General features: G+C 70.4%; 59 protein-coding genes (2 of these 59 cut by a window edge). 11 read left to right on the top strand and 48 right to left on the bottom strand.

Annotated features, from left to right (window positions below; translation table 11 throughout):
• The 31 genes from ASD35_RS02165 to ASD35_RS02015 all read right to left on the bottom strand — a co-directional run.
• A protein-coding gene (locus tag ASD35_RS02165; protein WP_056873253.1) for an NAD(P)/FAD-dependent oxidoreductase crosses the window boundary here: on the bottom strand, positions 1 to 163 show its 5' end (the start). The gene continues 1070 nt to the left of window position 1, outside the view; the window shows 163 of its 1233 coding nt (coding positions 1-163); the start codon lies at positions 161 to 163; the stop codon falls past the left edge of the window.
• Entirely contained in the window at positions 144 to 2441 is a 2298-nt protein-coding gene (locus ASD35_RS02160; RefSeq protein ID WP_157275310.1) for an MMPL family transporter, read from the bottom strand. The genes ASD35_RS02165 and ASD35_RS02160 overlap by 20 nt, the downstream gene beginning before the upstream one ends.
• On the bottom strand, positions 2434 to 3021 hold the full coding sequence (locus ASD35_RS02155; RefSeq protein WP_056873251.1) for an outer membrane lipoprotein carrier protein LolA: 588 nt from the start codon (positions 3019 to 3021) through the stop codon (positions 2434 to 2436). Before ASD35_RS02155 ends, ASD35_RS02160 begins: the two co-directional genes overlap by 8 nt.
• Positions 3018 to 3449, bottom strand: coding sequence for a thioesterase family protein (locus ASD35_RS02150; RefSeq protein WP_056873250.1), 432 nt, complete (start codon positions 3447 to 3449; stop codon positions 3018 to 3020). Before ASD35_RS02150 ends, ASD35_RS02155 begins: the two co-directional genes overlap by 4 nt.
• Positions 3436 to 4971 (bottom strand): histidine ammonia-lyase, encoded by a 1536-nt coding sequence (gene hutH / locus ASD35_RS02145; RefSeq protein WP_056873249.1) that lies wholly within the window; start codon positions 4969 to 4971, stop codon positions 3436 to 3438. The genes ASD35_RS02150 and hutH overlap by 14 nt, the downstream gene beginning before the upstream one ends.
• Entirely contained in the window at positions 4961 to 5899 is a 939-nt protein-coding gene (locus ASD35_RS02140) for an acyltransferase (RefSeq protein WP_056873248.1), read from the bottom strand. The genes hutH and ASD35_RS02140 overlap by 11 nt, the downstream gene beginning before the upstream one ends.
• On the bottom strand, positions 5896 to 6633 hold the full coding sequence (locus ASD35_RS02135) for a glycosyltransferase family 2 protein (RefSeq protein ID WP_056873408.1): 738 nt from the start codon (positions 6631 to 6633) through the stop codon (positions 5896 to 5898). Before ASD35_RS02135 ends, ASD35_RS02140 begins: the two co-directional genes overlap by 4 nt.
• Positions 6634 to 6704: 71 nt before the next feature.
• The gene (locus tag ASD35_RS02130) at positions 6705 to 8405 is read right to left on the bottom strand and encodes an AMP-binding protein (RefSeq protein WP_056873247.1); all 1701 of its coding nucleotides are present in this window, start codon (positions 8403 to 8405) and stop codon (positions 6705 to 6707) included.
• On the bottom strand, positions 8395 to 8937 hold the full coding sequence (locus tag ASD35_RS02125; RefSeq protein WP_056873246.1) for a hypothetical protein: 543 nt from the start codon (positions 8935 to 8937) through the stop codon (positions 8395 to 8397). The genes ASD35_RS02130 and ASD35_RS02125 overlap by 11 nt, the downstream gene beginning before the upstream one ends.
• Before the next feature lie 28 nt (positions 8938 to 8965).
• Positions 8966 to 9259, bottom strand: coding sequence for an acyl carrier protein (locus ASD35_RS02120; protein WP_056873245.1), 294 nt, complete (start codon positions 9257 to 9259; stop codon positions 8966 to 8968).
• Positions 9260 to 9277: 18 nt separating this feature from the next.
• Positions 9278 to 9544, bottom strand: a complete 267-nt coding sequence (locus tag ASD35_RS02115; RefSeq protein WP_056873244.1) for a phosphopantetheine-binding protein — start codon at positions 9542 to 9544, stop codon at positions 9278 to 9280.
• Positions 9522 to 10328 carry a 1-acyl-sn-glycerol-3-phosphate acyltransferase gene (locus ASD35_RS02110; protein WP_056873243.1) on the bottom strand — a complete coding sequence of 269 codons (807 nt, stop codon included), beginning with the start codon at positions 10326 to 10328 and terminating at the stop codon, positions 9522 to 9524. Before ASD35_RS02110 ends, ASD35_RS02115 begins: the two co-directional genes overlap by 23 nt.
• Positions 10312 to 11109 (bottom strand): beta-ketoacyl synthase chain length factor, encoded by a 798-nt coding sequence (locus tag ASD35_RS02105; protein ID WP_056873242.1) that lies wholly within the window; start codon positions 11107 to 11109, stop codon positions 10312 to 10314. The genes ASD35_RS02110 and ASD35_RS02105 overlap by 17 nt, the downstream gene beginning before the upstream one ends.
• 63 nt (positions 11110 to 11172) lie before the next feature.
• Positions 11173 to 11589, bottom strand: coding sequence for a F0F1 ATP synthase subunit epsilon (locus ASD35_RS02100; RefSeq protein WP_056873241.1), 417 nt, complete (start codon positions 11587 to 11589; stop codon positions 11173 to 11175).
• 133 nt (positions 11590 to 11722) lie between these two features.
• Positions 11723 to 13135 carry a F0F1 ATP synthase subunit beta gene (gene atpD / locus ASD35_RS02095; protein WP_056873240.1) on the bottom strand — a complete coding sequence of 471 codons (1413 nt, stop codon included), beginning with the start codon at positions 13133 to 13135 and terminating at the stop codon, positions 11723 to 11725.
• 41 nt (positions 13136 to 13176) lie between these two features.
• The gene (gene atpG / locus ASD35_RS02090; RefSeq protein ID WP_056873239.1) at positions 13177 to 14049 is read right to left on the bottom strand and encodes a F0F1 ATP synthase subunit gamma; all 873 of its coding nucleotides are present in this window, start codon (positions 14047 to 14049) and stop codon (positions 13177 to 13179) included.
• A 60-nt stretch (positions 14050 to 14109) separates the two neighbouring features.
• The gene (gene atpA, locus ASD35_RS02085; RefSeq protein WP_056873238.1) at positions 14110 to 15663 is read right to left on the bottom strand and encodes a F0F1 ATP synthase subunit alpha; all 1554 of its coding nucleotides are present in this window, start codon (positions 15661 to 15663) and stop codon (positions 14110 to 14112) included.
• 98 nt (positions 15664 to 15761) lie between these two features.
• On the bottom strand, positions 15762 to 16295 hold the full coding sequence (locus ASD35_RS02080; RefSeq protein WP_056873237.1) for a F0F1 ATP synthase subunit delta: 534 nt from the start codon (positions 16293 to 16295) through the stop codon (positions 15762 to 15764).
• Positions 16296 to 16766: a F0F1 ATP synthase subunit B gene (locus tag ASD35_RS02075; RefSeq protein ID WP_056873236.1), complete on the bottom strand. Its 471-nt coding sequence runs from the start codon at positions 16764 to 16766 to the stop codon at positions 16296 to 16298.
• Between the two features lie 72 nt (positions 16767 to 16838).
• Positions 16839 to 17105, bottom strand: coding sequence for a F0F1 ATP synthase subunit C (atpE, locus tag ASD35_RS02070; RefSeq protein ID WP_056873235.1), 267 nt, complete (start codon positions 17103 to 17105; stop codon positions 16839 to 16841).
• A gap of 66 nt (positions 17106 to 17171) precedes the next feature.
• Complete coding sequence (gene atpB / locus ASD35_RS02065) at positions 17172 to 18038, bottom strand: F0F1 ATP synthase subunit A (protein WP_056873234.1); 867 nt, start codon at positions 18036 to 18038, stop codon at positions 17172 to 17174.
• 22 nt (positions 18039 to 18060) lie between these two features.
• Positions 18061 to 18552, bottom strand: a complete 492-nt coding sequence (locus tag ASD35_RS02060; RefSeq protein ID WP_056873233.1) for an ATP synthase subunit I — start codon at positions 18550 to 18552, stop codon at positions 18061 to 18063.
• 148 nt (positions 18553 to 18700) lie between these two features.
• Positions 18701 to 19591 (bottom strand): SMP-30/gluconolactonase/LRE family protein, encoded by an 891-nt coding sequence (locus tag ASD35_RS02055; RefSeq protein ID WP_056873232.1) that lies wholly within the window; start codon positions 19589 to 19591, stop codon positions 18701 to 18703.
• Between the two features lie 17 nt (positions 19592 to 19608).
• Positions 19609 to 20124, bottom strand: a complete 516-nt coding sequence (locus ASD35_RS02050) for a GNAT family N-acetyltransferase (protein WP_056873231.1) — start codon at positions 20122 to 20124, stop codon at positions 19609 to 19611.
• Between the two features lie 57 nt (positions 20125 to 20181).
• The gene (locus ASD35_RS02045) at positions 20182 to 20898 is read right to left on the bottom strand and encodes an alanyl-tRNA editing protein (protein ID WP_056873230.1); all 717 of its coding nucleotides are present in this window, start codon (positions 20896 to 20898) and stop codon (positions 20182 to 20184) included.
• On the bottom strand, positions 20895 to 21734 hold the full coding sequence (locus ASD35_RS02040; RefSeq protein WP_056873229.1) for a PhzF family phenazine biosynthesis protein: 840 nt from the start codon (positions 21732 to 21734) through the stop codon (positions 20895 to 20897). The genes ASD35_RS02045 and ASD35_RS02040 overlap by 4 nt, the downstream gene beginning before the upstream one ends.
• Positions 21731 to 22174: a GNAT family N-acetyltransferase gene (locus tag ASD35_RS02035; RefSeq protein ID WP_056873228.1), complete on the bottom strand. Its 444-nt coding sequence runs from the start codon at positions 22172 to 22174 to the stop codon at positions 21731 to 21733. Before ASD35_RS02035 ends, ASD35_RS02040 begins: the two co-directional genes overlap by 4 nt.
• Positions 22174 to 23382, bottom strand: a complete 1209-nt coding sequence (locus ASD35_RS02030; protein WP_056873227.1) for a PLP-dependent aminotransferase family protein — start codon at positions 23380 to 23382, stop codon at positions 22174 to 22176. Before ASD35_RS02030 ends, ASD35_RS02035 begins: the two co-directional genes overlap by 1 nt.
• A 138-nt stretch (positions 23383 to 23520) precedes the next feature.
• Positions 23521 to 24246 (bottom strand): aspartate/glutamate racemase family protein, encoded by a 726-nt coding sequence (locus ASD35_RS02025; protein WP_369819183.1) that lies wholly within the window; start codon positions 24244 to 24246, stop codon positions 23521 to 23523.
• Positions 24213 to 24497: a DUF2917 domain-containing protein gene (locus ASD35_RS02020; protein ID WP_056873226.1), complete on the bottom strand. Its 285-nt coding sequence runs from the start codon at positions 24495 to 24497 to the stop codon at positions 24213 to 24215. The genes ASD35_RS02025 and ASD35_RS02020 overlap by 34 nt, the downstream gene beginning before the upstream one ends.
• Positions 24498 to 24509: 12 nt before the next feature.
• The gene (locus ASD35_RS02015; protein WP_056873225.1) at positions 24510 to 25415 is read right to left on the bottom strand and encodes a DMT family transporter; all 906 of its coding nucleotides are present in this window, start codon (positions 25413 to 25415) and stop codon (positions 24510 to 24512) included.
• A 73-nt stretch (positions 25416 to 25488) separates the two neighbouring features.
• Here ASD35_RS02015 and ASD35_RS02010 point away from each other — a divergent pair, with 73 nt between their 5' ends.
• The 9 genes from ASD35_RS02010 to ASD35_RS01970 all read left to right on the top strand — a co-directional run bounded on the left by ASD35_RS02010 (position 25489) and on the right by ASD35_RS01970 (position 31139).
• Entirely contained in the window at positions 25489 to 26931 is a 1443-nt protein-coding gene (locus ASD35_RS02010; protein ID WP_056873224.1) for a PLP-dependent aminotransferase family protein, read from the top strand.
• 89 nt (positions 26932 to 27020) lie between these two features.
• On the top strand, positions 27021 to 27698 hold the full coding sequence (locus tag ASD35_RS02005; RefSeq protein WP_157275308.1) for a hypothetical protein: 678 nt from the start codon (positions 27021 to 27023) through the stop codon (positions 27696 to 27698).
• A complete protein-coding gene (locus ASD35_RS02000; protein WP_056873222.1) occupies positions 27695 to 27982 on the top strand; it encodes a hypothetical protein in 288 nt (95 codons plus the stop codon). The genes ASD35_RS02005 and ASD35_RS02000 overlap by 4 nt, the downstream gene beginning before the upstream one ends.
• Positions 27983 to 27991: 9 nt before the next feature.
• Entirely contained in the window at positions 27992 to 28501 is a 510-nt protein-coding gene (locus ASD35_RS01995) for a phage tail protein (RefSeq protein ID WP_056873221.1), read from the top strand.
• Between the two features lie 14 nt (positions 28502 to 28515).
• Positions 28516 to 29031: a phage tail protein gene (locus ASD35_RS01990; RefSeq protein WP_056873220.1), complete on the top strand. Its 516-nt coding sequence runs from the start codon at positions 28516 to 28518 to the stop codon at positions 29029 to 29031.
• Between the two features lie 10 nt (positions 29032 to 29041).
• Entirely contained in the window at positions 29042 to 29563 is a 522-nt protein-coding gene (locus ASD35_RS01985) for a phage tail protein (protein ID WP_056873219.1), read from the top strand.
• A gap of 11 nt (positions 29564 to 29574) precedes the next feature.
• A complete protein-coding gene (locus ASD35_RS01980) occupies positions 29575 to 30054 on the top strand; it encodes an N-acetyltransferase (protein WP_056873218.1) in 480 nt (159 codons plus the stop codon).
• Positions 30051 to 30413: a hypothetical protein gene (locus ASD35_RS01975; protein WP_056873217.1), complete on the top strand. Its 363-nt coding sequence runs from the start codon at positions 30051 to 30053 to the stop codon at positions 30411 to 30413. Before ASD35_RS01980 ends, ASD35_RS01975 begins: the two co-directional genes overlap by 4 nt.
• A gap of 105 nt (positions 30414 to 30518) precedes the next feature.
• Positions 30519 to 31139, top strand: coding sequence for a response regulator (locus ASD35_RS01970; protein ID WP_056873216.1), 621 nt, complete (start codon positions 30519 to 30521; stop codon positions 31137 to 31139).
• Here the strand turns inward: ASD35_RS01970 and ASD35_RS01965 are convergent.
• From ASD35_RS01965 to ASD35_RS01910, 12 genes are all read right to left on the bottom strand, one after another.
• Positions 31136 to 31519: a hypothetical protein gene (locus ASD35_RS01965; RefSeq protein WP_056873215.1), complete on the bottom strand. Its 384-nt coding sequence runs from the start codon at positions 31517 to 31519 to the stop codon at positions 31136 to 31138. The two genes, ASD35_RS01970 and ASD35_RS01965, sit on opposite strands and share 4 nt — an antisense overlap.
• Positions 31516 to 33393 (bottom strand): ATP-binding cassette domain-containing protein, encoded by a 1878-nt coding sequence (locus ASD35_RS01960; RefSeq protein ID WP_056873214.1) that lies wholly within the window; start codon positions 33391 to 33393, stop codon positions 31516 to 31518. Before ASD35_RS01960 ends, ASD35_RS01965 begins: the two co-directional genes overlap by 4 nt.
• Before the next feature lie 192 nt (positions 33394 to 33585).
• Positions 33586 to 34125, bottom strand: a complete 540-nt coding sequence (locus ASD35_RS01955; RefSeq protein ID WP_056873213.1) for an OsmC family protein — start codon at positions 34123 to 34125, stop codon at positions 33586 to 33588.
• Positions 34126 to 34470: 345 nt separating this feature from the next.
• A complete protein-coding gene (locus ASD35_RS27505) occupies positions 34471 to 35370 on the bottom strand; it encodes an alpha/beta fold hydrolase (RefSeq protein WP_056873212.1) in 900 nt (299 codons plus the stop codon).
• Positions 35371 to 35441: 71 nt separating this feature from the next.
• Positions 35442 to 36044, bottom strand: a complete 603-nt coding sequence (locus ASD35_RS01945) for a TetR/AcrR family transcriptional regulator (protein ID WP_056873211.1) — start codon at positions 36042 to 36044, stop codon at positions 35442 to 35444.
• A gap of 36 nt (positions 36045 to 36080) precedes the next feature.
• Complete coding sequence (gene fghA, locus ASD35_RS01940) at positions 36081 to 36908, bottom strand: S-formylglutathione hydrolase (protein ID WP_056873210.1); 828 nt, start codon at positions 36906 to 36908, stop codon at positions 36081 to 36083.
• A 9-nt stretch (positions 36909 to 36917) separates the two neighbouring features.
• Positions 36918 to 38255 (bottom strand): dicarboxylate/amino acid:cation symporter, encoded by a 1338-nt coding sequence (locus ASD35_RS01935; RefSeq protein WP_056873209.1) that lies wholly within the window; start codon positions 38253 to 38255, stop codon positions 36918 to 36920.
• 143 nt (positions 38256 to 38398) lie between these two features.
• The gene (locus ASD35_RS01930) at positions 38399 to 39499 is read right to left on the bottom strand and encodes an S-(hydroxymethyl)glutathione dehydrogenase/class III alcohol dehydrogenase (RefSeq protein ID WP_056873406.1); all 1101 of its coding nucleotides are present in this window, start codon (positions 39497 to 39499) and stop codon (positions 38399 to 38401) included.
• A gap of 162 nt (positions 39500 to 39661) precedes the next feature.
• Positions 39662 to 41791, bottom strand: a complete 2130-nt coding sequence (locus tag ASD35_RS01925) for an FUSC family protein (protein ID WP_056873208.1) — start codon at positions 41789 to 41791, stop codon at positions 39662 to 39664.
• The gene (locus ASD35_RS01920; RefSeq protein WP_056873207.1) at positions 41788 to 44196 is read right to left on the bottom strand and encodes a tetratricopeptide repeat protein; all 2409 of its coding nucleotides are present in this window, start codon (positions 44194 to 44196) and stop codon (positions 41788 to 41790) included. The genes ASD35_RS01925 and ASD35_RS01920 overlap by 4 nt, the downstream gene beginning before the upstream one ends.
• Positions 44197 to 44225: 29 nt before the next feature.
• Positions 44226 to 45200, bottom strand: a complete 975-nt coding sequence (locus tag ASD35_RS01915; RefSeq protein ID WP_082579820.1) for a Bug family tripartite tricarboxylate transporter substrate binding protein — start codon at positions 45198 to 45200, stop codon at positions 44226 to 44228.
• Complete coding sequence (locus ASD35_RS01910; protein ID WP_056873205.1) at positions 45197 to 45730, bottom strand: MarR family winged helix-turn-helix transcriptional regulator; 534 nt, start codon at positions 45728 to 45730, stop codon at positions 45197 to 45199. The genes ASD35_RS01915 and ASD35_RS01910 overlap by 4 nt, the downstream gene beginning before the upstream one ends.
• A 54-nt stretch (positions 45731 to 45784) precedes the next feature.
• Between ASD35_RS01910 and ASD35_RS01905 the strand changes: the two genes are divergently transcribed.
• On the top strand, positions 45785 to 46999 hold the full coding sequence (locus tag ASD35_RS01905; protein WP_056873204.1) for a flavin-dependent oxidoreductase: 1215 nt from the start codon (positions 45785 to 45787) through the stop codon (positions 46997 to 46999).
• Positions 47000 to 47032: 33 nt separating this feature from the next.
• Positions 47033 to 48958 (top strand): hypothetical protein, encoded by a 1926-nt coding sequence (locus ASD35_RS01900; protein WP_056873203.1) that lies wholly within the window; start codon positions 47033 to 47035, stop codon positions 48956 to 48958.
• On the opposite strand, the gene ASD35_RS01895 is transcribed toward ASD35_RS01900, so the two are convergent.
• The 5 genes from ASD35_RS01895 to gshA form a co-directional block, all read right to left on the bottom strand.
• Positions 48948 to 50642: a DUF885 domain-containing protein gene (locus ASD35_RS01895; RefSeq protein WP_056873202.1), complete on the bottom strand. Its 1695-nt coding sequence runs from the start codon at positions 50640 to 50642 to the stop codon at positions 48948 to 48950. The two genes, ASD35_RS01900 and ASD35_RS01895, sit on opposite strands and share 11 nt — an antisense overlap.
• Positions 50639 to 51598, bottom strand: a complete 960-nt coding sequence (gene gshB / locus ASD35_RS01890; RefSeq protein ID WP_056873201.1) for a glutathione synthase — start codon at positions 51596 to 51598, stop codon at positions 50639 to 50641. Before gshB ends, ASD35_RS01895 begins: the two co-directional genes overlap by 4 nt.
• Before the next feature lie 56 nt (positions 51599 to 51654).
• Complete coding sequence (locus tag ASD35_RS01885; protein WP_056873200.1) at positions 51655 to 52833, bottom strand: benzoate/H(+) symporter BenE family transporter; 1179 nt, start codon at positions 52831 to 52833, stop codon at positions 51655 to 51657.
• Between the two features lie 12 nt (positions 52834 to 52845).
• Positions 52846 to 54729, bottom strand: coding sequence for a potassium transporter Kup (locus ASD35_RS01880; protein ID WP_056873199.1), 1884 nt, complete (start codon positions 54727 to 54729; stop codon positions 52846 to 52848).
• 175 nt (positions 54730 to 54904) lie between these two features.
• Positions 54905 to 54951: the end of a glutamate--cysteine ligase gene (gshA, locus tag ASD35_RS01875; protein ID WP_056873198.1), read on the bottom strand. Its footprint extends 1225 nt past the window's final position; 47 of the gene's 1272 nt are visible here — the last part of the coding sequence; its start codon lies beyond the right edge, outside the window — the gene reads right to left on this strand; its stop codon occupies positions 54905 to 54907.

Raw genomic sequence — 54951 nt, 5'->3', positions numbered from 1 at the left:
AGGCCATGGACTGCGGCAGCAGGCTCTCGCCGATGGAGAAGCGCGGGAAGGCCTGGCGCTCCAGCACCGTCACCGCCAGGCCCTGGCGACGCAGCAGCCCTGCGGCAACGGCGCCTGCGGGGCCAGCGCCGATGATGCAGACGTCAGTGGTTTGGAGGGTCATGGTCGGGGACGAAGAAGGGGGTGAGGAACCAGGCCAGGGCGATGCCCAGGCCGAGGGTGAAGCCGAAGGCACGCAGCGCCGGCGTGCCCGACAGCGCCAGCAGCCCGAAGGCCAGCCAGGTGCTGGCGGCCGCCAGTGTGATGGAGACGAAGCCGCGCAGGTCGCGCCGGCTCGGCTGTGCGAGCAGGAAGATGCCGTAGTCCACGCCCACGCCCAGCAGCAGCAGCAGCGCCAACACATGGAAGAGCTGCCAGGGCTGACCGGCCAGCGCGGTGGCCGCCAGCGCGAGCGCGCCGGCCAGCAGCGTGGGCACGAGCGCGCGCCACCACGCGGCGCGCAGCCGCCAGGCCAGCAGCGCGGCCACGGCCACGACGGCGATGGCCAGCACGCCCAGCATGCGCACGCGTTGGCGGGCCAGCAGCTCGGACACGTCGGCGACCTTGTCGACCCAGCGCACGGCGGTGTCGTCGGCCAGTGCGGCGAGCTGCGGCAGCGCGTCGCGCGACACGCCGCGCAGCATCAGCACGCTGTGCCACTGGCCGTCCGCGCCGCGGCCCAGCCACTGGTGGCGCGCGGCCTCGCTGACGGGCGCGGCGCGCCAGGCGTCCACCGTCAGCAGCGGTGGGGCGACGGCCTCGCGCTGCGGCACGGGCTGGCCCAGCTGCGCGGCGACGAGCGGCGCGGCCTCGGCCCAGCGGCCCGCCACCAGCTTCGCGTCCTCCAACTGCCGCGTGGGCGACGGCACCCAGTCGGACACGGCCTGCCAGCCGGCGACGCCATTCATAACGGCCAGCCGCGCCTTCAACGCCTCCTCGCGCGCCAGCAGCTGGGCCTCGCTGGCGGCACTAAGCAGGAAGAACTGCGCCGGGCTGGGCAGGTCCAGGCGGCGGCCGATGTCGATCTGGTCCTGCATCAGCGCGGGCGGCGTGTTCTGCAGCAGGCGGATGTCGTCGTTGGCCCGCCCGCGCCATGCGGCAGCGGCCAGCACGACGGCGACGGCCAGGCCAGTGATGGCGCCGCTGCGGCGGCCGAGCTGCGGCCAGCGCTGCCAGGCCCGGCCCAGCGCACGCGTCAGCGGCCGCTCGGGCACGCTGCCGGCGTCCAGGTGCGGGAACCACAGCCAGGTGCTGACGAAGGCGGCGGTGAGGCCCGCGGCCGAGAACAGCGCCACCTGCTGCAGGCCGGGGAACGGCGTGGTCGCCAGCAGCGCATAGCCGGCCAGCGTGGTGCTGAGCGCCAGCACCATCGTCGGCAGCTGCTCGCGCATCAAGGCGAAGCGGGCCGCGGGCGGCTGGCCGATGCGGCTGGCGTAGTGGCTGCTCGCGTAGTTCTCGGCCACGCCGACCAGGCTGGCGCCGAACACCAGCGTGATGAGGTGCAGCTCGCCGAACACGGCCAGCGTGGCCGCGATCGCGACCAGCAGGCCGCTGCCCACCGACAGCAGCACCAGCAGCCGCGGCCGGATGCGCGCGAATGCCAGCCAGCTCAGCGCGAACACGCCGACCAGCGAGCCGGCGCCGATGACGTGCATCTCGCGCTGCGCCTGCGTGGCGGCGGCGTGCGCATGCAGCGGCACGCCGGCGGCCAGCACCTGCGCCTCCGGCACGGCGGCGCGGGCATGGGCCAGCGCGCCGGCGATGCGTTCGTTGTCCTTCAACGCAAACGCGCTGGCGCCGCTGTCGATCAGCGCCAGCATCCAGTCGCCCTGCGCATCGGCCAGGCGCAGGCGGCCGCCGAGGGCGCGCACCTTGCTGCCCTGCGCGCGTTCGGCCAGCCAGGTGCCCAGCGTGTTGAAGGGGTCGTCGATCCAGCGGCCCACGCGCGGCAGTCCCATGGGCTGCATCAGCCCTTGCAGCGCCTGCTGCGCGAGCGGCTCGGGCGCGGCGGCTTGCAGCTGGGCGCGCTGCGCGTCGGTCAACAGCGCACCGCGCTGCGGGGCGAAGAAGCCCAGCCAGTCGGCCTGCTGCGCGTCGGACACCCGATGACGCACGGCGAGGCCGGGCGCATCGGCCTGCAGCCGGGCGATGAATCGGTCCATCGCCGCCTCGCTGTCGGCCTGGGCGCGCAGCAGCACGATGACGCGGCCCTCGCCCGCCTTGGCCAGCGCCGCCAGCGCCTGCTCCACCTCGGGCCGGCGCTCGTCCTTGGGCAGCATGGCCAGCACGTCGGTGTTGATGCGCACGCGGCCGGTGACGGCAGCCAGCGTCAGGGCTGCGGCCGTCAGCAGCAGCGCCAGCGCCCACAGCCAGGGCGCCAATTTGCGCGGGCGATCAACCAAGCTGTTTCGCCTCGTCGGCGCTCGGCGCGGCGGGGTCGCGCGGCTGCTCGTCGAAGCGCAGCGTCGTCGTGTCGCCCTGCGCTTCGGTCATGACGATGCGGCGCAGCTGGCGGTCGCCCTCCAGCTCGATGCGACTGAAAAGCTGCGCCAGCGCGGTGGCCTTCGGTCTCAGCGCCGCGCGCCAGGCTTTCTCGCCCTGAACGCTGGCCTGCACGTCGAAGGCCTGCTGCAGCGCACCGAGGTCGCCATCCAGCAGCGACAGCATCAAGCTGGTGACGACGCGGATGCCGGGCTCCTTGCTGGCATCCAGCTGCAGACCACCGGCGCCGGCGATGCGGTCGCGCGTCAGCACCAGCTGGCTCGCGAACGGCGCGGTCGTGCGCCAGATCAGGCCCTTGCCGCGCACCAGCAGGTAGTCGCCCTGGCTCTTCAACGGCTTGGCGAAGCCGGCGAGCACCTTGTCCTGCTCGAAGCGGCCGCGCTGCACCGGCCCGCTGACGAGACGCTGCTGGATCTGCGCGATGGCATCGGCCAGCGCGGGCAGCGGGACGGCGGCGAGGAGGAAGAGGCGGCGCTTCATGGCAGAGGGATGCCCAGGCGTTCGAACAGGACGGGCGGGCTGGCGAACAGCATTTCCTTGGTGCGCGTGTCCACGGCCACCTGCAGCGTGTGGGCCTTGGTCAGGCGCACACCGGTGGCGAGGTCGCGCACCGTGTAGTCGATGCGCAGGCGGTGCTCCCACTCGGTGATGCAGGCGCGCACGCCCAGGCGCATGCCGTACTCGGCGGAGCGCACGTACTTCAGCTGCAGGTGGATGATGGGCCAGGCATAGCCGCTGGCGCGCATCGCCGGGTAGTCGTAGTTGAAGCGCCGCAGCAGCGCGCAGCGCGCCTGCTCCAGGTACTGCACGTAGCGGCCGTGCCAGACGATCTCCATCGGGTCGAGATCGTGGAAGGCCGGCGTGATCTCGATCTCGTGCGCCAGGCGCGGGTCTTCAGGCGGGCGCATGCAGGGCTCCGTGCGGGTCGCGGATGTCGCGCAGCAGCATCTGCAGCTCGGCGTCCAGCGCGCGGTCTTCGTCGATGAGTGGCAGGCGCGCGCAGAGCTGCTCGTACCAGGCGGACAGCGACGGGCTCAGCTGCAGGCCACCCAGGCGCTGGCGCAAGCCCAGGCCCTGGCGGGCGCTGATGAGCAGGCCGGCGACGACCTGCTCGCTCAAGTCCAGCACGCGCAGCGCATCGCGCGCGGCGATGCTGCCCATGCTGACCTTGTCCTGGTTGTGGCACTCGGTGCTGCGGCTGAAGACCGAGGCCGGCATGGTCTGCTTCAGGGCCTCGGCCGTCCACGCAGAGACGCTGATCTGCAGCGCCTTCAGGCCGTGGTTGATCGCCGCGCGCTCACCCACAGCACCGCTCAGGTTGGACGGCAGGCCGTGGTTGAAGCGCGTGTCCACCAGCAGCGCGAGCTGGCGGTCCAGCAGGTCGGCGACATTGGCGACCGCCGTCTTCAGCGTGTCCATCGCCATCGCAATGTGGCCGCCGTAGAAGTGGCCGCCGTGCAGCACGCGCTCTTCCTCGGCGTCGACGAGCGGGTTGTCGTTGGCGCTGTTCAGCTCGTTCTCGATGAGCTGGCGCAGCCAGGGCAACGCGTCTTCCAGCACGCCGATGACATGGGGCGCGCAGCGCAGCGAGTAGCGGTCCTGCAGGCGTTGCTCGTTGCGGCTCGGTCGATCACTGGCGAGGTCCGCGCGCAGCCGTGCGGCGACGCGCTGCTGGCCGGCGTGCGGCTTGACGGCGAACAGGCGCTCGTCGAAGTGGTGTGCATTGCCGGCACTGGCCACGACGTTGGCGGCGGTGATGCGCGTGGCCAGCAGCGCCAGCCTTTCGGCGCGCTGGAATGCCAGGCAGGCCAGCGCGGTCATGACGGCCGTGCCGTTCATGATGGCCAGGCCTTCCTTGGGCCGCAGCACGTGCGGCTTCAGGCCCACGGCCGCGAGCGCCTCGGCCGCGGGCATCTGCCGGCCCTGGAACCACACGTCGCGCTCGCCGCACAGCACGGCGGCCACGTAGCTCAGCGGCGTCAGGTCGCCGCTCGCGCCAACCGAGCCTTCGCTGGGGATCAGCGGCAGGATGTCGTGCCGCAGCAGCGCGGCGAGTTGCTCGAGCAGCGCGTAGCTCACGCCCGACACGCCCTGCGCCAGCGACTGCAGCCGCACCGCCAGCACCGCCCTCACCTGCTCGGGTGCCAGCATGGGGCCGGCGCCGATGCCGTGGTAGGTGTAGAGATGGCGCGGCAGCTCGGCGACGAGCGCGGGCGGGATGCTGACCGTGCAGGAGTCGCCGTAGCCGGTGGTGACGCCGTAGACGACGCCGTCCTCGGCCAGCAGGCGGGCGATGAACTCGGCGCCGGCGTCGATGCGGCGCACAAAGTCGGGCGCGTCGCCCAGGCGGGCCACGGCCTCGCGGCGCGCGAGAGCGGCGATGTCGTCCAGGCTCAGCGGGCGGCCGTCAAAGAAGATGTCAGACGGCATGCGGGCTGTCCCAGAAGGCGTAGAAGTTGAACCAGTCATAAGGCGATTCGCGCAGGCGACGCTGCAGGATGCGCGCGTAGGCCTGGGCGTATTGGGCCAGCCTCTCGTGCCGCTGGGCGCGCGGCAGCAGCACGCGCTCGGCCAGCAGCTCGAAGCGGATCTCGTAGCCGGCGCCCCGGTGCAGGCAAGTCAGCAGCACCAGCGGGCACTGCAGCACGCTCGCGAGCACATAGGCGCCCACGGGCAGCGGCGCGGGCGCGCCGAGGAAGTCGACGGTGGTTGTCTGCGCGGAATGGATGGGCACGCGGTCGCCGGCGATGGCCACCCAGCCGCCGGCGTCCACCAGGCCCTTGAGCTGCAGGGCCATGCCCGGGCCGAAGTCGGTGACCTCCAGCAGGTTGACGGCGGAGGCCGGGTCCAGCCGCTGGAGGATGCGGTTGAAGGCCTGGGCATGGCGGGTGTGCACCAGCACCGTCAGCTTCAGGCCATGCTTGGCCTTGCCGATCATGCGGCACAGCTCCAGACAGCCCATGTGCGCGGTGATGAAGATGCCGCCACGGTCCTGGGACAGCATGGCGTCGACGACGGAGAAGTCCTGCTCGCGCACCGCCTCGACGGGATAGCGGCCGGCCATGGCGAGCAGCTTGTCGAGCATGGTCTCGGCGAAGCAGGCGACATGGCGCAGGCCCTCGCGCCAGCCGGGCTCGCGCGGGAACACGCCGGGCTCGGCGCGGTGCAGGTGGCGCAGGTAGGCCAGCGAGGCGCCGCGCAGCGCCGGCCGCGTGAGCCAGTGCACGAGCACGACCGGCGACATCAACCAGCGCACCAGGCGCCGGCCGAACAGCTTGTGCACGCCGTACAGCAGCCAGATGCCGCTGACGAAGGTGGTCTCGCCCAGGTACGCCCAGTGCTGCGCGCGAGCCGTCATGCCGAGCCTCGCAGCTTGCGCGCCAGCAGCAGCGGGCTGCGCCACAGCATGCCGAAGAACAGCCGCGTGTGCATGGCCGAGATCAGCACGTTGTCGCGCCAGATGCGGAAGTGCGAGATGCCGCCGACCGGGTAGTGAACGCGCGTCGGTTGGTTGACGACCGGCACACCGGCCCAGACCATGCGCACCGCGATCTCGGTGTCGAAGTCCATGCGCCGGCCCAGCGACGCACGCGCCAGCAGCGGCAGCGTGGCGGCCAGCGGGTAGATGCGAAAGCCGCACATCGAGTCGCGCACGGCGAAGCTCAGCGTGTTGATCCAGACCCAGATGTGCGTCGCATAGCGGCCGTACAGCCGCGCGCGCGGCACGGAGGCGTCGTAGATCGGGCAGCCGCAGATCAGCGCATCGGGCCGGGCCGCGGCGGCGGCGACGAAGCGCGCGGCATCGCCCGCATCGTGCTGGCCGTCGGCGTCGATCTGCAGGCTGTGCGTGTAGCCCTGCCCCGCCGCGGCGCGCATGCCGGCGATGACGGCCGCGCCCTTGCCCTGGTTGTGCGGCAGGCGCACGAGGTGGATGCCGTCCTGCTGCGCCAGCGCGTCGAGCTGCGCGGCGGTGGCGGCCTCGCTGCCGTCGTCCACCAGCAGCACCGGCAGCCCTTGCGCTCGCAGCCGGGCAGCGACGCCGCCGACCGTGCCGCCGTGGTTGTAGACGGGGATGACGGCGCAGACTGAGATGGGGGCACCCTTCGCGCTCCGCGCCGTCCCGCCAAGCGGGAGCCGAGCGCCTCCGGGCGGCCGTGCGGCGCTCACGCCGCCGCTCCAAAGCGCAGCTTGCCGCTGGCGTGCGGGCCGCGCTCGCTGGCCAGTGCGAAGCGCAGCTCGCTGCCGTCGGCATTGACGGTCAACGTCAGCTCGACGGTGCTGCCAGGCCGGATGACCTGCTGGAACTTGAGCTGCTCCAGACCGGCAAACGCCGGCTGCAACGCGAACAGCTCGCGCGCGAAGCGCTCGGCCCAGTCCAGCTGCACGACGCCGGGCAACACGGGCTGGTTCTCGAAATGGCCGTCGAAGCCCGGGTACCGCGCCTCGATGTCGATGCGCAGCGTGGCCGACAGCGGCTCGCGCTTGAGCACGCGGGCGGCCGGGCGCAGCGGGTCGAACAGCGCCTGCAACGCGGCCTGCGTGGTCTTGCCCTGCGTGTTGGCAGGCAGGTCGCTGACCAGCCGCCAGCGCCGCGGGCGCACGGTGGCTTCCAGCAACGCGGCCAGGCGCTCGCGCAGCGGCGCGAGCCAGGCGGCGCGGCCTTCGGTGTCGACGCGCGCCCAGCCTTCGGGCGTGGGCACGAGCACGACGCCCAGCTCCTGGCGCGAGCCGGGCAGCAGCAGCGCGCGGGCTTCGCGGACCTGGCCGCCGTCCAGCAGCGCCTGCTCCACGGCGGCCAGCGACACGCGCTTCTCTTCGATCTTGACGATGCGGTCCGCGCGGCCCAGCAGCACGAAGCCGGGGCCTTCGGCGCGAGCGTGGTCGGCGGCGGTGTACCAGTCGCTGCCCGTGTGGTTGCCGATGTGGGCCGAGCGCAGCTGCAGCTGGCCGTCGGCCAGCTGCCATTCGACGCCGGGCATCGCGCGCCAGGGTTCGGCATCGCCGGCGCCGGGCGGGCGCTGGCGCCACGCCACGCCGCCGGTCTCGCTGCTGCCGTAGATCTCGATGGGCGTCTGGCCCAGGCGTTCCGCGCACGGCGGCAGCGCATCGGCGGGCAGCGGGCCGCCGGAGCTGAACACGGCGGCGAGGCGCTCGGGCAGGTCGCCCGTATTGGCCAGCTGCAGGCGCTTGAGGTGCGCGGGGCTGGCGATCAGCGCGATGCGGCCAGGCGCGGCGTGCAGGTCTTCCAGATAGGCCACGCGCTCGGCCGCCAGCGGCCGGCCGGCGGCCAGCGGCCACAGGATGCGGAACAGCAGGCCGTAGATGTGCTGGTGGCTGACGGTGGCGTGGATGGTTGCGTCGTCGATGCGGGCGCCGAACTCGGCCTCCAGCGCGCGCACCTCGTCGAACAGCTGGTGCAGCCGCTTGGAGATGGCCGTGGGCTCGCCGCTGCTGCCGGAGGTGAAGACGACGAGCTGGCGAGCCTGCGGGTCGAGCGGCTGCCAGCCGGGCTCGGCGGCATCGGCCACGGCGGCCGTCGCATCGGCGCGGCCGGGCCAGTCGCCGGCGAAGGCGCCGACCTGCTCCGCCAGGCGCTGCGCCGTGGCCGGCAGTGCGTCGCCCGGCCACCAGACGGTCTTGCGCGCATGCCAGGCGCCGAACAGTGCGGCGGCGGCCTGCAGCGTGTCTTCGAAGTACAGCGCGACGTCGGCGGCGGCGAGGGCTTCGAAATGCGCGAACCAGCCCGCTGCCTGCGCCATGAACGCGGCCGGCATGACCGCGCGGCCGGCACGCCAGCCGACGGGCCGCGCAGCGCGCGCCGGGCTCGATGCGCCGGCGAGGCCAAGTTGGAGTTCACGCCACATGCTTGCCAGCCCGCACGCGGCGGCGCACCAGCCACTCACCACCCATCAGGCTGCCCATCAGCACGTAGGTGATGAAGCCGTTGTACAGCGCCCAGGTCTGCTCGCTGGCCCACAGCGCCGTGGCCAGGCCGATGCTGCCGTTGACGATGAAGAAGCCGCACCAGACCTGCGTGACGCGGCGCGTGTAGGCGACGCCGTGGGCGTCCAGCGCCGGGTCGTGCAGGCGCGCCAGGCGCTCGACGACGGTGGGGCCCTTGAGCAGGCTGGCGCCGAACAGCGCCAGCATCGCGACATTCATCGCGACCGGATACATCTTCAGCGGCAGCAGCTGGTTGGACCAGGCCGTCAGCGCGGCCAGCACCAGCCCGGCCAGCGCGACGGCCAGCGCCTGGCGGCTGCGCGACGCGAGGTAGCGCGCCAGCGCCAGCGCCAGCAGCAAAAGCGCCAACACCCGGGGCTCGGCATGCGCGAGTCCCAGGTAGACGAGAACGGGATAGAGGGCGGTCAGCGCCACCCAGAGGATGTTGCGCACGCGGAGACAGGAACGCGGAAAAGGACGTTCAGGCGGCGCGCGACAGCGCGGCCTCGCCTTCCCCGGCGGGTTCTTCGGCGTGCTGCAGCAGGGCCATCAGCGCGTTGACCACGTCTTGCAGCGTGCGCACCGACTTGAAGGCCTCGGGCTGCAGGCGCTTGCCGACCAGCGGCTTGAGCTTGACGATCAGGTCCACCGCGTCGATGGAGTCGATGTCGAGGTCGTCGTACAGGCGCGCCTCCGGGCGGATGCGCTCCGGCTCGATGTCGAAGGTCTCGACGAGGATGGCCGACAGGCGCGTGAAGATGTCGTGTTCGGTCATGAAGTAACTCCCGCCGGCTCAGGCGGCCTTGCGGCTCGCCGCCACGAAAGCGGCCAATGCCCGGATCGAGCGGAAATGACGGCGCGTCTCCTCCGAATCGGCCGACATCGTCACGCCATAGCGCTTCTGCAGCGCCAGGCCCAGTTCGAGGGCATCGATGGAGTCCAGGCCGAGGCCTTCGACGAAGAGCGGCTGCTCGGCATCGATGTCGTCCGCGCTCATGTCCTCGAGATTCAAGGCGTCGATGAGCAAGGTCTTGATTTCAAGTTCCAGGCTCTGTTCCATCGCCTTCCCCCTCCGAAAAATAGTCTTTCAAGTATCCCGTGAGCCGCCTGGCAGCGAGCGGGAATTCTCCGTGAGCACCCTCTAGAAAGGGTGTCACGGCGATGTCCTCGCCCACGTCCAGGCTCAGCAGCAGCGGCCTGTCGTGGGTTTTCCACCACGGCCAGCCCTTGCTCAAACCCAGGGGTTCACAGCGGATGCGCACCGGCGTGATGGCCACGCCGGTGCGCAACGCCAATTGGGCCGCACCGCGCTGCAATTGCAAAGCCCGCCCGGGCTGACTTCGCGTGCCTTCGGGAAAAATCACCAGATTGCTGCCCTCGCCGAGGCTGGCGTGGAAACCCTCCAACACGCCGCTGCCGCGGTCGTTGCGCAGGTAGTTGCAGGCCCGCACGGGCCCCCAGGTGAAGGGGTTGTCGCCCAGGCCGGCACGCACGACGCAGTCGGCATTGGGCGTGCGGGCGATCAGCGCGACGACGTCGATCAGCGTCGGATGGTTGGCCAGCACCAGCAGGCCGCGGCGCTGCAGGCGCTCGGCACCGGTCCAGCGCACGCGCACCAGGCCCAGCAGCGTCATCAGGCCGATGAAGCCGCGAAAGCTCGCGCCCACCAGCGCGCGCGACCAGCGGATGCGACGCGCCGGCGCCCACACCAGCAGGTTGATCAGCGGGAACAGCAGCACGCCCATCAGCAAGCCGCCCAGGCCGAAGCAGGCGAAGCTCAAGCCCGTCGCCGGCACGCGCCAGGCGCGGGACCAGGTCGACGACAGCCTAGCGCGCGACGACATGGCGCCAGTGCCAGCCCGCGGCACCGTCAGGCTGGTGCAGTTCGGCGGCGGGGTCGAGCAGCCACTGCAGCACCCGCAGGTTCGGCGACAGCGCGCCGGCCGGCTGCTCAAGCATCGCTTCGCGAGACAGCAGCACGCCCGTCTCGCCGGCACGGGCCAGGCGCAAGCGCAGCGCATAGGCGTGCGGCGGGGCGAGGGTGGCGTCCAGTCCTGTGTGGGCGTACAGCGACGGCAGCGGCGCGTCGAAGACGGTCAGCAGCACGGCAGGCGCGCCGGCGGCGAGCAGCGCCTGGGCCTCCAGCCAGCCGGCTGCGGCGCTGACCTCGGCGGCGGCCACCGCGCTGACATTGGCGGTGATGCCGCGCTGGATGGAGTACTGCGCGCCGATGGCGTTGTGCACCGAGTGGCTGAAGGCGGTGGGCGACAGGGCTTCGCCGCGGGCCAGCTCCTGCAGCATGGCGACCGAACGCGCCAATTCGCCCCAGCGCGACGCGAACACCAGCGGCATGGTGGCCAGCGCCGCCGCGTCGACGTCCTGCTGGGCCCAGTAGGCCACCTGCAGCGCGGCGCGGCCGAGCGGGTCGATACGGCGCCTCGCCATGGCCGGCACCTCGGGCAGCGGCGGCGCGGCCGGGCCATCCGCGGGCAGCGGCTGCGGCGCACGCAGCCAAGCGCGCCAGTCGTCCTGCGAGGCCAGGCCCGGCGCCCACGCCGCCCAGCAGTCGACGCGCAGGACGATGCCGTCCGGCGCGGCGGGCGGTTGGGTGGCAGGCAGGCTCATCGGGACTTCAGAAGCAGAAAACCCGCCATGGAGGCGGGCTTGAGGTGCGGGCCGGGAATGTCCTCAGCGCTTGCCGCGGAACTTGCGCAGCGCTGCGATCTGCGCCGCCATGGCGGCGAACTCGCTCTGTGCGGCGGCGAAGTCGATGTCGCTCTTGGCGTTCTTCTTCGCTTCCTCGGCGCGCTTCATGGCGTCGGCCGCCTTGGCTTCGTCGAGGTCCTTGCCGCGGATGGCGGTGTCGGCCAGCACGGTGACGCGGTGCGGCTGCACCTCGAGGATGCCGCCGGCGACGAAGACGAACTCTTCAGTGCCATCGGTCCGTTCGATGCGCACGGCGCCCGGCTTGATGCGGGTGATCAGCGGCGTGTGCTTCGGCAGGATGCCGAGTTCGCCACCTTCGCCCGGCAGGGCGACGAACTTGGCCTCGCCGGAGAAGATCTGCTCTTCGGCGGAGACCACGTCGACGTGGAGGGTTGCCATGTTCAATCTTCCTTAGCTAAGCGAATCAAGAAGGTTCAGTAAGCGAGCAGACGGTGTGCTGGCTAGGCGCCGCGCGGAGCTGGCTCGTGTCCAGCGAGCACGGCAACGACGCCAGCGCGCCGTATGCGAAGTCTTACTGGATCTTCTTGGCTTTTTCGAAGGCTTCGTCGATGGTGCCGACCATGTAGAAGGCCTGCTCCGGCAGGTGATCGCACTCGCCGTTGACGATCATCTTGAAGCCGCGGATGGTTTCCTTCAGCGGCACGTACTTGCCCGGCGTGCCGGTGAACACTTCAGCGACGTGGAAGGGCTGCGACAGGAAGCGCTGGATCTTGCGCGCGCGGGCCACCGACAGCTTGTCTTCCGGCGACAGTTCGTCCATACCCAGGATGGCGATGATGTCGCGCAGTTCCTTGTAGCGCTGCAGCACCTGCTGCACGGCACGGGTCGTCGTGTAGTGCTCTTCGCCGACGACGTTGGGGTCGATCTGGCGGCTGGTGGAGTCCAGCGGGTCCACGGCGGGGTAGATGCCCAGCGAGGCGATGTCACGCGACAGCACGACGGTGGCGTCCAAGTGGGCGAAGGTCGTGGCGGGCGACGGGTCGGTCAGGTCGTCCGCAGGGACGTAGACGGCCTGGATGGACGTGATCGAGCCGACCTTGGTCGACGTGATGCGCTCCTGCAGGCGGCCCATTTCCTCGGCCAGCGTCGGCTGGTAGCCCACGGCGGAAGGCATGCGGCCCAGCAGTGCGGACACTTCGGTACCGGCCAGCGTGTAGCGGTAGATGTTGTCCACGAAGAACAGCACGTCCTTACCTTCGTCGCGGAAGGACTCGGCGATGGTCAGGCCGGTCAGCGCCACGCGCAGACGGTTGCCCGGGGGCTCGTTCATCTGGCCGTAGACCATGGCGACCTTGGACTCGGACAGGTTCTCCTGCACGACGACGCCGGAGTCCGACATCTCGTGATAGAAGTCGTTGCCCTCACGGGTGCGCTCACCCACGCCGGCGAACACGGACAGACCGCTGTGCGCCTTGGCGATGTTGTTGATGAGCTCCATCATGTTCACGGTCTTGCCGACGCCGGCGCCGCCGAACAGACCCACCTTGCCGCCCTTGGCGAACGGGCAGATCAAGTCGATCACCTTGATGCCGGTTTCCAGCAGGTCCTGCGACGGGCTCAGCTCGTCGTAGGCCGGTGCCGCGCGGTGGATGGAGGCGGTCAGGTCGGAAGAGACCGGGCCACGCTCGTCGATGGGGTTGCCCAGCACGTCCATGATGCGGCCGAGGGTGGCCTTGCCGACCGGCACCTTGATGGTGTCGCCGGTGTTGAAGACTTCGGTGCCGCGGCGCAGGCCGTCGGACGAGCCCAGCGCGATGGTGCGGACCACGCCGTCGCCCAGCTGCTGCTGCACTTCCAGCGTCAGGGCCGAGCCGTCCATCTTCAGCGCGTCGTACACCTTGGGCATCGCGTCGCGCGGGAACTCCACGTCCACGACGGCGCCGATGCACTGAACGATCTTGCCGACTGCTTGAGTGTTAGCCATTTTTGCGTTCCTTCAATTCAAATCTTTGCGTGCCGATGGACTCAACCGACCGCGGCAGCGCCGCTGACGATCTCGGAGAGTTCCTTGGTGATCGCGGCCTGGCGAGTCTTGTTGTAGACCAGCTTCAGCTCGCCGATCAGCGTGCCGGCGTTGTCGGTCGCGGCCTTCATGGCCACCATGCGGGCGGACTGCTCGCTGGCCATGTTCTCGGCGACAGCCTGGAAGACCAGGGCTTCCGAGTAGCGCATCAGCAGCTCGTCGATGACGGTGGCGGCATCCGGCTCGTAGATGTAGTCCCACGAGTGCGCGGGCTTCTCCGTCGCCAGGTCGCTGGCCTTGAGGGGCAGCAGCTGGTGGACCTTGACCTCTTGCTTCATCGTGTTGATGAACTGCGTGTAGCAGAGGTAGACGGCGGACAGCTTGCCGGCGGCGTAGGCGTCGAGCAGCACCTTCACGGGGCCGATCAAGGCTTCCATGTGGGGCTGGTCACCCAACTGCGTGGCGTGGGCCACGACCTTGGCGCCGATGCGGTTCATGAAGCCCAGGCCCTTGCCGCCGATGGCGACGACCTCGGCGGTCTGGCCGCTGGCTTCCACTTCCTTGAGCTTGGCCGTGGCCGCGCGCAGCAGGTTGGTGTTGAGACCACCGCACAGGCCCTTGTCCGTCGTGACGACGACCATGCCGACCGTCTTCGCCTGCTCGTTCTTGACGAGGAAGGGATGGCGGTACTCGGGGTTGGCCTTGGCCAGCTCCGAGGCGATGCTGCCGATCTTCTCGGCGTAGGGACGAGCCGACCGCATCCGCTCCTGCGCCTTGCGCATCTTGGACGCGGCGACCATCTCCATCGCCTTGGTGATCTTCTTGGTGTTCTCGACCGACTTGATCTTGCCGCGGATTTCTTTGCTTGAAGCCATTCGAACTCCTAGTCAGTGCGAGGCCGGGTTTTGAGGCACGGCCGTCGCGTGTTCCGTGGCTTAAGCGAAGGACTTCTTGAAAGAAGTGATCGCGGCGTTCAGCTCGGCTTCAGCGTCCTTGTCCATCGCCTTGTCCGCTTCCAGCTTGGCGAGCAGCGCGGCATGGCTGGTCTTGAGGAACTGGTGCAGGCCGTGCTCGAAGGACAGGACCTTCTTCACTTCGATGCTGTCCATGAAGCCCTTGTTGGCGGCGTACAGCGACGCGGCCATCAGCGAGATCGGCAGCGGCGAGTACTGGGCCTGCTTGAGCAGTTCCGTCACGCGGGCGCCGCGGTCCAGCTGCTTGCGGGTGGCTTCGTCCAGGTCGGAAGCGAACTGCGCGAACGCGGCCAGCTCACGGTACTGGGCCAGGTCGGTACGGATACCGCCGGACAGCGACTTGATCAGCTTGGTCTGGGCAGCACCACCGACGCGCGACACCGAGATACCGGCGTTGATGGCGGGGCGGATACCGGCGTTGAACAGCGACGTTTCCAGGAAGATCTGGCCGTCGGTGATCGAGATCACGTTGGTCGGCACGAAGGCGGACACGTCGCCGGCTTGCGTTTCGATGATCGGCAGGGCCGTCAGCGAACCGGTCTTGCCCTTGACCTCACCCTTGGTGAAGGCCTCGACGTAGTCGGCGTTCACGCGCGCGGCGCGCTCCAGCAGGCGGCTGTGCAGATAGAACACGTCGCCGGGGTAGGCTTCGCGGCCCGGCGGGCGGCGCAGCAGCAGCGAGACCTGGCGGTAGGCGACGGCCTGCTTGGACAGGTCGTCGTAAATGATCAGCGCGTCCTGGCCGCGGTCGCGGAAGTACTCGCCCATCGTGCAGCCCGAGTAGGCCGACACGTATTGCATCGCTGCAGACTCAGACGCCGAGGCGGCCACGACGATGGTGTATTCCATCGCGCCGGCCTGCTCCAGAGCACGCACCACGTTCTTGATCGACGAGGCCTTCTGGCCGATCGCGACGTAGACGCAGGTCATGTTCTGACCCTTCTGGTTGATGATCGCGTCGATGGCGACGGCGGTCTTGCCCGTCTGACGGTCACCAATGATCAGTTCGCGCTGGCCGCGGCCGACGGGGACCATAGAGTCGATGGACTTCAGGCCGGTCTGCACGGGCTGGTCAACCGACTTGCGCGCGATCACGCCCGGGGCGACCTTCTCGATGACGTCGGTCATCTTGGCGTTGATCGGGCCCTTGCCGTCGATAGGCTCGCCCAGCGCATTGACGACGCGGCCGATCAGCTCGGGGCCGACCGGCACTTCCAGGATGCGGCCCGTGCACTTGACGGTGTCGCCTTCCGAGATGTGCTCGTAGGCGCCCAGAATCACGGCGCCGACGGAGTCGCGCTCGAGGTTCAGCGCCAGGCCGAAGGTCTGCGAACCGTCTGCGGCGACCGGGAATTCGAGCATTTCGCCCTGCATCACGTCGGACAGGCCGTGGACGCGGACGATGCCGTCGGAAACGGACACGACGGTGCCCTGGTTGCGGATGTCCGAGCTGGCACCAAGACCCTCGATGCGGCTCTTGATCAGTTCGGAAATTTCAGCGGGATTGAGTTGCATGCTGGGTCTCCAGTACCCGGAGCGGCCAGACCGTTGCCATGGGGCGGGTCAGTCGCAGGGTGAATCGATGGGATGTCTTGCGGTGGCTCGGGCAGCCGTCAGGCAGTCAGGGCGACCTTCATGCGCTCCAGGCGGGCCTTGACGGAGGTGTCCAGCACCTCGTCGCCGACCACCACGCGCACGCCGCCAATCAGCGCCGGCTCGATCCGCACATGCGCGTCGAGCTTGCGGCCGAAGCTCTGTTCCAGCGTCGTCTTCAGCTCGGCCAGTTGGGCGTCGCTGATCTCGTAGGCGCTGTAGATGTGCGCATCGGACACGCCGGAAGCCGCATTGGCCAGCACGTGGTACTGGGCAACGACTTCGGGCAGCGCCGCGAGACGGCCGTTCTCGATCACGGCACGCAGGAAGTTCTGCACGCCCGGCGCCAGGTCCTGCTTGGCGGCGGTCGTCATGACCGCGAGCACCTGCTCGGACTGCGCCTTGGGGTGATCGGCGAACTGGCGCAGATCGGCGTCCTGCGCCACCTGGGCCAGCGCGTCGAGCTGACGGCCCCAGGCGGCGACGTCTTGCGACTTCGCGACCTGGAACAGCGCTTCCGCGTAGGGGCGGGCGATGGTGGCGATCTCGGCCATTTACAGCTCCGTCTTCAGGCGAGCCAGCAGCTCGGCGTGCACGCCGGCGTTGACTTCCTTGTGCAGGATCTGCTCGGCACCCTTGACGGCCAGCGCGGCGACCTGCTCACGCAGGGCCTCGCGGGCGCGGGTGACCTGCTGCTCCGCATCGGCCTTGGCGGCAGCCAGGATCTTGGCGCCCTCTTCTTCGGCGCGCGACTTGGCGGCCTCGACGATGGCGGCGGCGCGCTTCTCGGCGTCCGAGATCAGCTTGCCGGATTCGGCCTTGGTCTGGGCCAGTTCCTTGGCGATCTGCGCCTCGGCGCCGGCCAGTTCGGCCTTGGCCTTGTCGGCGGCGGACAGGCCGGCGGCGATCTTCGCGGCACGCTCGTCGAGCGCCTTGATGATCGGCGGCCACACATACTTCATCGTGAACCCGACCAGGATCAGGAACACGATCATCTGAACGATGAGCGATGCGTTAATAAACACCTTGGTGCCTCACAAAGTTTCGAGTGCTTGAAGCCGCCCCCAGGAGTCCGAGGGCGGGGCGGCAACGTCGAATTACTTGGCGGCGATTTGCGCCAGCTGACCCAGGAACGGGTTGGCGGTGGCGAACCACAGGGCGATACCGGTGCCGATGATGAAGGCCGCGTCGATCAGGCCGGCCAGCAGGAACATCTTGGTCTGCAGTTCGTTCATCAGCTCGGGCTGACGGGCGGCGGACTCAAGGTACTTGCTGCCCATGATGCCGATACCGATACAAGCACCGAAGGCGCCCAGACCAATGATCAGACCAGCGGCGAGAGCAACAAAGCTAATGACTTCCACGATGACTCCTTAGAGGATTTAGAGAGAAAGGGTTGAGGGAAAACTGCTTGGAAAAACTGGGGACGCTCAGTGCGCGTCGTGGGCTTGGCCGATGTAGACCAGCGTCAGCATCATGAACACGAAGGCCTGCAACGTGATGATCAGGATGTGGAAGATCGCCCACACCGAGCCCGCGATGATGTGGCCGATGGCTAGGCCGACGCCGGTGGCCGACAGGCTCCAGGCACCGCCCATCAGCGCGATCAGCATGAAGATCAGCTCGCCGGCGTACATGTTGCCGAACAGCCGCATGCCGTGGGAGACGGTCTTGGCGATGAACTCGATCAGCTGCATGGCCAGGTTGACCGGGTACAGGTAGACCTTGTCGCCGAAGGGTGCGGCCACCAGCTCATGTGCCCAGCCGCCAGCGCCCTTCATCTTGACGTTGTAGATCAGGCAGGTGATCAGCACGCCCAGGGACAGGCCCATGGTCATGGACAGGTCGGCGGTGGGCACGACGCGCAACTTGGCGTGGTGGTCACCGACGATGTTCTGCCAGATCCACGGGAACAGATCCACGGGGAACAGGTCCATCGCGTTCATCAGGAAGATCCAGACGAACACGGTCAAGGCCAGCGGCGCGACCAGCTTGCGGCTTTCGGCGTTGTGCACGATGCCCTTGGCCTGGTCAGCCACGATCTCGACGAGGATCTCGACGGCCGCTTGAAAACGCCCCGGGACGCCCGACGTGGCAGCCTTCGCGGCACGCCACAGCAGGAAGCAGCCCACCAGGCCCAGCAGGACACTGAAGAAGATGGAGTCGAGGTTGACGACCGAAAAGTCGACGATGCCCTTCTGCGTGCCGCTCTGTGCGTGCTGCAGATGGTGAATGATGTATTCACCAGCGGTCGGGGCTGCACTGTTTGCCGATTCAGCGTGGCCTTCTGCTGCCATGTTTCGTTCTGCCTCGTCAGTTCTATCTGCGGCCGCGCCATGCAAGCGCAAGCCAGTTCACTTTGATGCAGACCGCGAGCGTGGCCAGCAGGGCCGGCCAACTCAGGCCTGGCACCACCTTTGGCGCCAGCACCAGCATCGCGATCGATGCACCAATCTTTAAAAATTCCCAACCCATGAAGCCGGCAGCCGCACCGGCCACTGAGTCCACATGCTTTGTCATGCCCCGCGCCAGCAGCATGTTGGGCAGAACCACCGCCGCAACGCCATAGAGCGCCGAAGCCGTGGCCACGCCGGATGCCGTCCACAGCCGGATGACGGCCACGCACAGCAAACCTGCCACCAGTTGCATCCCCAGCACACGCCAGGGCGACAGCATCGGCAACGCGGACTTCAATGCTGCCGCCTGCTCCGGGCTCAGGGCCTTGACGGGCGGCTCCTCGTTGTCGTCGTCCCAGCCGCCGGCCGTCGAAACAGCGGGGGGCCAGGTCTTTCGGGGGCCGGTGTCGGTCATGGCGCCAAGATCCTGGGTGGGCGGCTCAACCTCCAAAACTGCCAGAGGTTGGTTGCACCGGGATGGCGCACGGGCACCATCCAACAAAGCCCCTCATTATATGTGACGAGTTACACCGGGGTAAACCTACCCCTACAACGCGCCGGATTCAGGCCCGCGTCAGCGTCGCAGGCAAGCCGGGCACTTGAACGCGCAATTGCAGCACCGCGCCGGCCAGCGGCTGGCGTTCGAGTTCGTCGGCGGGGCGCTTCTCGCGCGCCGTCGTGACGAAGAGCGTGCGCAGGTCGGCGCCGCCGAATGCGGGCATCGTCGGGCAGGTGACCGGCAGTTCGACGCGCTGCACGACCTCGCCGGTCGGCGCGATGCGCAGCAGGCAGCCGCCCTCGAACATCGCGGCCCAGTAATGTCCCTCAGCGTCCATCGCCGCGCCGTCAGGGCGGCCACCATAGGCCTCGCCTGCCACGCGCGGTTTGAATTCGGCAAAGACGCGTGGCGCGGACAACACGCCCGTCCCCACATCGAAGTCAGCGACGTAGATGCGGTGCGCTTTGGTGTCGGACCAGTGCATGCGGCGGCCGTCCGGGCTCCACGCCAGCCCGTTGGACGTCGTGAGGCCGGGCACCTGCGCGGTGAATGCGCTGCCGTCGAAGCGATACAGCGCCGCCTCGGGCTCGCGCGCATCCGAGATGCTGCCAACCCACAACCGGCCGGCAGGATCGACCTTGCCGTCGTTGAAGCGCAGCCGCGCCGGGTCATAGGGCGGCGATGCAAGCAGCGCCTGTGCGCCGGTTGCCGTATCGAGGGCCCACAGCCCGTCGCGCCGCGCGACCAGCAGGCCGCCGCCTTCACGCCCCGCGATGCAACCGGGCTCGGCGTCCTGCGGCCAGGCGTCGGGCGCGTCCGCGCCCTCGCGCCAGCGCAGCACCTGGCGGCCGGGAATGTCGACCGCGTAGAGCTGCCGTTCAGTGGGATGCCAGAGCGGCGATTCGCCGAGTAGGCAGCGGTGTGAGCCGAGGGCTTGGATGTCGTCGAGTGCCATGCCGGCACTCTAGGCGGTTATCCGAAGTAACTGGGCCGGAAGGCGCCGAGTTCGGCTTTCAGGTAATGCGCGCCGGGGATGGGGTTGAAATAGAACGGCGGCACCTCGACGAAGCCCAGGCTTTCGTAGAGGCCGCGGGCGGCCTCCATGTCGTCCAGCGTGTCGAGCAGCATGGACGAGTACCCGGCCTCGGTGGCGCGGTCCATCAAGGCCTGTGCGAGGATGCGGCCGAGGCCGAAGCGGCGGAAGGCCGGGCGCACGAACAGGCGCTTCATCTCGCAGGCGTTGGGGTAGTCGGCGTCGGGCAACGGGCGAAAGGCGCCGCTGCCGGCGACGGCACCGTCGACCGTGGCCAGCAGCATCAGCCCGCCGGGCGGCGCATAGGCGCCGGGCAGGCCGGCCAGTTCCTCCTCGAAGCCCTGGAAGCCGAGGTCGACTTCCAGGCTGCTGGCGTAGTCACGCAGGATGAGGCGGGCTTCGTGCCAGTCCTCGGGCGTTTCAGGAGCGATGAGCTGGATGTCCGGACCAACCATAGGCGACGCAGTTTAGCCAGAGCGCCTAAGCGGCGAATCCCGAGATCACGCGGCGCTTCAAGCTTCGCTTGACTGGGCAAAGCCCAGCACGACCCTGCGGGTCTTGGCGGACTTCTTCTCGATCTTCGTGACGACCACCGCGCCGATCTCGGTGGTGTTCGTCACATGCGTCCCGCCGCAGGGCTGCAGGTCCACGCCGTCGATCTCCAGCACGCGCACGCGTCCGAGCCCGCGTGGCGGCTGCACGCTCATCGAACGCACGAGGCCGGGATTGGCATCCAGCTCTTCCTCGCTGATCCAGCGATGGCCGACCGGATGCGCCTCGGCGACCAGGCGGTCCAGGCCGGCCTGGATGGCGTCCTTGTCGAAGGGTTCGTCGGTGTGGAAGTCCAGGCGCGCATAGGTCTCGGTGATGGAGCAGCCGTCGACCGGATAGGGCAGCAGCGCGCACAGCAGGTGGGTGGCCGTGTGGAAGCGCCGGTGTGCCTGGCGGCGTGCGGCGTCGACCTCGACGCGCACCGCGGCGCCCACGGCGGGCGGCTCGCCTTCGATGAGGTGCACGATGGCCTCGGGGTGTTCCTTGCTCTTGCGCGTGTCGGTCACGCGCCAGCGATGTTCGCCCGCGACCAGCCAACCGGTGTCGCCTGCCTGGCCGCCACCCAAGGGGTAGCAAACGGTGCGATGGAGCGTCACGCCGCCCTCGCCATGGCCGGTGACCGTCGCGTCGCAGGCCAGCAGCGTGGCGTCCTCGCGAAACAGCGCTTGCGTCATCACAACCTCACCTGCCCGTGGATCAGCGGCGTCACGTCGCCGCCGATCCAGGTCGCCTCGGCATCGCGCTGCACATGCACGCGGCCGGCGCGCCCCAGGGCCGCACCTTGCGCGGCGACGTAGCGGTCGCCCGCCAGGCCGGCCTGCTGCAGCCACAGCGCCAGGCCGGCGTTCAGGCTGCCGGTGACCGGGTCCTCCGGGATGCCGAGGTCCGGCACGAAGGCACGCACCTCGAACTGGCATTCGCCACCCGCCGGGTGCGCACCGACGACGCCGAGCTTGAGTCCCTGCATCGCGATGAAGTCGGGCTGCAGCGCCAGCACGCTGGCGGCGTCGACCAGGCGGGCGACCATCCAGCCGGGCCCGTTGTCGACCCAGACCAGGTCGAGCAGCGCCTCCGGCGCGATGCGCAGCGACGCGATGGCCTGCTCGCGCTCGGCCGCGCCGACCGGGCCGCTGCGCTTCAGCGGCGGCGCGGCAAAGGCCAGGCGGGTGCCGTCGCGCTTGACGCGCACCAGGCCGATGGCGCACTGCTGCACCACCTCGCCCGGCTTCTTCGCATCGCCACCGCTGGCCAGGAAGGCGTGGGCGCTGCCCAGCGTCGGATGGCCTGCGAAAGGGAGCTCGCCACCGGGCGTGAAGATGCGCACGCGGTAGTCCGCCGCGGGGTCGGTGGGCGGCAGCAGGAAGGTGGTCTCGGACAGATTGGTCCAACGCGCGAACGCGGCCATCTCGTCGTCGGACAGGCCGCCGCCGTCGATGACGACGGCCAGGGCATTGCCCTTGAGCGGCTGGGCGGTGAAGACGTCGACCTGGGCAAAGCGGCGCAATTGGGTCATGGTGAAACAGCGTTGAGATAGATGGCGGGCCGCACGATCTCCATGCCGCGCTGCGGCGTGGCCAGCGGCTTGAAGCCGTGGCCCTCGTACAGCGCATGGGCGTCGCGGGTGAAGAGCATGAAGCGGCGCAGGCCTTGCAGGTCGGCATGGGCCAGCAGCGTCTCGATCATCCAGGTCGCGAGGCCACGGCCGCGGTGGGCTTCCAGCACGTAGACGTCGCAGAGGTAGGCGAAGGTCGTGCGGTCGGTGACGACGCGCGCGAAGCCGACCTGGCCCCGCCCTTCAGCGTGCAGCGCGATGCACAGCGAGTTGGCGATGGCCCGCTCGATCAGCGCCAGCGGGATGCCTTCGCACCAGTAGGCTCGCGTCAGGAACGCATGCGCCGCCCGCGCGTCGATGTCCTCGGGCGCGAAGCCGAGCCGGTAGCCGTCGTGCGGCATCAGGGCGCGGGCTCCACGGCCAGCTCCAGCGCCTCGTGCAGCAGGCGGCCGAGCTTCTCGACGCCGTCGCGGATCAGGTCCGGCGTCAGCGTGACGAAGGACAGGCGCAGCGTGCGCGGGTCGGGCTGGTGGGCGTAGAAGGCCGCGCCGGGCACGTAGGCGATACCGGCGTCCACCGCCTGCGGCAGCAGCGCCATCGCGTCCAGGCCCGCGGGCAGGCGGATCCAGAAGAACATGCCGCCCTGCGGCGACAGGTAGTCGCAGCCCGGCGGCAGGTGCTCGCGCAGCGCCTCGGCCATCGCGTCGCGGTTGGCCTTGTAGAGGGCGCGGATGGTGGGGATGTGGCCGTCGAGGAAGCCGTCGCGGATGACCTCGTGCACGACACGCTGGTTGAAGCCCGGCGTGTGCAGGTCGGCCGCCTGCTTGGCCTGCAGCAGCTTGGGATACAGCTCGGGCGGGGCGATCAAATAGCCCAGGCGGAAGCCCGGCGTCAGCACCTTGGAGAACGAGCCCAGGTAGAGCGAACCCTCGGGCCACAGGCTGGACAGCGCGTTCGGCGGCGGCTCGTCGAACCAGAGGTCGCCATAGGGGTTGTCCTCGACGATGGGCACGCCGGCCCGGCGCGCGGCTTCGACGACCTCGACGCGACGCTGGGCGCCCATGACGCGGCCGGTCGGGTTCTGGTAGTTGGGCAGCAGGTAGCTGAAGCGCGTACCCGGTGCGTCGTGCGGCAGCGCGGCAATGGCTTCCGGGCGCGGGCCTTCGTCGTCGCTCGCCAGGCTGGCGAAGATGGGCTCGAAGGGCGTGAAGGCCTGCAGCGCGCCGAGGTAGGTCGGCGTCTCCACGGCCACGGGCGCGCCAGCGTCGCAGAGGATCTTGCCCACCAGGTCCAGCCCCTGCTGCGAGCCGCTGGTGATCAGCACCTGCTCCGGCTTGACCTGCATGCCCAGCGTGGCGACGCGCGCCGCCACCCATTCGCGCAGCGGCGCATAGCCCTCGCTGGCGGCGTACTGCAGCGCCTCGCGCGGCGTCTTCGTCAGCACGCGGTCGCAGGCGGCCTTCAGCGCGTCGACGGGGAATGTGTCCGCCGAAGGCAGGCCGCCGGCCATGGACAGGATGCCCGGCTTCTCGGTGACCTTGAGGATCTCGCGAATGATGGACGGGTTCATGCGCGCGGCGCGGCGCGCCTGGGTCCAGACGGTGGTCATGTCAGCCCCTCGCTCCATGAATACATGGAGCGATCCCCCGAGGGGATGGCGGGCCGGCTTGGGGCGGCCCGGCGCTCGGCCCGCCGCGCGGCATCGATTGAAGGGTGCATGGCAATCGCTCGTGGAATTTCAAAGGAGTCAGCCTAGCATCCAGTCGACGGCCGCGCGGGCCTGCAACTCGGTGGAATCGAACAGCGGCAGCGCGGCCGGCGAGGTGCGAGGCAGCAGCAGCCCCAGCTCCGTGCAACCGAGGATGGCGGCCTGCGCACCGCGGTCGGCCAGCGCGGCAATCTGGCCGCGCAAGGCCTCGCGCGAGGCCGGCTCGAAGCAGCCGCGGCACAGCTCCTCGTAGATCAGCCGATGCACTTCGGCGCGCCCGGCCACGTCGGGCGTGATGACCTCGACGCCGAAGCGCTCCCACATCCGCTCACGGTAGAAGCCCTGCTCCATCGTGAAGCGCGTGGCCAGCAGGCCGGCGCGCCGCACGCCCGCGGCGCGCAATGCCTCGGCGGTCGCGTCGACGATGTGCAGCACCGGCAGGCCGGCTGCGCGTTCGACCTCGGTGGCGACAAGGTGCATGGTGTTGGTGGCGATCAGCAGCGCCTCGGCGCCGGCGCGCTTCAGGCCCGCCCCTGCCGCGCCGAGCTGCGCGGCGGCCGCGGCCCATTCCCCGGCCACCTGCATCGCCGCGATGGGCGCGAAGTCGACGCTGTGCAGCACCAGCTGCGCGCTGTGCAGGCCGCCCAGCCGTGCGGCGACGCCGCGGTTGATCAGCGCGTACAGATGCTGGGTCGACTCCCAGCTCATCCCGCCGAGGATGCCCAGCGTCTTCATGCGGCCGCCGGCGTCATGCGTCGCGCCCATGCCGGCGAGCGAGCCCGCTCCGGGGCTGGCTGCAGCAACTGGAAGCTCGCCTGCGGCCAGGCCTCGACGACGGCCTGCTGCCCGGCGGCGAGCGTCAGCCCTTCGCCGGCGGCGAGCCAGTGGTCATCGCAGCCGCCCGTCACGGTGAGCCACAGCCGGCCGCTCGTCACGACGAGGCGGCGCGGCGCGCGTGCGGCCGCAAGCGTCAGCGCCTGCCCTGGCGCGAGTCGGGTTGTGAATCGGTCCTTCATGCCAGCCTCCTGCTAGTTCACCGGTTGACGCTTGCCCAGCCACACGACGGCAATGACGGCCCCGGCGAAGACGACGGTCATCGCGTCCAGGCGCTCGCCCAGCAGCGGCACCGCGAACAGCATGGACAGGAAGGGCTGCATCACCTGCACCTGGCTGACGCGCAGCGTGCCGCCCAGGGCCAGGCCGCGGTACCAGGCGAAGAAACCGATCCACATCGAGAACAGCGACACGTAGGCGAAGCCGGCCCAGGCCGCCGGCGCGACCGGCGCGGTGGGCCGGGTCATCACCGCCAGCGGCAGGGTGACGGGCAGGCTCAGCACCAGCACCCAGCAGATCACCTGCTCGGCCGACATGCCGGCGGTGAGGCGCGCCCCGTTGACATAACCCGCCGATGCGCAGACCACGGCGCCCAGCAGCAGCCCGTCGGCCATCTCCAGCCCGCCCGCGCCGCGCCAGGCGGCGAAGCCGACCACCAGCGCGAGCCCGGCCAGCGCACAGGCCCAGAAGCCGGCACTCGGCCGCTGGCGCAGCACCAGCGCTGCGATGACGGCCGTGGCCAGCGGCAGCACGCCGGAGACCACCGCCGCATGCACGGCATCCACATGCCGCACCGCCAGGCCCGACAACAGCGGCCAGCCGAAGACGACGCCGCCGGCCGTGAAGGCCAGCAGTCGCCATTCACCACCACGCGGCCGGCGCGCGCCGGTGGCGATCAGGTAGGCGAGCGACAGCAGACCGGCGACGACCGCGCGGCCGAAGGCGACGAAGGCGGGGTCGAGCTGCGGCGCCTGAACGCTGCCGCCGGCCAGCCGCGTCATCGGGATGCTGAGCGCAAACATGACGACGCCCGCCGAGCCCAGCAGCAGGCCGCGCGCCGCATCCGACGTCGAGGAGGTGGAGATGGAAAACCCTGTCATGAGGGCAGTCTAGGCACAGCAAGCAGTACAGAACCAGTACAGTCAGCCAGTCAGACCACGAATCTGTATTGCCATGCCCACCGGTACACAAGCCCCCTTGCTGCGCGGCGCCAGCCTGCCGCTGGCCGGCCAGCTCGCCGAGCGCTATGCCCAGCGCATCCGCGAGCGCCTGCTGCTGCCGGGCGCCCGCCTGCCCTCGGTGCGCGACTGCGCGCGCCAGCATGGCGTCAGCCCGCACACCGTCGTCGCCGCCTATGACCAGTTGCAGGCCGCGGGGCTGCTGGAGGCGCGCCGCCAGCGCGGCTTCTTCGTGCGCGAGAGCCGGCCCGCATCGGCCGCGGCGCGCAGCAGCCGCCCGGCCGCGGCGGTGCCGCGCCAGGCGCCGGTGGACGCGACGGCGCTGATCCGCGGCATGTTCGAGGCCGACGCGGCGCGCTCGCCGGGCCTGGGCACGCTGCCGGCCGACTGGCTGGACCCGGCGCTGCTGCAGTCCGCCATGCGCCGGCTGCACCAGGCCGAATCGCTGGGCGTGCAGGTCAGCTACGGCGACCCGAGCGGGGACGAGCGGCTGCGCGACGCGCTGTCGCAGCGCCTGGCCGACCTGGGCATCCACGCCGGCCCCGCGCAGATCCTGACCACCCACGGCGCAACCCATGCGCTGGACCTGCTGATCCGCACCCAGCTGCAGCCCGGCGACGCCGTGCTCGTCGACGACCCGGGCTGGGCCATCATGTTCGCGCGGCTGACGCAGGCGGGCATCCGCCTGCTGCCGGTGCCGCGCAGCAGCCGCGGGCCCGACCTGGACGTGCTCGCGGCGCTTGCCGCGCAGCACGCGCCGCGCGCCTACCTCACGGTGTCGGTGCTGCACAACCCGACCGGCCACAGCTTGAACCTGGCCGACGCCCATCGCCTGCTGCGGCTGGCGGACGAGCACGACTTCTTCATCGTCGAGGACGACAGCTACGGCTTCCTCGCCGCCGAGCATGTGCCGCGGCTGGCGGCGCTGGACGGCCTGCGCCGCGTGACCTATGTGTCGGGCTTTTCCAAGGTGCTGACTCCGGCCTGGCGCGTCGGCTACCTGGCCACCGCACCCGAGCGGCTGCGCGCGCTGACCGACGTCAAGCTGCTGGACGGCCTGACCAGCTCGCCGGTGCTGGAGCGCGCCGTCGCGCTGTGCATGGAGCAAGGCCGCCTGCGCCGCCATGCGCAGCGCCTGCGCGAGCGGCTGGCGCAGGCGCGCCAGCGTGTCGCGTCGCTCGCGGCCAGGCAAGGGTTCACCTGGGCCGCGCCGCCGGACGGCCTGTTCGGCTGGCTCGACGTGGGCGTCGATACCGAGCGCGTGGCACAACCGATGCTGGACGCCGGCTGGCTGACCGCGCCGGGCGCCCTGTTCAGCGCGACGCGCGCGCCCGGATCGCTGATGCGCATCAACATGGCCACGTCGCAGGACCCGGCCTTCTGGCGCCAGCTGCGCGCCTGCGCGGACGACTTCCGCGGCCGCGCCGCACCCCCCTAACTTCCTCCCCCTCGTTCGAGGGAGCGCCCTCTGGCGCCCACGGATCGGCAGGCGTTTACTGGGCCTCACTCAACGCCCGAGGAGATGCCATGTCCAGGATTCGCTTGCGCCTTGGCCAGTTGTTCGGGGGCCTGTGCCTGGCCCTGTGTTCGTTGTCGGCCCAGGCCGATTTCGCCGCAGACATCACGGTGCGCCTCGTCGCACCCGGCGGCCTGGCGTTCGACACGACGCCCATCGACCTGTCGCAGACGGTCGCGTTCGCCGACCTCGCCAGCGGCGTGCGGGCCGCCAACCTCGGCGGCTCGGGCGATGTCAGCGACTTGATGATGAACGACGAGCGGGTGTTCTTCTCGGGCAACGCCATCTTCATCCGCGCGGCCGCGGGCGACTTCACCGGCGGCGTGTCCACAACCGGCTATCTCGGCGCCAACGGCAGCCCGGCCCGGTATGAGATCAGCGGGCTGGCCATCACCGGCCAGGCCATCACCGGCTTCACGGCCTACGCCTTCGACGGCTTCGCCACCTCGGGCTTCACCGGCCTGCAGAGCCCGGCCGCCCCGGCCAGCCTGGTGCAGCTGACCAGCCCCGGCACGCTGAGCTTCGATCTCAGCAGCATCTTCTTCGTGCCGCGCCTTGGCGGCCAGAGCGGCGACTACGCCGAGTTCCGCATCGACCTGATGACGACGCCGGTGCCTGAACCCGCCACCTGGCTGCTGCTGGCCTGCGGCCTGCTGCCCTTGCTGCTGCGGCGGGGCCACGCGCCGTGAGCGAGGCCGGCCCGTTCACCCTCGCCCGCTTCGAGCCGCTGGTCGGCAGCCGCTTCATGCTGTGGCTGGACGATGAGACGGGGCTGCCAGCGCAGCTCGTCGAGGCCCGCGCCGCGCCGGGCAGCCGTCCCGGCTTCAGCCTCACCTTCGAGGGGCCGCCCGAGCCGGCGCTGCCGCAGCACATCTACCGGCTGCAGCATCCGCAGCTGGATGCGCTGGACCTCTTCCTCGTGCCGGTGGCCCGCTCGGCCGCCGGCCTGCACTACGAAGCCGTGTTCGGCTAGGAGGCGCCCATGTCCGATCCTTTTCTCGGCGAGCTGAAGCTGCTCGGCTTCGGCTACGCGCCCAAAGGCTGGGCCTTCTGCAACGGCCAGTTGCTGCCCATCAACCAGAACCAGGCGCTGTTCGCGCTGCTGGGCACGACCTACGGCGGCGACGGGCGGGTGAACTTCGCCCTGCCCGACCTGCGCGGCCGCGCCCCGGCGCACGTGGGCAGCGACATCGCGCTGGGTCAACGCGGCGGGCAGGAGAACGTCACGCTACAGCCCGGCCAGCTGCCGGCCCACACGCACACGCTCAGCGGCACCAATGACTTCGCCAATGCCAGCGTGCCGGGCGGCGCGCTGCCCGCCGCCAAGGTGCGCGGCGGCATGAACCGCTACGGCCCCGCCGGCAACGACACCGTGATGGGCGCGAGCGCGCTCGGCGCCAGCGGCGGCGGGCAGCCGCACCCGAACATGCAGCCGTTCGCGGTACTGAACTGGGCCATTGCGCTGCAGGGCATCTTCCCCAGCCGCGACTGAACGAGGAGATCCCGATGTCGAATCCCTACGTGGGCGAGATCCGCCTGTTCGCCGGCAACTTCGCGCCGCTCGGCTGGATGTTCTGCCAGGGCCAGCTGCTGCCCATCGCAGAGAACGAGGTGCTGTTCGTGCTGATCGGCACGACCTATGGCGGCGACGGCCAGAGCACCTTCGCGCTGCCCGACCTGCGTGGCCGCGTGCCGGTGCACCAGGGCCAGGGCCCGGGGCTGTCGCCGCGCATGCTCGGCGAGCTCGGCGGCGATGAAACCATCACGCTGGCGCCCACCCAGCTGCCCACGCACACCCACACGCTGCGCGCCAGCGGCGCCGCAGCCACCGGCACAGCGCCGGGCGGCGCACTGCTGGCGGCGACCAGCGTGGCCAGCTACGACCCCGGCCCCGGCTCGACGGCGATGGCCGCCAGCGCCGTCGGAAGCGCGGGGGGCAACCAGCCGCACGAGAACATGGCGCCGACGCTGGCGCTGAACTACATCATTTCGCTGTTCGGCATCTTCCCGCAGCAGGCCTGAGGAGCACGACATGTCCGATCCCTTCGTCGCCGAGATCCGCGTCATGCCCTACAACTTCGCACCCCGCGGGTGGGCCAGCTGCAATGGCCAGCTGATGCCGATCAGCCAGAACACCGCCCTGTTCTCGCTGCTCGGCACGACCTACGGCGGCGACGGCAAGACCACCTTTGCGCTGCCCGACCTGCGCGGCAGCTTCGCGATGGGCGCCGGCGGCGGCCCGGGCCTCAGCCCGCGCGACCTTGGCCAGGCCGTCGGGCAGGCCAGCGTCGCGCTGCTGCCCGGACAGATGCCGGGCCACACGCACGCGCTGAGGGCCGGCGTCACGCCCGTGTCGACCAGCCCGGCCGGCAATGTGATGGCACCGACCGCCAGCGGCGGCGGCAACGTCTACCGCGCGCCCGGCATCCCGGCACCGATGGCGGCCTCGGCCATCGGCAGCGCCGGCGGCGGTAGCCCCCACGAGAACCGGCAACCGTATCAAGGGCTGAACTTCTGCATCGCGCTGCAAGGCATCTTCCCGCCCCGCAGCTAGGCACTCGGGCCATGGACTACCGCCTGCGCCCCGCCACGCCCGATGACGATGCCTGGCAGCTCGCCATCTATGCCAGCACGCGCGCCGACGAGCTGGCGCTGACCGGCTGGCCGCCAGCGCAGCGCGAGGCCTTCGTGCACCTGCAGCACCGCGCCCAGCAGTTGCACTACCGCCAACACTTCCCGCGCTCGGCCTGCCAGCTCATCGTTGTGGCTGACGCGGTTGCCGGCCGGCTCTGGACCGACCCGCGGGACGACCGGCTGCACATCCTCGACATCGCCGTGCTGCCCGCCTGGCGCGGCCAGGGCCTCGGCACGCGCTGCCTGCTGGCGCTGGCCGCCGGCGGGCAACGCCTGAGCATCCAGGTCGAGATCCACAACCCTGCCAGGCGGCTTTACGAGCGGCTCGGCTTCGTCACCGCGGGCGAGCCCCAGGGCCTCTACCAGCCCATGTTCAAGCCCGCCGCCCAACCCGAGGAGTGCCTGTCGTGATCAACAAGCGCGAGTTCCTGAAGGGCGGCAGCGCCGCCATCGTGGCCGGTGCCGGCACCACCACCGCACTGGCCGCCGTGCGTCCCAGCCTGGAGGCGCGGTCGGGCCTGGCCAGCTGGCAGGCCCATGTCGGCCAGCGCTTCGAGGTCGACGGCCATGCGGTCACGCTGCGTGCCGCCAGCGCACTGCCCAGCCGCCAGCCGGGCGAGCAGTTCAGCCTGCTTTTCAGCGGCGAACTGCCGGCCGGCGTCGGCGACGCGCTGCACCGCCTGACGGCCGCCGACGGGGCCAGCCAGTCGCTCTATCTGGTGCGCACGCCACGGGGCCTGCGGGCGGACTTCTGCCGCCTGCAAGCCTGACAAAAAGTTCTCACTCCCCAGGGGAGTTTTCACCGGGCCAGCTCATGGCCGCCCGCAAAATCCGGCCCGCCCGGCGACACCGCCATTGCGGCACCCGATGTGGACATGAGCGACCCCTTGAAATTCCTCGTTGCAGACCCGCTGGCCGGGGTGCAGACCTTCGTGCGGCAGCTGCTGCAAAGCCGTGGCTTCGCGGTGGACAACGTCCTGTGCTGCGCCGACACCGAAACCGCGCTGGCCCAGGGCCTGATCTTCAAGCCCCATTTCCTGATCACCGACTGGTTTGCGAAGGCGCCGCTGACGGGCCTGCAGCTCTACCAGCGCCTGCGTGACGCGCGGCCGGCCCTGCACCTGTCGCTGCTGAGCTTCGAAGTGACGCCCGAGCATGAGCTGCAAGCGCGGGCGCTGGGCGCGCATTTCCTGCTGCAAAAGCCCTTCACGGCCGATCAGCTCAAGGCGCAGATGATGCAGGCGCTGCAGACCGTGGCCAAGAACGCGCCGGGCCTGCCCAGCCCAACGCGCGGCGTCATGCACACCCCCCGGCCTGCGGCGCCGCGCCCGCCGCCGGTCATCGGCGCCCTGCCCGTCATCAAGCCCGGCGACAAGGTGCGCTTCAACGGCGCCGTGCATGTGGCCCAGTACGTGGTGCACCGCTCCGGAGAGACGGTCGTTCAGCTGCAAGGCCAGGGCGGGCTGATCCCGCTCGGCCGGTTGGCGCCGGTTTAGGCCACGACCGCTAGCAACATCAGCACCGGATAGGGCAGCGCCACCGTCGGGCGCAGCGCGCTCTTCAGGTATTGCGTGACGAGGCCCGCACCGCGCGGGCGGCGGGTCAGCCAGTCGCTGTGCAGTTGCATCGGCACGGCACCTTCGCCGCCGGACTTCACCGCCGCCTCGACGACGAGCAGGCGCTCGCCCAGACGGCCCTGGAAGGTCTTCAGCACGGCCTCCTGAAGCCACAGCAACGCCAGCAGCGCGAGAACGAGGCCGTTGTCCGGCACGATGACGAGCGCCGTGAAGGCGAGCAGCTTGACGACCAGCGCCAGTCCTTCATAGCGCTCGTGCTGTGCCTGCAGCGCCAGCCATTCGTGGTGAAGCGCGTTCATTTCGCTTCGAGCACTTCCCAGCGCTCCATCAGCGCCAGCAACTCCGCATCGATCTCCGCGGCGCGGTCGGTCACCTCGGCGATGCGGGCCGCCCCCTGCGTGTACAGCTCGGCACCGGCCAGCAGCGCGTTGAGTTGCGTCTGCTCGGCCTCCAGCGCGGCGATCTGCTTGGGGATCTCGTCCAGCTCGCGCTGTTCCTTGTAGCTGAGCTTGCGCTTGGTCGCGACGACCAGCGCCGGCTCGGGCGCGGGCGGCGGCGTGGGGGCAGCGGCGGCCTTGGGCGCCGCCTGCGCCTGCAGCGCCGCGGCGCGCTTGGACTGCTGCAGCCAGTCCTGCACGCTGCCTTCGTACTCGCGCCAGCGCGCCTCGCCCTCGTAGACGATGGTGGACGTGACGACGTTGTCCAGGAAGCGCCGGTCGTGGCTCACGAGGAAGACCGTGCCGTCGTACTCGGCCAGCAGTTCCTCCAGCAGCTCCAGCGTCTCGATGTCGAGGTCGTTGGTGGGCTCGTCCAGCACCAGCACGTTGGCCGGGCGGGCGAACAGGCGCGCCAGCAGCAGGCGGTTGCGTTCGCCGCCGGAGAGCGTGCGCACTGGCGAGTTGGCGCGCGCCGGCGAGAACAGGAAGTCGCCGAGGTAGCTCTTGACGTGCTTCTTCTGGTTGCCGATCTCGATCCACTCCGAGCCGGGGCTGATGGTGTCGGCCAGCGTCGCATCCAGGTTGAGCGTGTCGCGCATCTGGTCGAAGTAGGCGACTGTCAGTCGCGAGCCCAGCCGCACCGTGCCGCTGTCGGGCGCCAGTTCGCCGAGGATCATCTTCAGCAGCGTCGTCTTGCCGGCGCCGTTGGGGCCGATCAGGCCGACCTTGTCGCCGCGCAGGATGGTGCTGGTGAAGCCGCGAACGATGGCACGGTCGCCGTAGCTCTTGGACACGTCTTCCAGCTCCGCGACGATCTTGCCGCTGGCGCCGCCGGTGTCGATGTCCAGCCTGACCTTGCCTTGCACGTCGCGCCGCGCGGCGTGCGCCAGGCGCATGGCTTCGAGGCGCTGGATGCGCGCCACCGAGCGCGTGCGGCGGGCTTCGACGCCCTTGCGGATCCAGACCTCCTCCTGCGCCAGCAGCTTGTCGAAGCGCGCGTTGAACAGCGCCTCGTTCTCCAGCTCGTAGGCCTTGGCGGCCTGGAAGGCGGCGTAGTTGCCGGGGTAGCCGCGCAGCTGGCCGCGGTCCAGCTCGACGATGCGGTTGGCGACGTTGTCGAGAAACGCGCGGTCGTGCGTGATCAGCAGCAGCGAACCCTTGAAGTCGTTCAGCAGGCCTTCCAGCCAGGTGATCGCGTCCAGGTCCAGGTGGTTGGTGGGCTCGTCCAGCAGCAGCACATCGGGCTGGGCCACCAGCGCGCGGCCGAGCGCCACGCGCTTTTTCAGGCCGCCGGAGAGCGTGCTGATAAGCCGCGAGCCGTCCAGGCCCAGCCGGTGCAGCGTCTCCTCGACACGCTGCTCCCAGTTCCACGCGCCGATGTGCTCGATGCGCTCCTGCACCCAGGCGAGGTCGTCGTCGTCGGCATGGATCTCGTAGCGCTCGCGCAGCGCCTTGTGCTCGGCCACGCCCTCGCTGATGACGTCGAAGATGGTCGCGTCGCCGCGCAGCTCGGGCTCCTGCGGCACGTAGACGTTGGTCAGGCCTTGTTGCTGCTGCAGCAGGCCGTCGTCGAGCTTTTCGAGCCCGGCGAGGATCTTCAGCAGTGAGGACTTGCCGGTGCCGTTACGGCCGATGAGGCCGACGCGTTCGCCGATTTCGAGCGAGAAATTGGCACCGTCGAGCAGCGCGACGTGGCCGAAAGCGAGGTGGGCGTTGGAGAGGGAAAGGACTGCCATTCAGGCATTGTCCCCCGGCGCCGCCGCGAGCTACACGGGCCCGGCACCGTCCAGCATCACGTGGCATTCGCCGTGCGTGATGCGGTGGAAGATGGCCACGCGCTCGGCGGTCGGCTGAAGCGGCCCTGCAGGAAGATGGCGCCCACCAGCCGCACCACGCCCAAGGTTTGCGACAGCGCGTCCATCGCCCGGTCAGGCCGCGCTGCCGGTGACCTCGATGTCCAGTTGCAGCGGCACCGGCTGCCGCAGCGCCGCCGGCACCGGTGAGCGCAGGCAGCTCTGCTCGACCAGCCCGCGGGTCTGCGCCTGCGTCAGCCCCGCGGCCGCGATGCGGATGTGCAGCGTCATCTCGACGGGCGCGGCGTCGACCGCCTGCCCGTTGTCGCCAGCCAGACCCAGCAGCCCGCGTGTGTCGGAACGGCTGGAAACCCAGGCGTCGAGCGCCTGCAGTTCCACACCCTGCGTTGCAGCGTTCATGACGATGCAGGTGACAGCGCACGAGGCCGTACCCGCCCGCAGCAGCCAGCCTGGCGTGACCCCTTCGCCGCTGCCGCCCAGTTCGCGCGGCATGTCGGTTTCGACGCGCAGGCCGTTGTCATGGCGCGCCGAGACGCGCATGCCACCCTCCCACCGGACGCGAGCCGGCGAGTCGTCGTGCAGGCCGAGCTCCGGCCGCTTGCGCATGACGGCGGCCACGCGCTCCAACGCGGCGGCGATGTGATCCAGGGCCATGACACTCTCCAAAAGGGGGTCGTTTGATCAAGGGACGCCGGTCCAGGGGGACCGGACGCTCGGGCAGGATTTGCGGGCAGCAGGACCGGACTGCGCAGCCACACGGCGAGATGCTGGCTCCCTTGCTTGTCCGGATACATCCCATGAACGCACCCCTCGACCTCGAGGTGTTCCGCACCTGGTACGGCCCGGTGCACAAGGCCTTTGCCCCACGCTGGCGCCGGACCAGGGCGCGGCACTGGAGCGCGACCTGACCGACGTGCTGGCCACGCTGAACCGCGCCGGCCCCGACAGCCTGGTGGTGCCGAGCGAGTACCTGGAGGTCCTCCTGGCCCGGCGTGACGGTCAAACGACGCGCAAGGCCGGCGGCTGCGCGGCCGCGAGGTGGCTGCTGACCAGCCGCATCACCGCCGGGTCGCTGAGCAGGCGGCGGTGGCCCAGTCCCTCCGTCACATGCAGGCGCCCCGCGGGCAGGCCGGCCACCAGCGTTTCGCTGCCGCTCAAGGGCGCCGTCACGTCGCCGCGGTCGTGCACGATCAGCGTGGGCTGCCCGACGCGTTCGCCCAGCCAGGTGGGCTCGAAATGGCCGAGCGACACGCCTTCGCGCTGCTCGACGCGGCCACGCATGCGCGCCGCCAGCGCATCGCCCGTGCCCATGGCCTGCGCGAACCAGCGCATGAACTGCGCAGGCGGCGGCGCCAGTGCCAGCAGCGCCGCGCGCCGGGCCGGCAGGCCGCGGGCCAGCGCATGGGCGGTCGCCAGCGCGCCGAGCGAATGCGCCACGACGCCGTCCCAGGGCCCGAAGCGCGCACTGACGGCGAACAAGGCCCGCACCCATTGCAGCAGGTTGCTGCGCCAGCCGCTGCTGCGGCCATGGGCCGGCAGGTCCAGCAGCAGCGGGTCGAAGCCAGCGGCCGCCAGCGTGTCACCCTGATCGCGCAGCTGCTGGGCGTCGCCGGCCCAGCCGTGCACGAGCAGCACCCTGGGCCTGCCCGGCTCGACATCGCTGCGCTGCCAGACGCTGATATGGCCACCCTCGAAGGGCAGCCGCCGCTCGACCCATGGCCGCGGCACAGCGCGCGAACGCGCCAGCCATTTGGTCGGCATGGGCGTGAAGAACAGGTGCAGCGCGACGCGCGTGCCGAGATCGGGCGAGACGCGGTGCAGGCCGCGCAGCAGCGCTGCGATGCCGCGGGCCGTGGGCGAGGCGTAGAAGGCGGCGGCAGGGTTGCGTGTGGCGGTCATCGAGGCTCCAGATTTCGCACGGTCGTGCGACGAAAAATCAAACGAAGAGGCACGGACATGGCGCGTCGCGGTCAGGGCCGGCTGGCGTCGAGCAGGCGCTGCCAGGCGCGCGCGGCGCGCTCGCTGGCGCGCGGGTCGCGCAGGAAGCGCGCGTCGTGCAGCAGGATGATGAACAGGGCGTCCATCTCGAACACCATCTGCTCGGCGTCCAGGTCGGCGCGCAGGTGGCCGGCCTCGATGGCCTGCAGCACGGTGCGGCGCAGCGTGGCACGCCAGCGCAACACGCCATCGAGCAGGTGCTCGCGCACGGGCCCCTCGCGGTCGTCGTATTCGAAGGCGCCGGCCGTGTACAGGCAGGTCTTGTGGCGCTCGACATCGCTGGCCCAGGCCAGCCAGCGCTGCATGACGGCCTGCAGCCGCGGCAGGCCGCGCGGCTCGCTCATGGCGGGCAGGAAGACGGTTTGCAGGAAGCGCTTGTCGAACTCCAGCAGCACGGCCACCTGCAACTGCTCGCGCGAGCCGACGCGCGAGAACACGCCGCTCTTGGACAGGTCCAGCCGCTTGGCGACCTCACCGATGCTGATGCTCTCCAGGCCCTCGGTGACGGCCATGTTCAGCGCCGCACCGACGATGGCGGCCAGCGTGCTCTCGGCGCGTTCGCTGCGGGTTTCCATGCGCGGAATTTAGCACGATCGTGCGGCGAATGGCGATCATGCGAACAGCTGGCTGGCGTGATGGCGCAGGTGGTCGTCGATGAAGCTGGCGATGAAGTAGTAGCCGTGGTCGTAGCCGGCATGGCGGCGCAGCGTCAGTGGCTGGCCGACGGTGGCGCAGGCCGCCTCGAAGGCTTCGGGGTGCAGCTGCTCGGCGAGGAACTTGTCGGCCAGGCCCTGGTCGATGAGGATGCCGCCTGGGTATGGCGGCGTGTGCCGGCCCTTCATCAGCTCGCTGGCATCGTGCGCGGCCCAGGCGGCGCGGTCCTCGCCCAGATAGCCGGCGAAGGCCTTGCGGCCCCAGGGGCAGCGCATCGGCGCGGCGATCGGCGCGAAGGCCGACAGCGACTGGAAGCGTCCCGGGTGGCGCAGCGCCAGCGTCAGCGCGCCGTGGCCGCCCATCGAGTGGCCGAACAGGCCGACGCGCTCCAGCCCGGTCTCCTGCTGCACCCACGGGATCAGCTCGTGGAGCAGGTAGCTTTCCATGCGCCAGTGCGGGGCCCAGGGCTCGCGCGTCGCATCGAGATAGAAGCCGGCGCCGACGCCGAAGTCCCAGGCGTCGGCTTCGCCGGGGACGTCGGCGCCGCGCGGGCTGGTGTCGGGCATCAGCAGCGCCAGCCCCAGCTCGCCGGCCAGGCGCTGCGCGCCGGCCTTCATGGTGAAGGTCTCTTCGGTGCAGGTCAGCCCGGCGAGGAAGACCAGCAGCGCCTTGGGCCGGAGCGGCAGGAACAGCGCGAAGCGCGCGGCCAGGCCGAGCTCGGCGGATTCATGGCGGTGGAACCGCTGGGTGCCGCCGAAGCAGCGATGTTCCGACAACAGTTCCATCCGGGCCCTTCAGCTCGCCTTCGCCATGTGTTGATCGACCGCGTCCAGCACCTCCTCGGGCTCGTCGGCCTCGGCGGGGGTCTCGTTGTTGAGCACGGCCTGCATGCGGCCAGTATCGAGGTCCCCGGTCCACTTGCCGACGACGACCGTGGCCACGCCGTTGCCGATCAGGTTGGTCAGCGCGCGCGCCTCGGACATGAAGCGGTCGATGCCCAGGATCAGCGCCAGGCCGGCCACCGGCACGTGGCCCACGGCCGACAGCGTGGCCGCCAGCACGATGAAGCCGCTGCCCGTCACGCCGGCGGCGCCCTTGCTGGTGAGCAGCAGCACGCCCAGCAGCGTGAGCTGCTGCGTCAGCGTCATCGGCGTGTCGGTGGCCTGGGCGATGAAGACGGCCGCCATCGTCAGGTAGATGGACGTGCCGTCGAGGTTGAAGGAGTAGCCGGTCGGGATCACCAGGCCGACGGTGGACTTGCGCACGCCCAGGTTCTCGAGCTTGGCCATCATGCGCGGCAGCACCGACTCGCTGGACGAGGTGCCCAGCACGATGAACAGCTCTTCCTTGATGTACTTGATGAACTTCCAGACCGAGAAGCCGTGCACCCGGGCGATCGTGCCGAGCACGAGGAAGATGAAGATCAGACAGGTGGCGTAGAACGAGCCCATCAGCTTGGCCAGCGACAGCAGCGACCCGACGCCGTACTTGCCGATGGTGAAGGCCATCGCGCCGAACGCGCCGATGGGGGCGACCTTCATGATCATGCCGACGATGGCGAACAGCACGTGCGAGGTCTTCTCGATGCCGTCGAAGATCAGCGTGCCGCGGCCGCCGAAGCGGTGCAGCGCGAAGCCGAACAGCAGCGAGAACAGCAGCACCTGCAGCATCTCGCCCTTGGCGAAGGCGTCCACCACCGTGGTCGGGATGATGGCCAGCAGGAACTCCACCGTGCCCTGCATCTTGCCCGGCCCGGTGTAGGCGGCGATGCCCTTGGTGTCCAGCGTGTGGGGGTCCACGTGCATGCCGGCGCCCGGCTGCAGCACGTTGACGACGACGAGGCCGACGATGAGGGCGATGGTCGAGACGATCTCGAAGTACAGCAGCGCGTAGCCGCCGGTCTTGCCCACGCGCTTCATGTCCTCCATGCCCGCGATGCCCACCACCACGGTGCAGAAGATGATCGGCGCGATGATCATCTTGATCAGCTTGATGAAGCCGTCACCCAGCGGCTTGAGCGCCTCGCCGGTTTGGGGCCAGAAGTGCCCCACGATCACACCGATGACGATGGCGGTGATGACCTGGAAATACAGGGAACGGTAGAAGGGCTGGCGCCCGGCAGTGGCTTGCATGCTTGTCTCCAATCCAGTCCTGCGAGCGGGACCGGCTTCGGAAACAGCTTATGCGCGACGGGCCACGGCCGCGACTGTGACTTCCCACATGAATTGCAAAGCTGTGTCAACGCCGCCGCAGCCGCGAGGCGGCGCCGGCACGCTCAAAACTCCACGACGGCGCGAATGGATTCCCCGCGGCGCATCAGCTCGAAGCCGTCGTTGATCTGTTCCAGCTTGAGCTTGTGGGTGATGAGCTCGTCGATGTGCAGCTTGCCGTCCATGTACCAGTCGACGATCTTGGGCACGTCGGTGCGGCCGCGCGCGCCGCCGAAGGCGCTGCCTTCCCACTTGCGTCCCGTCACCAGCTGGAAGGGCCGCGTCGCGATCTCGGCCCCGGCCGGCGCCACGCCGATGATGATGCTGCGCCCCCAGCCCTTGTGCGTGCATTCCAGCGCCTGGCGCATCAGCTGCACGTTGCCGACGCATTCGAACGAGTAGTCCGCGCCGCCGTCGGTCAGCTGCACGATGTGGTCGACGACATTGCCCACGTCCTTGGGGTTGACGAAGTCCGTCATGCCGAAGCGCCGCGCCATCGCCTCGCGCGCGGGGTTGATGTCCACGCCGATGATCTTGTTCGCGCCCACCAGCTTGGCGCCCTGGATGACGTTCAGGCCGATGCCGCCCAGGCCGAAGACGACCACGTTGGCGCCCGCCTCCACCTTGGCCGTGAACAGCACCGCGCCCACGCCGGTCGTCACGCCGCAGCCGATGTAGCAGACCTTGTCGAACGGCGCGTCGGGCCGGATCCTGGCCAGCGCGATGCCGGGCACGACGATGTGGTTGGAGAAGGTGCTGGTGCCCATGTAGTGGAAGATGGGCTCGCCGTTCAGCGAGAAGCGCGACGTGCCGTTGGGCATCAGGCCCTTGCCCTGCGTGGCACGGATGGCCTGGCACAGGTTGGTCTTGCGGCTGAGGCAGAACTTGCACTCGCGGCATTCGGGCGTGTACAGCGGGATGACGTGGTCACCCGCTTTGAGCCACGGCACCTTGCTCTCCAGCACGACGCCGGCGCCCTCGTGGCCCAGCACGGCGGGGAACAAGCCCTCGGGGTCGGCGCCGGACAACGTGTACTCGTCGGTGTGGCAGATGCCGGTGGCCTTGACCTCGACCAGCACCTCGCCATCGCGCGGGCCCTCCAGGTCCAGGGTCTCGATGGTCAGCGGGGCGCCGGCCTTCCAGGCAACGGCGGCGCGGGTCTGGATGCTCATGTCAATTACTCCTCGGCGCTATGCGCGATGACTCATGTGCATTAAACCGCGGCCCGGGCGCCGGGCCGCCCCAAGCCGGACCGCGGGCGATGTGCTCGAGGCTCGACGCCGCGAGCATCGCCGTCCCCACGGGGGACCGACCAGACTCGCCCGCGTTCAGCGCGGCGAGGGTGGGCGAGGGGCCGGCAGCCTGTCCAGGGCCGCGACGAACTCGCGCGCCTCATGTCGGCATAGGCGCAGGCGGCGCAGCAGCCAGGGCGTCAGGTCTTGCTGGCCCAGGTGCTCGGGCCAGGCGCCGGCGTCGCCGTCGGGGATCTCGGCCGGGTCGGTGCCCGTCATGGGCTCGCCGTTCAGCACGTCGACGCAGGCCTTGCGGGCCAGCGGCAGCGCGGTCTCGGCCTTGGCCGCGTCCAGCCGCGCATTGCGGCGCTGCACCTGGTGCTGCACGGCGCCGAGCAATGCCATCAGCCGGTAGCCGTGGCTGAGGGCGCCTTCGATCTGGGCATCGGGCAGGCGCACGCTCTCAGGCTCGACGCGCGTGCGCTGCGCCGCAGCCGCCAGCGCCGCCAGCGCGGTGTAGGCCTGCTGGCGCGACAGGCGCTGCGCCAGCTGCTCCTCGGGGCTGGGCATCCAGCGCAGCATGTTGGCCGCATGCCGCGCCAACGCCCCGCGCAGCTGCGTGGCCAGCCGCGGCACGGCAGCGCGTTCCCACGACGGCAGCACGAAGCTGAACAGCCAGGCCAGGCCGGCGCCGATCACTGTGTCCGCCAGACGCTCGCCGATGAAGGGGTCGCTGCCCGGCGCCAGCATCAACGGCTGCAGCAGCGCCATCAGCGTCGCGGCCGTGGCGGCGACGCGGTAGCGGCGGTTCACGTACGCATGCGCCACGCCCACGGCGGCGATGAAGCACAGGCTCAGCAGCGGCACCCAGTGCACATGGGCCAGCAGCAACACCAGCAGGCAGCCCTGCACCGTGCCGATGATGCGGTTGTTGCGGCGCGCTATCGTCTGCTCCAGGTTGCCGCGCAGCACGACGGCCACGCTCAGCATCAGCCAGAACGGGTGCGCCGCCCAGGGCAGCGCGGCGCCCAGCCAATAGGCCAGCGACAAGGCCAGCGCCGAGCGCAGCGCATGGCGCATGACGCTGGACTGCAGCGTCAGGTGGGGCTTCAGCGCCGCCAGCGGCCAGCCCTCCGGCGACACGAAGGGCGCCAGCTTCTCAGGCGTCCAGGGGCTGTCGATGTCGTCGCGGAGCGCCTGGCGCGCGACCATGGCGCCGACGTCGTCCAGCATGTGGCCCAGGCGCGATGCCAGCGCCGACACCAGGTGGGTGCGCGAGTCGCCGTCCGGCGCGCAGATGTCGGCCAGGCGCGCGGCGAGCTGGGCGCGCCAGGCTTCGGCCGACACCTCGGGCAGCGGCGCGCCGTAGGCGACGGCATCGGCCAGCGCGGCCAGCACGTCGGCAAGGTGACGCAGCGTGTCGGCCAGCGCGGCGCGCCACTGGCGGGCAGGGAAATCCTGCCCCAGCAGCTCGGTGTCGAGCCGGCTGGCCAGCAGGAGGTCGCGCAGCTCGATGAGGCCCAGCACGAGGTCGGTCTGCTTGCGGCTGCGCGGGGAGCGACGCGCGGCGAACACCTGGTCTCGCGCGGCCTGCAGCGCGTCGGCCAGCATGACGTCGTCGGCGATGGAGGCGCGGATGCGGGCCTCGTCCGCGCCCACGGCCAGCGCGATGCGCTGGGCCCGCGAGCGCACGCGCACCGCGGTGGCGCGCAGCGCGGCGGCCAGCGCCAGCTCGCGCAGCCGGTGGCGCAGCACGACGGCGGCCGCCCGCGCCCAGCCGGCATAGACGCAGCCGCCCAGGCCCACCCACAGCGCATGCGCCCAAGGAGAGGTGGCACCGGTCGTGCGGTCCCAGGCCATCGCGAACACCATGGCCAGCACCGGAGAGAACGACAGCGGCCCGGCGCGCAGGCCCCAGGCCAGCGTCATCAGCGACAGGAAACTGACGACGGCCACGACGGCCAGGGTCAATGCCAGCGAGCCGTCGGTGACGCCGACCAGCGCCGTCACCACGGCCGCCGCGAACGCTGCTGGCAGCACGCGGGGCAGCACGCGCTGGGGCGGGTTGGGCACGTCGGTCAGGCTGGCGCAGACGGCGCCGCCGACGGCGGCCAAACCGGCCGTCTCGCCGAACAGCCCGCCGACGACGATGTGCGTCGCAGCGACGCCCAGCGCGACGCTGAGGCCGTTGAGATGCGCCGCTTCGAGACGCTGCAAGAGCTTCACTTGACCAGCATCTCCATGACGCGGCGCTCGCTGGCGCGCAGCTGATGCACCGAGAACCAGTCGGACTTCTCGGGCCGGTAGACGTACTGCGGCGGCGCGCCGGCCGCGATGCGCTGCCGCAGCGGCGCCAGCACGGCGCCGGCCGCCTCGCCCTGCCCTTGGGCCTGCAGCGCACCGGTCTGCACGATGACGGCGAGGTCGCTCCAGGGTCCGAGCGCCAGCGCCGCGGCCGCGCCGCGCTGGGCGGCCACGGCGTCGCCACCCGCGAGCGCAAGCCAGGCCTGCAGCGCCAGCGTGTCGGGGTCGCGCGGGTCGAGCAGCAAGGCCTCTTTGAGCTGCGCCCGCGCCGCTTCGACGCGGCCGGCGCGCAGCAGGTCCAGCGCGTAGTCGCGCCGCAGCGGCACGAGGCCGGTGCGCAGGCGCAGCACGGCCTCGTACTGCGCGAATGCGGCCTCCCACCGGCCGTCGAGCGCCAGCGTGGCGGCGCGGCCCCACAGCGCCTCGGGCTGGTCGCCCTGGTAGGCCAGCACGGCGTCATAGGCCGCCAGCGCACGGGGCACGTCGCCGAGGCGGCGGTGATGGTCGGCCAGCGCCAGGTCGACGCGGAAGCGGTCCTCGCCCCGGAGCTGCTCGACGCCGCGCGCCAGGGCCGGCACGACCTCGGTGGCCAGCGGCGCGCCGCCATGCCACAGCGCATCGGCCGTCGCCACGCGCAGCGCGCCGCTGCGGGGGTGGCGGGCCAGCGCGCGGGCCGACAGCGCACGGGCCGCCGTACCGTCGCCTTGCAGGGCCAGCGCATGCAGGCGTGCGCCCAGGGCGCTTTCGTCGTCGGGCGCGAGCTGCAGCGCGCGGTCGAACAACGGCGTGGCCTCGGCCAGCTTGCCGTCTTCCAGCTTCTGGTTGCCGGCGTTGACCAGCGCGATGGGCAGGCTGGCACGCGTGTCACGCTGCGCGAAAAAGCGCTTCACCAGCGCGCGCAGCGCCGGGTCCATCGCGACGAGGCGCTCGCGCACGATCTCGCGGCCGTCGTAGGCATCGCGCCGGGGCGAGGCCTCGGCGTTGGCGCCCTCGGCGAAGTACTCCCACACCGAGCCGCCGGCATAGCGCGACAGGAAGCCGTTGCGTGTCGCGGCATCGCGCGCCTTGGCTTGCTGGTACAGCGCCTGGATCTCGCGCGCCTGGTCGGCCGTCAGCACGCCATGCACCTGGTGCGTCAGCTCGTGCAGCACGGTGTTGTAGCGGTCGAAGATGCTGCGCTCGACGTCCTCGATGCCGGTGACCGTGAAGTGGCCGCCCATGCCGCGCACGTCGTCCCACAGCCGCGAGTCGTAGTCGATGCGCGCGTCCTTCAGCGCCTGGGCCTGCGGCGTTTCGGACAGGCGCATCCACATCGGCTTGATGAAATGCGTGGCGCCGCCCTCCACCAGCACGGGGATGAAGGCCTTCCACGGCGCGACGGACAGGGCCACGCGCTTGCGGTGGCGGGGCGACAGGTCTTGCCAGTTCAGCACATAGCGCTCGATGCCCGGCACCACGGGCATGGGCGTGGCGGCAAAGCGGCGCTCGTAGGCGGCGCGGTGCACGTCGACGGCGAAGCGCTGCGACTCCAGCGCCTTGGCCGCGATGGCATGTGCGCGGCCGAGCTGCGGGCAGCGTTCCAGCACGGCGAGGCTGATTGAAAGTGCGGTGTCGAAGTCGCCGCGCTCGAAGGCGTCGGACGCGCGCCGCACCTCGGCCAGCAGCGGCACCCAGGCGTCGCCCAGGCGCGCGGCGAGCTGCGTGTAGTTCTCGCGCACATAGCCGTTGCCCAGCAGGTAGTGGGCGGCCTCGTGGTGGCGGTTGAGCGCAACGGCGCCTTCCGCGGCGGCGATCGCGTCCTCGGTGCGGCCCAGGCGGATCAGCGTGTCGGCCAGGGCCGCCAGGCCGTCGGCGGTGCGCTCGGCGGCGATGCCCTGCTCCAGCTGCTGCAGGGAGGCGTCGAACTCGCGCAACTGGTAGTGGCACTGGCCCAGGCCGCGCAGCGCCTGCGCCTGCTCGACCGGCCGGGTGGCGCGCGCCAGCGCCCGCTCGAAGCACAGCCGCGCGCGCTCGAAGTCGCGCCGGTCCAGCGCGAGGCGGCCAGCGGCCAGCAGGTCGACGGCCTCGGCGCCGGCATCCGCCAGCACGCCACGCGTGCGGCGGTCGATGGCGGCGCCGTCGTCGCGTGCAAACAGCCATTCGTAGATCAGCGCGCGCTCCGCAGCGCCGGGCCGCTTGTCGCGCAGCAGCGCGTCCAGCCCGGGGCGGGCGGCAGCGTACTGCTGCTCGGTCAGCAGCTGGTGCAGGCGCGTGGCGTCAGGGGCGCCTTGGGCGACGTTCAGGTTCAGGCAGAAGGCCAGGCAGACGGCCAGTGGGCGCCAGGGCATGCAGGCAGCTCCTCGGTGGAGCCGGCATGCTAATCGTCCGAGCTGAAGCCCGAGGCCTTGACGACCGGCCCCCAGTAGTCGCGCTCGGCGGCCAGGCGCTTGGCGTAGTCCACCGGCGGCATGGACAGCGGCTCGAAGCCGAGCTTGGCCAGCGCCTCGACGACGCTGGGCTCGCGCACCGCGGCGCGGGCCACGTCGGCGAGCCTGTCGACGGTGGCCTGCGGCGTTTTTGCCGGCAGGAACAGGCCGTAGCTCTCGACGCCCACGATGCCCTTGAAGCCCTGCTCCTCGAAGGTCGGCACGTCGGGCGCGAAGCGCGATCGCGCCTTGTCCGTCACGCCCAGCAGGCGCACCCGGCCCGAAGCGAGGTGGGGCAGGAAGTCGCCGATGGAGAAGCAGCCCGACGCGACCTGGCCGCCCATCAGCTCCTGCATGCCGGGCGCCGCGCCGCGATAGGGCACGTGCATCAGCTTGATGCCGGCGGCGCGCTCGAACTGGTTGCCCAGGAAATGCGGCATCGCGCCCGCGGCGGGCGACGCATAGGCGGACTTGTCGGGGTTGGCCTTGGCCCAGTCGGCAAACTGCTGCAGCGTCTTGACCGTGGCCGGCACCATGGGCCCGACGCCGAAGCCGCAGCTGGACAGGGCCAGCGGCGCGACCGGGATGACGTCGGTCGCCGGGTTGTAGGCCAGCTTGCGGTAGGCGTGCGGGTAGATGGTGAACATGGACGACGGGCCTAGCAGCATGGTCAGGCCGTCCGGCGCGGCGTCCTTCAATGCGCCGATGGCCAGGCGCCCGCCGGCGCCCACCTTCTGCTCCACGAGCAGGGTGTCGGCCAGCTTGCCGCGGCCGAATTCGGCGATGCGGCGGGCCGTCGTGTCCACCGAGCCGCCGGCCGGGAAGCCGACGAGGATGCGCACCGGCTGGCCCTGCGCGCGTGAGATCGCCGGCAGGGCGAGCGGCAGGGCCGCGAAAGAGGTCAGGGCAAGGCGTCGGTTCATCATGGTTTGTGTCTCCTTGGCTTGTTGTCGGGGGCGGTGCTCTGTGCGGTGGCGACCCAGGCCAGGCGCTCCAGCCCCGCCTTCAATGCGGCGCCCTGCTCGCCCAAGGCGGCCAGCAAGGCGCGGTCGTGCCCGGCGACCGCGGCTTCCAGCCGGGCCAGGCGGCGCTTGCCGCCGGCCGTGAGGTACAGCCCCCAGGCGCGGGCGTCGCCGGGCGCGTCGCGGCGCTCGACATAGCCCTGCGCGGTCATCCAGTCGGTCAGGCGCAGCGCGCCGCTGCGGTGCAGGCCCATGGCCTGGCCCAACAGGCCCTGGCGCAGGCCGGGGTTGCGCGAAACCAGCACCAGCGCCGCAAAGCGCTGCGGGCTCACGTCCCACTCGGCGGTGGCGCGGTAGAAGTCCAGGTAGAGCGCGTTCTGCGCGCGACGCACCGCATAGCCCAGCAGGCCGTCCAGTGCGCCATAGTCCACGCCGGGTACGGGCAGCATCAGGCCCTCGGGCGTGATGTCGTTGAGGCTGTCGGTCTTGCTCACCGGCCCAGCTTAGGTTTTGTTGCGCACTGCAACTATCTCGCTTACCCTGAAGGCATGAATATCCTGATCGCAGGGGGCGGCATCGGCGGGCTGACGGCCGCGCTGGCGCTTCACGCGCGCGGGCACGAGGTCACCGTGCTGGAGGCCGTGCGCGAGCCCAAGCCGCTGGGCGTCGGCATCAACCTGCTGCCGCATGCGGTGGGCGTGCTGGACGAACTCGGCCTGCTGCCCGCGCTGCGCGGCATGGCCGTCGAGACCTCGGCGCTGGTGTTCGCCAACCGCCACGGCCAGGCCATCTACCGCGACCCGCGCGGGCTGGAAGGCGGCTACAGCCATCCGCAGTTCAGCATCCACCGCGGCGAGCTGCAGATGCGGCTGTGGGCCGAGGCCAGCGCCAGGTTGACCGTGATCAGTGGCCAGCGCGTCGTCGGAGTGCGCGACGGCAACATCGCGCTGATCGAGACCACGGGCGGCCCGCGCGAGCAGGCGGCCGACCTCATCGTCGGCGCCGACGGCATCCACTCCGCGCTGCGCCGCCGGTTGGCGCCCGACGAAGGCGCGCCCTGCTGGCGCGGCGTGATGATGTGGCGCGGCACGTCCTGGGCGCCGCCCTTCCTGGACGGCCGCACCATGGTGCAGGCCGGCCACAGCCAGGCCAAGTTCGTCGTCTACCCGATCGGCGCGCCGCGGGCCGACGGGCTGCAGCTGATCAACTGGATCGCCGACCGCCGCGTGCGGGAGCCCACGCCCGGCCTCACCGCTCCCGACCGCGCCGACTGGAGCCGCGCCGGCCGCATCGAAGACCTGCTGCCCACCTTCGGGCGCTGGCGCTTCGACTGGCTCGACGTGCCCGGCCTCATCACCCGCGCCGAGCAGATGCTGGAATGGCCCATGGTGGACCGCGACCCGCTGCCGCGCTGGCGGCTGGGCCCCACCACGCTGCTGGGCGACGCGGCCCACCCGATGGTGCCCATCGGCTCCAACGGCGCGACGCAGGCCGTCATGGACGCGCAGGCCCTGGCCGAGGCGCTGTCGCACCACGACGACCTGGACACCGCGCTGGCCGCCTACGAGGACGAACGCCGCCCGCTGTGCGCGCGCATCGTGGCGATGAACCGGCAGGAGGGGCTGGACGCCATCCTCGACCGGGTGGAGGCGCTCGCACCCGACGGCTTCGCGCGGCTGGCCGACGTCATCGACCCGGCCGAGGTGGCGGCCGAGATCAACGCCTACAAGGCGGCGGCCGGGCACCGCACCCGCATGCCTTGATCGCACGCGAGCCGGGGGCGATCATGCCGGCCGATGACTTCCCACAAGCTCGGCCGCTCCACCCCGCCGCACGAACGCCATCCCGTCGCCTGGTACCAGCCGGATGTGCTGTGGACGGCCGCACGCCAGGTGCTGTCGTCGCTGGACCAGCTGCGCAACCGCGACGGCCGCGAGAGCCAGCCGCTGCCGATGAAGGTCATCGACCGCAGCCAGCCGGAGGCGGAGGGCGACTTCCAGGGCGAATGCTGGTTCGACTTCATCGCCGACACCGGCGACGGCGGCAACGCCTGCTATGCCGTTGCCAGCGCCGCGCTGGCGGATGAACTGAGGCTGAACGGCGAGCGCCTGCCGCGCGGCAGCCTGCTGATGTTCGGCGGCGACCTGGCCTACCCCGCCGCCAGCACGCGCGACTACCGCTACCGCTTCGTCGAGATGTTCGAGGCGGTGCGCAACAGCCACGAACCCACGCTCGTGCGCGGCCGGCGGCTGACGCTGGCGGCCATCCCGCAGAACCACGACTGGATGGACTCGGCCTCGACCTTCAGCCGCTACTTCACGCGCCGCAACGACTCGGCGCCGCTGCTGGGTGCCAAGATCCCGCAGCGCCAGACCTACTTCTGCATCAAGCTGCCCGGCGGCTGGTGGGCGCTGGGGCTGGACTTCGCGCTGGACCACGACATCGACCGCGACCAGTTCGAACAGTTCGAGGCGCTGCTGAGCGAGCGCGGCCTCGTCACCGAGGACGGCCACGAGTACCAGATCGTGCCGGACGACCGCGTGCTGCTCGTCTACCCCGAGCCGTACTGGACCCGACCCATCGGCGACGGCGCCGACGAGAGCCACCCCAAGCGCTACCAGCACCTGGAGGGCCTGCTGCGCGGCCGCGTGAAGCTGCGGCTGGCGGGCGACCTGCACCACTACATGCGCTGGGAATCGGCGAACTGGGGCAAGCTGGTGATCTGCGGCACCGGCGGCGCCTTCACCCACCCGACGCACACCAAGCCGACGACACGGCCGGTGCGGCTGCGCGAGTTCGACACGCGCGACTGCATCCCGCCCGAACCAGTCACCTCGCCCCCGGCGCTGGCCATCGGCCTGACGGAAGACCCGCACCCCGGCGGCGAGTTCGAGCGCCAGGAGGACACCGCCTACCCGAGCGCGCGCGCCTCCAAGGCCGGCTGCGTGGCCAACCTGTTGGCGCTGTTCCGCAAGGACGCCAGCGGCTGGGGCGGCAACTACAGCTTCGCGCTGCTGCTGGGCGTGCTGTACTGCTTCAACGCCTACCTGAACTCCACGCCGTTCACGCGCTCCTTCGAGCCTGACCTGTTCCGGCCATTGTGGGAATTCCATCTGCACGAGTACCCGCTGGCCGCGGCGCTGTGGCTCAAGGCCATGGTGTTCAGCCCCTTGAGCCTGCTGATCAACGCCCTGATGGCCTTCGGCTGCATGGTGATGGGCCGCGAGGCGGTGGACGAGCTGCCGCCCGACGCCGGCAGGGCCTGGCGCTGGGGCGCCACCTGGGGCATCGGCTTCATCCATGCCGTCGTGCACGTGGCGGCCATCTTCAGCCTGACCTTCGCGCTGCACCAGCTGGTGGGTGACTGGGACTGGATCCGCAACCGCGACAGCCTGCGCGGCCTCGTCACCCACGCCAGCTTCGTCGGCCTGGGCGTGTTCCTGTGCGGCGCGCCATTGGGCGCGCTGATCTTCGGCGGCTACCTGGCGCTGATGTCGCGCCTGGGGCTGCTGACCAACAACGGCTGTGCGGCGCTGGATGGGCAGGACCACAAGGGGTTCCTGCGGTTTCGCATCGATGCGAGTGGCGGGCTGACGGCCTACTTCATCGCCATCGACCGGGTGCCGCGGCGTTGGCGGCGACAGGACGGTCCCGGTCCGGTCTGGGTGGCGGACGACGCCGAGGCGACGCCGCCCCGCGTGCGCGACCAGTTCAGGCCTTGAGCATCTCCGCGGCAATCAACCGCACCGGCGCGCTGCCGTAGCTGAGGAACTGCTCGTGGAAGGCCTTGAGGCTGAACCCCGGCCGGGACTTCAACTGCTCGCGCAGCGCAAAGATCTCGCTGTAGCCGCTGAAATAGCTGGTCAGCTGCACGGAGGTCAGCTGCACGCGGCGCCACTTCTCCTGCGCCTCGCGCTCGGTCTGGAAGGCCTGTCGCACCAACAGATCCAGCGCGGCCTTCTCGTCCATGCCCAGCACATGCACGCTGTAGTCGAGGATGGTGTTGGTGACCGAGCGCAGGTGCCACTTGCCGTACATCAGCGTCATCTCGGGCGAGGCCTCGTAGCCGCTCTCGATCATCACGCGCTCGCCGTAGACCGCCCAGCCCTCCACCATGGAGCCGCTGCCGAACAGCGCCTTGACCTTGCTCGGCGCGCGGTTGGCGTAGACCAGCTGCGTGTAGTGCCCCGGGATGGCCTCGTGGATGTTGAGGATCTGCAGGATCCAGTGGTTGTACTCGCGCAGCGTGCTCTCGGCCTGCTCGGGCGAGAGCTCGTCCAGCGGCGTGACGTTGTAGAAGGTGCGGTCCTGGGGCCGGTAGGGGCCGGGGGCCTCGATGCTGGCGCCAGCCACGCCGCGCTGGTAGACCGGCGTCTCGCGCACGGTCAGCGGCTTGCTCGCATCCTGCGTGAGCAGGTCCTTGTCGCGCACCCAGGCCTCGAGCTGCGGGATCTGCGCGCGGATCTCGTCGACGAAGCGCTCGCGGGCGACATGGTGCTCGCTGAGCTTGGCGATGACACGGCCGATCAGCGCGAAGCGGTCGGCCGGCGGCGCGTCGGGGCCGATGACGCTGGGCCACAACGCGGCGGCCTGGGCCTGCATGCTGTCCAGCACCTCCTCGCGGCGCTTGAGCGCCAGCTCGTAGGTCTCGCGGCCGCTGGCGGCGGACTGGATGTCGTGCGCGAACTTGGGCTCGTACAGCGCCGCGCCCAGCCGCCAGGGCCGCCTGGCCGCGGGCAGCAGCCGCTTCAGGTGGGCCTGGTAGCCGGCCACCGCCTGGCGCGCCGCGCGCAGCGCCGGTTCCATGAGCGAACCCATGCCGACCTGCTGGGCATGCGACTCGACGTCGTCCAGCACCGCCAGCACGCCGGGCGCCTGCTGCAGCGCCAGCTCCGTGTGCTCGCGCGTGACGCCCGACAGGCTCTTGCGCGCCTCGGCATAGAAGGCGGGCAACTGCCTGATGCGCGCATGCAGCGCCTTGACGCGCTCCTGCAGCGGCGCCCAGTCGGTGTTGAGGATGAGATCGATGTTGCCGGCGGGGTTGTACTCGGACGGGTTCCAGGCCCATTCGCGCAGCGTGTCCAGGCGCCAGAGGTCGCTCTTGATCTTGGCGCTCAGGATGGCGCAGTCCATGCGCTCGCTGGGCGAGAGCTGCATGCCCGGCGCGCAGTCGAACACGCCTTGCCACTTGTTCAGGAAGGCGCGCCGGCGTTGGCGCTGCGCGGCGCTGGGCAACGTCAGGCTGGCCGCGAAATCGAAGCGCCCGGCCGCCACGGCGGCGTCGGGGTCGAGCTTCCATAACGCTTCGATGAAGCGGTCGCTCGTCAGGGCGACAAAGGACTCCCGGGCCTCGGCCGGCAACCCGAGGCCGGCCAACCCCAGCGCCGCGAAGTGGCGGCGCTTCATGCGGCAGTACCGGCCATCGCTTGCTCCAGCGCGTCGACGAACATCTTCGCCACGTCGAAACCGCTCTGGTCGGTGATCTCCTGGAAGCAGGTCGGGCTGGTGACGTTGATCTCGGTGACGTGCTCGCCGATGACGTCCACGCCGACCAGCAGCAGGCCGCGGGCGGCAAGGATGGGGCCGAGGTACTCGCCGATCTCGCGGTCGCGCGCCGTCAGCTCGCGCGCCACGCCCTTGCCGCCGGCCGCCAGGTTGCCGCGCACCTCGTTGCCCTGCGGGATGCGCGCGAGGCAATACGGCACCGGCTTGCCGCCGATGATGAGGATGCGCTTGTCGCCCTCGGTGATGGCGGGGATGAAGCGCTGCACCATCACCGTCTGCGTGCCGTCCTTGTTGAGCGTCTCGATGATGCTGCCGAGGTTGAGGCCGTCCTCCTTGACGCGGAAGATGCCCATGCCGCCCATGCCGTCCAGCGGCTTCAGGATGATGTCGCGCTGTTCGGCATGGAAGGCGCGGATCTCGGCCGGGTCGCGCGTGACGAGGGTAGGCGAGATGAACTGCGGGAACTCGAGGATGGCGAGCTTCTCCGGGTGCTCGCGCAGCGCCTGCGGCTTGTTGAAGACACGGGCGCCTTCGCGCTCGGCCTGGCTGAGCAGGTGCGTCGCGTAGAAGAACTCGCTGTCGAAGGGCGGGTCCTTGCGCATCAGCACGGCGTCGACATCGGCCAGCGCGAGGTCGGCGGTGGAGGTGACGGTGAACCAGTCGTGCGGGTCGCCGGTCAGCGCGATCTCCACGGCGCCCCGGGCCGTCACGCGGCTGCCGCGCTGCCAGACAAGCTGCTGCGGCTCGCAGGCCAGGATGCGGTGGCCGCGCTTGGCAGCCTCGCGCATCATCGCGAAGGTGGAGTCCTTGTAGGTCTTGAAGGTGGCGAGGGGGTCGGCAACGAAGAGCAGCTTCATGATCGGGCGCCTATGCAATCCGATCAGTGTTGCACAGCCCCAGCCGCCCTGCCCGCCTAGGGCCGGCGCCGCCGCCAGGTCGCAACGAGCGAGGCGATGCCGCCCGCCACCACGCCCCAGAAGGCGGCACCGATGCCGAAGGCGCTGATGCCGGACAGGCAGACGAGGAAGGTCAGGATGGCCGCATCGCGGTGGCCCTCATCCTTCAGCGCCGCGGCCATCGCGCCGCCGATGGTGCCCAGCAGCGCCAGGCCCGCGATGGCCGCGACCAGCTCGCGCGGGAAGGCCGCCAGCAGCATCGCGACCGCGCCGCCGGCCAGGCCGATGAGCACATAGAACAGGCCCGCGGCGACGCTGGCCGTGTAGCGCCGCGCCGGGTCCTCGTGCGCCTCGCGGCCCATGCAGATGGCGGCGGTGATGGCGGCGAGGTTGAAGGCATAGCCGCCGAAGGGCGCCAGCAGCGTGGTCGCCGCACCGGTCACGGCGATGGAGGCGGACACCGGCGTCTGGTAGCCGCTGGCGCGCTGGGCGGCGACGCCGGGCAGGTTCTGCGAGGCCATCGTGACGATGAACAGCGGCAGCGCCACGCCGATGGCGGCATGCCAGGTGAACTCGGGCGTCGTCCACACGGGCAGCGCGAAGACGTGCGCGGTGTCGATCACGTCGAAGCTGAGCCGGCCCTGGGCGAGCACGACGGCAACGCCGGTCAGCAGCACGCCCGGCACGGCGTAGCGCGGCCACATTCGGCGGCCGACCACGTAGGCGGCGGCCATCGCCAGCACCAGCTCGGGCGCGGTGCGCACGCTGAAGACGGCGTCCAGCCCGAACTTGGCCAGCACGCCGGCCAGCAGCGCCGACGCGATGGCGACGGGAATGCGGTCCATCAGCTTCTCGAACCAGCCGCTGGCGCCGGCCCAGACGATGAGCAGGCCGCAGACGATGAAGGCGCCGATGGCTTCGGGCATGGCGACACCCGAACTCGACGCCAGCAGCGCCGCGCCGGGCGTGGACCAGGCGGTCAGCACCGGCTGGCGCGTCCACAGGCTGAGCAGCAAGGTGGTGACGCCCATGCCGAGGCCGAGGGCCCACAGCCACGAGGCCGTCTGTGCGGGCGTGGCGCCCAGCGCGACGGTGGCCTGGAAGATGATGGCGACCGAACTGGTGTAGCCCACCAGCACCGCCACGAAGCCGGCAACGAGGGTGGACGGCGAGAAATCCTGCAGCAGGCGAGGCATGCGGCCCAGGCGTCAGATCTCGACCTTCGAGCCCAGCTCGACGATCCGGTTGGTTGGCAGGTGCAGGAAGTCGGCCGCCGCCGAGGCATTGCGGTGCATGCTGGCGAAGAGCTTCTCGCGCCACAGCGCCATGCCCGAGCCGATGGTCGGGATGACGATGTCGCGGCTGAGGAAGTAGCTGGTCTCCATGTCCTCCAGCTGCACACCCTGCTTCTTCAGATGCTCCAGCGCCTCGGGCACGTCGGGCTCGTTCTTGAAGCCGAAGTGCAGCGCCACCTGCCAGCAGTGGTTGCCCAGCGCCTCGACGTCGCAGCGCTTGTCGTGGCTGACCCAGGGCACCTCGTGGTGCTTGACGGTGACGAAGATGTTCTGCTCGTGCAGCACCTTGTTGTGCTTGAGGTTGTGCAGCAGCGCGTTGGGCGTGGAGCCCTTTTCGGCCGACAGGAACACGGCCGTGCCGGGCACCCGGACCGGCGGGTTGATGAAGACCGCCTCGAGGAAGGCGTCGAGTTCGATGGCGTCCTCGCGCAGCTTCTCGGACAGCTGTCGGCGGCCCTGCTTCCAGGTCAGCATGAGCGTGAACATCGCGATGCCGATGAGCAGCGGGAACCAGCCGCCGTGCAGCAGCTTGAGCAGGTTGGACGCGAGGAAGGTCACGTCGATGACGAAGAAGATGCCCGTCGCCGCGATGCACAGCGCCAGCGGGTACTTCCAGCCGTAGCGGATGACGAAGAAGGTCATGACCGTCGTGATGGTCATGTCGATGGTGACCGCCACGCCATAGGCGCCCGCGAGCTTGGTGGACGAGCCGAAGAAGACGACCGCGACCACGACCAGGGCGAACAGGCCCCAGTTGACGAAGGGCACGTAGATCTGGCCGATGTCGCGAACGCTGGTGTGCACGATGCGCAGCCGCGGCAGGATGCCGAGCTGCACCGCCTGCTTGGTGACCGAGAAGGCCGCCGTGATGAGGGCCTGCGACGCAACGATGGCCGCGGCGGTGGCGAGCAGGAACAGCGGGATCTCGGCCCAGGACGGCGCGAGCAGGAAGAACGGGTTCTTCACGCCGCTCGGGTCGTCCAGCAGCATGGCGCCCTGGCCGAAGTAGTTGATGACCAGCGCCGGCATGACGACGCCGTACCAGGCGATGCGGATGGGCTTCTTGCCGAAGTGGCCGAGGTCGGCATAGAGCGCCTCGCCGCCGGTGACGACGAGGACGACCGCGCCCAGCGCGACGAAGGCGACCCAGCGGTATTCCAGGCAGAAGCGCAGCGCATGCAAGGGGTTGATGGCCGCCAGCACGCGCGGGTTCTCGATGATGTGCGGCAGGCCCAGCAGCACGAGCGTGGCGAACCAGGCCAGCATGACCGGGCCGAAGGCCTTGCCGATGCCGGTGGTGCCGAAGCGCTGCACCGAGAACAGGCCCACCATGACGAGCAGCGTGATCGGCAGGATGGCGTCGTGCAGGTGGGGTTCGTAGACGTCGATGCCCTCGACGGCGCCCAGCACCGTCATGGCCGGCGTGATGACGGCGTCACCGAAGAAGATGGCGGTGCCGAACAGGCCCACGAGCATCAGCGCGCGGCGCAGCGCCGGCCTGTCATTCACCGCGTTGGTGGCCAGCGCCAGCATGGCGATGAGGCCGCCCTCGCCGTTGTTGTCGGCCCGCAGGATCAGCAGCACGTACTTGATCGAGACGACGATCGTGATCGTCCAGAACAGCAGCGAGAGCACGCCGAGGATGTTGTCCGGCGTCGTGGCGACATGGCCGCCGTGGAAAACTTCTTTGAGCGCGTACAGCGGGCTGGTGCCGATGTCGCCATAGACAACGCCCAGGGCACCGAGGGTGAGGCCCGCCAGTGCCGAGGGGCTGCGGGCCGCGTGGGAAGAACTCACGTCACGGAGGCCACGGGCGCGGGGCCGTGGCGTTTGTTCGAAAGTGCGGATTCTGCGCCTGCTTTGTCGTTTTGATGCAGCGCAGCAAAACCACAGTTTGGCGGCTTGACGCCCTGCGCCAGCCGGCGTAGCGGAACGTGGCGCGCCGGCCGGCCGCCCCGCTCCGCCGCGGCGTTCAAGCGGCCTCTTCCGCCTCGGCCTGCGGGTCGGTCGCCTCCAGCT

Origin of the sequence: Pelomonas sp. Root1444 (assembly GCF_001426885.1) — a bacterium.
Lineage (GTDB): Bacteria > Pseudomonadota > Gammaproteobacteria > Burkholderiales > Burkholderiaceae_C > Pelomonas.
This window is presented reverse-complemented; position numbering and strand designations above follow the sequence as displayed.

What these genes read in the sequence shown, in the direction of transcription:
- ASD35_RS02155 (WP_056873251.1), bottom strand. Translation starts at nt 3,021, where the DNA reads ATGAAGCGCCGCCTCTTCCTCCTCGCCGCCGTCCCGCTGCCCGCGCTG.
- ASD35_RS02150 (WP_056873250.1), bottom strand. Translation starts at nt 3,449, where the DNA reads ATGCGCCCGCCTGAAGACCCGCGCCTGGCGCACGAGATCGAGATCACG.
- hutH (WP_056873249.1), bottom strand. Translation starts at nt 4,971, where the DNA reads ATGCCGTCTGACATCTTCTTTGACGGCCGCCCGCTGAGCCTGGACGAC.
- ASD35_RS02140 (WP_056873248.1), bottom strand. Translation starts at nt 5,899, where the DNA reads ATGACGGCTCGCGCGCAGCACTGGGCGTACCTGGGCGAGACCACCTTC.
- ASD35_RS02130 (WP_056873247.1), bottom strand. Translation starts at nt 8,405, where the DNA reads ATGTGGCGTGAACTCCAACTTGGCCTCGCCGGCGCATCGAGCCCGGCG.
- ASD35_RS02120 (WP_056873245.1), bottom strand. Translation starts at nt 9,259, where the DNA reads ATGACCGAACACGACATCTTCACGCGCCTGTCGGCCATCCTCGTCGAG.
- ASD35_RS02115 (WP_056873244.1), bottom strand. Translation starts at nt 9,544, where the DNA reads ATGGAACAGAGCCTGGAACTTGAAATCAAGACCTTGCTCATCGACGCC.
- ASD35_RS02110 (WP_056873243.1), bottom strand. Translation starts at nt 10,328, where the DNA reads ATGTCGTCGCGCGCTAGGCTGTCGTCGACCTGGTCCCGCGCCTGGCGC.
- ASD35_RS02105 (WP_056873242.1), bottom strand. Translation starts at nt 11,109, where the DNA reads ATGAGCCTGCCTGCCACCCAACCGCCCGCCGCGCCGGACGGCATCGTC.
- ASD35_RS02100 (WP_056873241.1), bottom strand. Translation starts at nt 11,589, where the DNA reads ATGGCAACCCTCCACGTCGACGTGGTCTCCGCCGAAGAGCAGATCTTC.
- atpD (WP_056873240.1), bottom strand. Translation starts at nt 13,135, where the DNA reads ATGGCTAACACTCAAGCAGTCGGCAAGATCGTTCAGTGCATCGGCGCC.
- atpG (WP_056873239.1), bottom strand. Translation starts at nt 14,049, where the DNA reads ATGGCTTCAAGCAAAGAAATCCGCGGCAAGATCAAGTCGGTCGAGAAC.
- atpA (WP_056873238.1), bottom strand. Translation starts at nt 15,663, where the DNA reads ATGCAACTCAATCCCGCTGAAATTTCCGAACTGATCAAGAGCCGCATC.
- ASD35_RS02080 (WP_056873237.1), bottom strand. Translation starts at nt 16,295, where the DNA reads ATGGCCGAGATCGCCACCATCGCCCGCCCCTACGCGGAAGCGCTGTTC.
- atpB (WP_056873234.1), bottom strand. Translation starts at nt 18,038, where the DNA reads ATGGCAGCAGAAGGCCACGCTGAATCGGCAAACAGTGCAGCCCCGACC.
- ASD35_RS02060 (WP_056873233.1), bottom strand. Translation starts at nt 18,552, where the DNA reads ATGACCGACACCGGCCCCCGAAAGACCTGGCCCCCCGCTGTTTCGACG.
- ASD35_RS02055 (WP_056873232.1), bottom strand. Translation starts at nt 19,591, where the DNA reads ATGGCACTCGACGACATCCAAGCCCTCGGCTCACACCGCTGCCTACTC.
- ASD35_RS02050 (WP_056873231.1), bottom strand. Translation starts at nt 20,124, where the DNA reads ATGGTTGGTCCGGACATCCAGCTCATCGCTCCTGAAACGCCCGAGGAC.
- ASD35_RS02040 (WP_056873229.1), bottom strand. Translation starts at nt 21,734, where the DNA reads ATGACCCAATTGCGCCGCTTTGCCCAGGTCGACGTCTTCACCGCCCAG.
- ASD35_RS02035 (WP_056873228.1), bottom strand. Translation starts at nt 22,174, where the DNA reads ATGCCGCACGACGGCTACCGGCTCGGCTTCGCGCCCGAGGACATCGAC.
- ASD35_RS02030 (WP_056873227.1), bottom strand. Translation starts at nt 23,382, where the DNA reads ATGACCACCGTCTGGACCCAGGCGCGCCGCGCCGCGCGCATGAACCCG.
- ASD35_RS02025 (WP_369819183.1), bottom strand. Translation starts at nt 24,246, where the DNA reads ATGGGCGCGACGCATGACGCCGGCGGCCGCATGAAGACGCTGGGCATC.
- ASD35_RS02020 (WP_056873226.1), bottom strand. Translation starts at nt 24,497, where the DNA reads ATGAAGGACCGATTCACAACCCGACTCGCGCCAGGGCAGGCGCTGACG.
- ASD35_RS02015 (WP_056873225.1), bottom strand. Translation starts at nt 25,415, where the DNA reads ATGACAGGGTTTTCCATCTCCACCTCCTCGACGTCGGATGCGGCGCGC.
- ASD35_RS02010 (WP_056873224.1), top strand. Translation starts at nt 25,489, where the DNA reads ATGCCCACCGGTACACAAGCCCCCTTGCTGCGCGGCGCCAGCCTGCCG.
- ASD35_RS02005 (WP_157275308.1), top strand. Translation starts at nt 27,021, where the DNA reads ATGTCCAGGATTCGCTTGCGCCTTGGCCAGTTGTTCGGGGGCCTGTGC.
- ASD35_RS01995 (WP_056873221.1), top strand. Translation starts at nt 27,992, where the DNA reads ATGTCCGATCCTTTTCTCGGCGAGCTGAAGCTGCTCGGCTTCGGCTAC.
- ASD35_RS01990 (WP_056873220.1), top strand. Translation starts at nt 28,516, where the DNA reads ATGTCGAATCCCTACGTGGGCGAGATCCGCCTGTTCGCCGGCAACTTC.
- ASD35_RS01985 (WP_056873219.1), top strand. Translation starts at nt 29,042, where the DNA reads ATGTCCGATCCCTTCGTCGCCGAGATCCGCGTCATGCCCTACAACTTC.
- ASD35_RS01980 (WP_056873218.1), top strand. Translation starts at nt 29,575, where the DNA reads ATGGACTACCGCCTGCGCCCCGCCACGCCCGATGACGATGCCTGGCAG.
- ASD35_RS01970 (WP_056873216.1), top strand. Translation starts at nt 30,519, where the DNA reads ATGAGCGACCCCTTGAAATTCCTCGTTGCAGACCCGCTGGCCGGGGTG.
- ASD35_RS01965 (WP_056873215.1), bottom strand. Translation starts at nt 31,519, where the DNA reads ATGAACGCGCTTCACCACGAATGGCTGGCGCTGCAGGCACAGCACGAG.
- ASD35_RS01960 (WP_056873214.1), bottom strand. Translation starts at nt 33,393, where the DNA reads ATGGCAGTCCTTTCCCTCTCCAACGCCCACCTCGCTTTCGGCCACGTC.
- ASD35_RS01955 (WP_056873213.1), bottom strand. Translation starts at nt 34,125, where the DNA reads ATGGCCCTGGATCACATCGCCGCCGCGTTGGAGCGCGTGGCCGCCGTC.
- ASD35_RS27505 (WP_056873212.1), bottom strand. Translation starts at nt 35,370, where the DNA reads ATGACCGCCACACGCAACCCTGCCGCCGCCTTCTACGCCTCGCCCACG.
- ASD35_RS01945 (WP_056873211.1), bottom strand. Translation starts at nt 36,044, where the DNA reads ATGGAAACCCGCAGCGAACGCGCCGAGAGCACGCTGGCCGCCATCGTC.
- fghA (WP_056873210.1), bottom strand. Translation starts at nt 36,908, where the DNA reads ATGGAACTGTTGTCGGAACATCGCTGCTTCGGCGGCACCCAGCGGTTC.
- ASD35_RS01935 (WP_056873209.1), bottom strand. Translation starts at nt 38,255, where the DNA reads ATGCAAGCCACTGCCGGGCGCCAGCCCTTCTACCGTTCCCTGTATTTC.
- ASD35_RS01920 (WP_056873207.1), bottom strand. Translation starts at nt 44,196, where the DNA reads ATGCCCTGGCGCCCACTGGCCGTCTGCCTGGCCTTCTGCCTGAACCTG.
- ASD35_RS01915 (WP_082579820.1), bottom strand. Translation starts at nt 45,200, where the DNA reads ATGATGAACCGACGCCTTGCCCTGACCTCTTTCGCGGCCCTGCCGCTC.
- ASD35_RS01905 (WP_056873204.1), top strand. Translation starts at nt 45,785, where the DNA reads ATGAATATCCTGATCGCAGGGGGCGGCATCGGCGGGCTGACGGCCGCG.
- ASD35_RS01900 (WP_056873203.1), top strand. Translation starts at nt 47,033, where the DNA reads ATGACTTCCCACAAGCTCGGCCGCTCCACCCCGCCGCACGAACGCCAT.
- ASD35_RS01895 (WP_056873202.1), bottom strand. Translation starts at nt 50,642, where the DNA reads ATGAAGCGCCGCCACTTCGCGGCGCTGGGGTTGGCCGGCCTCGGGTTG.
- gshB (WP_056873201.1), bottom strand. Translation starts at nt 51,598, where the DNA reads ATGAAGCTGCTCTTCGTTGCCGACCCCCTCGCCACCTTCAAGACCTAC.
- ASD35_RS01885 (WP_056873200.1), bottom strand. Translation starts at nt 52,833, where the DNA reads ATGCCTCGCCTGCTGCAGGATTTCTCGCCGTCCACCCTCGTTGCCGGC.